56 protein-coding genes and 2 pseudogenes (2 of these 58 running past the window's edge) are annotated in these 55636 nt (G+C 64.1%); 30 read left to right on the top strand and 28 right to left on the bottom strand.

Annotated features, from left to right (window positions below):
- From AB4Z16_RS07175 to AB4Z16_RS07135, 9 genes are all read left to right on the top strand, one after another.
- Positions 1 to 836, top strand: partial view of an alpha/beta fold hydrolase gene (locus tag AB4Z16_RS07175; protein WP_441510639.1) — the 3' portion only. Its footprint begins 172 nt before the window's first position; the window shows 836 of its 1008 coding nt (coding positions 173-1008); the start codon falls outside the window, past its left edge; the stop codon is at positions 834 to 836.
- Between the two features lie 68 nt (positions 837 to 904).
- On the top strand, positions 905 to 1351 hold the full coding sequence (locus AB4Z16_RS07170) for a DUF6130 family protein (protein WP_441510638.1): 447 nt from the start codon (positions 905 to 907) through the stop codon (positions 1349 to 1351).
- Positions 1352 to 1354: 3 nt separating this feature from the next.
- Positions 1355 to 2365 carry a dicarboxylate transporter/tellurite-resistance protein TehA gene (gene tehA / locus AB4Z16_RS07165; protein WP_441510637.1) on the top strand — a complete coding sequence of 337 codons (1011 nt, stop codon included), beginning with the start codon at positions 1355 to 1357 and terminating at the stop codon, positions 2363 to 2365.
- A gap of 3 nt (positions 2366 to 2368) precedes the next feature.
- Entirely contained in the window at positions 2369 to 3193 is an 825-nt protein-coding gene (locus AB4Z16_RS07160) for an alpha/beta fold hydrolase (protein ID WP_441510636.1), read from the top strand.
- A 253-nt stretch (positions 3194 to 3446) separates the two neighbouring features.
- Positions 3447 to 4100, top strand: coding sequence for a pyridoxamine 5'-phosphate oxidase family protein (locus tag AB4Z16_RS07155; RefSeq protein ID WP_441510635.1), 654 nt, complete (start codon positions 3447 to 3449; stop codon positions 4098 to 4100).
- Entirely contained in the window at positions 4093 to 4842 is a 750-nt protein-coding gene (locus AB4Z16_RS07150; protein ID WP_441510634.1) for an SDR family NAD(P)-dependent oxidoreductase, read from the top strand. Before AB4Z16_RS07155 ends, AB4Z16_RS07150 begins: the two co-directional genes overlap by 8 nt.
- A 72-nt stretch (positions 4843 to 4914) precedes the next feature.
- On the top strand, positions 4915 to 5379 hold the full coding sequence (locus tag AB4Z16_RS07145) for a nuclear transport factor 2 family protein (RefSeq protein ID WP_441510633.1): 465 nt from the start codon (positions 4915 to 4917) through the stop codon (positions 5377 to 5379).
- Between the two features lie 328 nt (positions 5380 to 5707).
- Entirely contained in the window at positions 5708 to 6082 is a 375-nt protein-coding gene (locus AB4Z16_RS07140) for a creatininase family protein (RefSeq protein WP_441510632.1), read from the top strand.
- Positions 6082 to 6540: a GNAT family N-acetyltransferase gene (locus AB4Z16_RS07135; protein ID WP_441510720.1), complete on the top strand. Its 459-nt coding sequence runs from the start codon at positions 6082 to 6084 to the stop codon at positions 6538 to 6540. The genes AB4Z16_RS07140 and AB4Z16_RS07135 overlap by 1 nt, the downstream gene beginning before the upstream one ends.
- 161 nt (positions 6541 to 6701) lie before the next feature.
- On the opposite strand, the gene AB4Z16_RS07130 is transcribed toward AB4Z16_RS07135, so the two are convergent.
- Positions 6702 to 7925: a benzoate/H(+) symporter BenE family transporter gene (locus AB4Z16_RS07130; RefSeq protein WP_441510631.1), complete on the bottom strand. Its 1224-nt coding sequence runs from the start codon at positions 7923 to 7925 to the stop codon at positions 6702 to 6704.
- A 112-nt stretch (positions 7926 to 8037) separates the two neighbouring features.
- Between AB4Z16_RS07130 and pdxR the strand changes: the two genes are divergently transcribed.
- Positions 8038 to 9528 carry a MocR-like pyridoxine biosynthesis transcription factor PdxR gene (pdxR, locus tag AB4Z16_RS07125; protein ID WP_441510630.1) on the top strand — a complete coding sequence of 497 codons (1491 nt, stop codon included), beginning with the start codon at positions 8038 to 8040 and terminating at the stop codon, positions 9526 to 9528.
- A 297-nt stretch (positions 9529 to 9825) separates the two neighbouring features.
- On the opposite strand, the gene AB4Z16_RS07120 is transcribed toward pdxR, so the two are convergent.
- The gene (locus AB4Z16_RS07120; protein WP_441510629.1) at positions 9826 to 10074 is read right to left on the bottom strand and encodes a hypothetical protein; all 249 of its coding nucleotides are present in this window, start codon (positions 10072 to 10074) and stop codon (positions 9826 to 9828) included.
- Positions 10075 to 10168: 94 nt separating this feature from the next.
- Here AB4Z16_RS07120 and AB4Z16_RS07115 point away from each other — a divergent pair, with 94 nt between their 5' ends.
- Positions 10169 to 10423, top strand: a complete 255-nt coding sequence (locus AB4Z16_RS07115) for a hypothetical protein (RefSeq protein WP_441510628.1) — start codon at positions 10169 to 10171, stop codon at positions 10421 to 10423.
- 182 nt (positions 10424 to 10605) lie between these two features.
- Positions 10606 to 12579 carry a methyl-accepting chemotaxis protein gene (locus AB4Z16_RS07110; RefSeq protein WP_441510627.1) on the top strand — a complete coding sequence of 658 codons (1974 nt, stop codon included), beginning with the start codon at positions 10606 to 10608 and terminating at the stop codon, positions 12577 to 12579.
- Here AB4Z16_RS07110 and AB4Z16_RS07105 read toward each other — a convergent pair.
- The 8 genes and pseudogenes from AB4Z16_RS07105 to AB4Z16_RS07070 all read right to left on the bottom strand — a co-directional run bounded on the left by AB4Z16_RS07105 (position 12576) and on the right by AB4Z16_RS07070 (position 20846).
- On the bottom strand, positions 12576 to 12833 hold the full coding sequence (locus AB4Z16_RS07105) for a TRIC cation channel family protein (RefSeq protein ID WP_441510626.1): 258 nt from the start codon (positions 12831 to 12833) through the stop codon (positions 12576 to 12578). The genes AB4Z16_RS07110 and AB4Z16_RS07105 overlap by 4 nt on opposite strands.
- A gap of 233 nt (positions 12834 to 13066) precedes the next feature.
- The gene (locus tag AB4Z16_RS07100) at positions 13067 to 13300 is read right to left on the bottom strand and encodes a TOBE domain-containing protein (protein WP_441510625.1); all 234 of its coding nucleotides are present in this window, start codon (positions 13298 to 13300) and stop codon (positions 13067 to 13069) included.
- A 112-nt stretch (positions 13301 to 13412) separates the two neighbouring features.
- Positions 13413 to 13643 (bottom strand): annotated as a pseudogene (locus AB4Z16_RS07095) (transposase); the annotation flags it as partial.
- A 74-nt stretch (positions 13644 to 13717) separates the two neighbouring features.
- Positions 13718 to 14575, bottom strand: coding sequence for an ABC transporter permease (locus tag AB4Z16_RS07090; RefSeq protein WP_441510624.1), 858 nt, complete (start codon positions 14573 to 14575; stop codon positions 13718 to 13720).
- Positions 14572 to 15492: an ABC transporter permease gene (locus AB4Z16_RS07085; RefSeq protein ID WP_441510623.1), complete on the bottom strand. Its 921-nt coding sequence runs from the start codon at positions 15490 to 15492 to the stop codon at positions 14572 to 14574. Before AB4Z16_RS07085 ends, AB4Z16_RS07090 begins: the two co-directional genes overlap by 4 nt.
- Positions 15493 to 15517: 25 nt before the next feature.
- Complete coding sequence (locus AB4Z16_RS07080; protein ID WP_441510622.1) at positions 15518 to 17164, bottom strand: hydantoinase B/oxoprolinase family protein; 1647 nt, start codon at positions 17162 to 17164, stop codon at positions 15518 to 15520.
- A 2-nt stretch (positions 17165 to 17166) separates the two neighbouring features.
- Positions 17167 to 19248, bottom strand: a complete 2082-nt coding sequence (locus AB4Z16_RS07075) for a hydantoinase/oxoprolinase family protein (protein WP_441510621.1) — start codon at positions 19246 to 19248, stop codon at positions 17167 to 17169.
- Between the two features lie 92 nt (positions 19249 to 19340).
- Positions 19341 to 20846 (bottom strand): ABC transporter substrate-binding protein, encoded by a 1506-nt coding sequence (locus AB4Z16_RS07070; RefSeq protein ID WP_441510620.1) that lies wholly within the window; start codon positions 20844 to 20846, stop codon positions 19341 to 19343.
- Positions 20847 to 21062: 216 nt separating this feature from the next.
- On the opposite strand from AB4Z16_RS07070, the gene AB4Z16_RS07065 reads away from it, so the two are divergent.
- A complete protein-coding gene (locus AB4Z16_RS07065; RefSeq protein ID WP_441510619.1) occupies positions 21063 to 21749 on the top strand; it encodes a GntR family transcriptional regulator in 687 nt (228 codons plus the stop codon).
- Positions 21750 to 21772: 23 nt separating this feature from the next.
- Positions 21773 to 22840 carry an NAD/NADP octopine/nopaline dehydrogenase family protein gene (locus tag AB4Z16_RS07060; RefSeq protein WP_441510618.1) on the top strand — a complete coding sequence of 356 codons (1068 nt, stop codon included), beginning with the start codon at positions 21773 to 21775 and terminating at the stop codon, positions 22838 to 22840.
- A gap of 482 nt (positions 22841 to 23322) precedes the next feature.
- Here the strand turns inward: AB4Z16_RS07060 and AB4Z16_RS07055 are convergent, their stop codons facing one another.
- Positions 23323 to 23781: a Ros/MucR family transcriptional regulator gene (locus tag AB4Z16_RS07055; protein ID WP_441510617.1), complete on the bottom strand. Its 459-nt coding sequence runs from the start codon at positions 23779 to 23781 to the stop codon at positions 23323 to 23325.
- Positions 23782 to 24366: 585 nt separating this feature from the next.
- Here AB4Z16_RS07055 and AB4Z16_RS07050 point away from each other — a divergent pair.
- The 3 genes from AB4Z16_RS07050 to AB4Z16_RS07040 are packed head-to-tail and all read left to right on the top strand — an operon-like array spanning position 24367 to position 27811.
- Positions 24367 to 25335, top strand: a complete 969-nt coding sequence (locus AB4Z16_RS07050) for an ABC transporter ATP-binding protein (protein WP_441510616.1) — start codon at positions 24367 to 24369, stop codon at positions 25333 to 25335.
- Entirely contained in the window at positions 25332 to 26315 is a 984-nt protein-coding gene (locus AB4Z16_RS07045) for an ABC transporter ATP-binding protein (RefSeq protein ID WP_441510615.1), read from the top strand. Before AB4Z16_RS07050 ends, AB4Z16_RS07045 begins: the two co-directional genes overlap by 4 nt.
- A 29-nt stretch (positions 26316 to 26344) precedes the next feature.
- Entirely contained in the window at positions 26345 to 27811 is a 1467-nt protein-coding gene (locus AB4Z16_RS07040; RefSeq protein WP_441510614.1) for an alkaline phosphatase family protein, read from the top strand.
- Between the two features lie 245 nt (positions 27812 to 28056).
- Here the strand turns inward: AB4Z16_RS07040 and AB4Z16_RS07035 are convergent, their stop codons facing one another.
- From AB4Z16_RS07035 to AB4Z16_RS06985, 11 genes are all read right to left on the bottom strand, one after another.
- A complete protein-coding gene (locus AB4Z16_RS07035; RefSeq protein WP_441510613.1) occupies positions 28057 to 29619 on the bottom strand; it encodes an ABC transporter substrate-binding protein in 1563 nt (520 codons plus the stop codon).
- Positions 29620 to 29685: 66 nt separating this feature from the next.
- The gene (locus AB4Z16_RS07030) at positions 29686 to 30453 is read right to left on the bottom strand and encodes a glycerophosphodiester phosphodiesterase (protein WP_441510612.1); all 768 of its coding nucleotides are present in this window, start codon (positions 30451 to 30453) and stop codon (positions 29686 to 29688) included.
- Positions 30454 to 30457: 4 nt separating this feature from the next.
- Positions 30458 to 31333, bottom strand: a complete 876-nt coding sequence (locus AB4Z16_RS07025; protein WP_441510611.1) for an ABC transporter permease — start codon at positions 31331 to 31333, stop codon at positions 30458 to 30460.
- Positions 31333 to 32238, bottom strand: a complete 906-nt coding sequence (locus AB4Z16_RS07020) for an ABC transporter permease (protein ID WP_441510610.1) — start codon at positions 32236 to 32238, stop codon at positions 31333 to 31335. The genes AB4Z16_RS07025 and AB4Z16_RS07020 overlap by 1 nt, the downstream gene beginning before the upstream one ends.
- A gap of 283 nt (positions 32239 to 32521) precedes the next feature.
- Entirely contained in the window at positions 32522 to 34039 is a 1518-nt protein-coding gene (locus AB4Z16_RS07015; protein WP_441510609.1) for an FAD/NAD(P)-dependent oxidoreductase, read from the bottom strand.
- Positions 33931 to 34224 carry a (2Fe-2S)-binding protein gene (locus tag AB4Z16_RS07010; protein ID WP_441510608.1) on the bottom strand — a complete coding sequence of 98 codons (294 nt, stop codon included), beginning with the start codon at positions 34222 to 34224 and terminating at the stop codon, positions 33931 to 33933. Before AB4Z16_RS07010 ends, AB4Z16_RS07015 begins: the two co-directional genes overlap by 109 nt.
- Positions 34208 to 35326 carry an NAD(P)/FAD-dependent oxidoreductase gene (locus AB4Z16_RS07005; protein ID WP_441510607.1) on the bottom strand — a complete coding sequence of 373 codons (1119 nt, stop codon included), beginning with the start codon at positions 35324 to 35326 and terminating at the stop codon, positions 34208 to 34210. The genes AB4Z16_RS07010 and AB4Z16_RS07005 overlap by 17 nt, the downstream gene beginning before the upstream one ends.
- Positions 35327 to 35340: 14 nt before the next feature.
- Positions 35341 to 36063, bottom strand: coding sequence for an aspartate/glutamate racemase family protein (locus tag AB4Z16_RS07000; protein WP_441510606.1), 723 nt, complete (start codon positions 36061 to 36063; stop codon positions 35341 to 35343).
- A 30-nt stretch (positions 36064 to 36093) separates the two neighbouring features.
- Complete coding sequence (locus tag AB4Z16_RS06995) at positions 36094 to 37920, bottom strand: ABC transporter permease subunit (RefSeq protein WP_441510605.1); 1827 nt, start codon at positions 37918 to 37920, stop codon at positions 36094 to 36096.
- 1 nt (position 37921) lies between these two features.
- Positions 37922 to 38998 carry an ABC transporter ATP-binding protein gene (locus AB4Z16_RS06990; protein ID WP_441510604.1) on the bottom strand — a complete coding sequence of 359 codons (1077 nt, stop codon included), beginning with the start codon at positions 38996 to 38998 and terminating at the stop codon, positions 37922 to 37924.
- A gap of 10 nt (positions 38999 to 39008) precedes the next feature.
- The gene (locus AB4Z16_RS06985; RefSeq protein WP_441510603.1) at positions 39009 to 40073 is read right to left on the bottom strand and encodes an ABC transporter substrate-binding protein; all 1065 of its coding nucleotides are present in this window, start codon (positions 40071 to 40073) and stop codon (positions 39009 to 39011) included.
- A 610-nt stretch (positions 40074 to 40683) separates the two neighbouring features.
- Here AB4Z16_RS06985 and AB4Z16_RS06980 point away from each other — a divergent pair.
- From AB4Z16_RS06980 to AB4Z16_RS06965, 4 genes are read left to right on the top strand one after another with little or no spacing between them, the layout of a single operon-like run.
- Positions 40684 to 41430 carry a GntR family transcriptional regulator gene (locus AB4Z16_RS06980; RefSeq protein ID WP_441510602.1) on the top strand — a complete coding sequence of 249 codons (747 nt, stop codon included), beginning with the start codon at positions 40684 to 40686 and terminating at the stop codon, positions 41428 to 41430.
- Positions 41431 to 41464: 34 nt separating this feature from the next.
- Complete coding sequence (locus tag AB4Z16_RS06975) at positions 41465 to 43786, top strand: molybdopterin-dependent oxidoreductase (RefSeq protein ID WP_441510601.1); 2322 nt, start codon at positions 41465 to 41467, stop codon at positions 43784 to 43786.
- 25 nt (positions 43787 to 43811) lie between these two features.
- Positions 43812 to 44159 (top strand): RidA family protein, encoded by a 348-nt coding sequence (locus AB4Z16_RS06970; RefSeq protein ID WP_441510600.1) that lies wholly within the window; start codon positions 43812 to 43814, stop codon positions 44157 to 44159.
- Positions 44160 to 44200: 41 nt separating this feature from the next.
- Positions 44201 to 44596, top strand: a complete 396-nt coding sequence (locus tag AB4Z16_RS06965) for a carboxymuconolactone decarboxylase family protein (RefSeq protein WP_441510599.1) — start codon at positions 44201 to 44203, stop codon at positions 44594 to 44596.
- 1188 nt (positions 44597 to 45784) lie between these two features.
- Here AB4Z16_RS06965 and AB4Z16_RS06960 read toward each other — a convergent pair.
- The 3 genes and pseudogenes from AB4Z16_RS06960 to AB4Z16_RS06950 form a co-directional block, all read right to left on the bottom strand.
- Positions 45785 to 46275, bottom strand: a pseudogene (locus tag AB4Z16_RS06960) (transposase); the annotation flags it as partial.
- 247 nt (positions 46276 to 46522) lie between these two features.
- Positions 46523 to 47131 carry a LysR substrate-binding domain-containing protein gene (locus tag AB4Z16_RS06955; RefSeq protein WP_441510598.1) on the bottom strand — a complete coding sequence of 203 codons (609 nt, stop codon included), beginning with the start codon at positions 47129 to 47131 and terminating at the stop codon, positions 46523 to 46525.
- Positions 47119 to 47259 carry a LysR family transcriptional regulator gene (locus tag AB4Z16_RS06950; protein WP_441510597.1) on the bottom strand — a complete coding sequence of 47 codons (141 nt, stop codon included), beginning with the start codon at positions 47257 to 47259 and terminating at the stop codon, positions 47119 to 47121. Before AB4Z16_RS06950 ends, AB4Z16_RS06955 begins: the two co-directional genes overlap by 13 nt.
- Positions 47260 to 47854: 595 nt before the next feature.
- Between AB4Z16_RS06950 and AB4Z16_RS06945 the strand changes: the two genes are divergently transcribed.
- Positions 47855 to 48136, top strand: coding sequence for a hypothetical protein (locus AB4Z16_RS06945; RefSeq protein WP_441510596.1), 282 nt, complete (start codon positions 47855 to 47857; stop codon positions 48134 to 48136).
- A gap of 426 nt (positions 48137 to 48562) precedes the next feature.
- Here the strand turns inward: AB4Z16_RS06945 and AB4Z16_RS06940 are convergent, their stop codons facing one another.
- Entirely contained in the window at positions 48563 to 48823 is a 261-nt protein-coding gene (locus AB4Z16_RS06940) for a hypothetical protein (protein ID WP_441510595.1), read from the bottom strand.
- Between the two features lie 240 nt (positions 48824 to 49063).
- Here AB4Z16_RS06940 and AB4Z16_RS06935 point away from each other — a divergent pair, with 240 nt between their 5' ends.
- The 7 genes from AB4Z16_RS06935 to AB4Z16_RS06905 all read left to right on the top strand — a co-directional run bounded on the left by AB4Z16_RS06935 (position 49064) and on the right by AB4Z16_RS06905 (position 52687).
- A complete protein-coding gene (locus AB4Z16_RS06935; protein ID WP_441510594.1) occupies positions 49064 to 49363 on the top strand; it encodes a hypothetical protein in 300 nt (99 codons plus the stop codon).
- A gap of 176 nt (positions 49364 to 49539) precedes the next feature.
- A complete protein-coding gene (locus AB4Z16_RS06930; protein WP_441510719.1) occupies positions 49540 to 50163 on the top strand; it encodes a methyltransferase family protein in 624 nt (207 codons plus the stop codon).
- A gap of 406 nt (positions 50164 to 50569) precedes the next feature.
- Positions 50570 to 50779: a cold-shock protein gene (locus AB4Z16_RS06925; protein ID WP_441468576.1), complete on the top strand. Its 210-nt coding sequence runs from the start codon at positions 50570 to 50572 to the stop codon at positions 50777 to 50779.
- A gap of 139 nt (positions 50780 to 50918) precedes the next feature.
- Positions 50919 to 51179 carry a 30S ribosomal protein S21 gene (gene rpsU / locus AB4Z16_RS06920; protein ID WP_441510593.1) on the top strand — a complete coding sequence of 87 codons (261 nt, stop codon included), beginning with the start codon at positions 50919 to 50921 and terminating at the stop codon, positions 51177 to 51179.
- Positions 51180 to 51196: 17 nt separating this feature from the next.
- Entirely contained in the window at positions 51197 to 51532 is a 336-nt protein-coding gene (locus AB4Z16_RS06915; RefSeq protein WP_441510592.1) for a hypothetical protein, read from the top strand.
- Positions 51533 to 51853: 321 nt separating this feature from the next.
- On the top strand, positions 51854 to 52111 hold the full coding sequence (locus AB4Z16_RS06910) for a hypothetical protein (RefSeq protein ID WP_441510591.1): 258 nt from the start codon (positions 51854 to 51856) through the stop codon (positions 52109 to 52111).
- Between the two features lie 372 nt (positions 52112 to 52483).
- Entirely contained in the window at positions 52484 to 52687 is a 204-nt protein-coding gene (locus tag AB4Z16_RS06905) for a DUF4167 domain-containing protein (RefSeq protein ID WP_441510590.1), read from the top strand.
- 208 nt (positions 52688 to 52895) lie between these two features.
- Here the strand turns inward: AB4Z16_RS06905 and AB4Z16_RS06900 are convergent, their stop codons facing one another.
- Both AB4Z16_RS06900 and AB4Z16_RS06895 read right to left on the bottom strand, forming a co-directional pair.
- On the bottom strand, positions 52896 to 53213 hold the full coding sequence (locus tag AB4Z16_RS06900) for a Dabb family protein (RefSeq protein WP_441510589.1): 318 nt from the start codon (positions 53211 to 53213) through the stop codon (positions 52896 to 52898).
- A 5-nt stretch (positions 53214 to 53218) separates the two neighbouring features.
- Positions 53219 to 53992, bottom strand: a complete 774-nt coding sequence (locus AB4Z16_RS06895; protein ID WP_441510588.1) for a ferredoxin--NADP reductase — start codon at positions 53990 to 53992, stop codon at positions 53219 to 53221.
- 583 nt (positions 53993 to 54575) lie between these two features.
- On the opposite strand from AB4Z16_RS06895, the gene AB4Z16_RS06890 reads away from it, so the two are divergent.
- On the top strand, positions 54576 to 55636 hold the 5' end (the start) of the coding sequence (locus tag AB4Z16_RS06890; RefSeq protein ID WP_441510718.1) for a xanthine dehydrogenase family protein molybdopterin-binding subunit. 1285 nt of this gene lie beyond the right edge of the window; 1061 of the gene's 2346 nt are visible here — the first part of the coding sequence; its start codon is at positions 54576 to 54578; the stop codon falls past the right edge of the window.

Genomic DNA, 55636 nt, shown 5'->3' with positions numbered 1-55636 from the left:
CTGTCGATGGGGTCGGGATCTTCTACCGCGAAGCGGGGCCGGCAGACGGGCCGGTCGTGCTGCTGTTGCACGGTTTCCCGACCTCGTCGCATATGTATCGCAACCTGATCCCCGCGCTCGCGGATCGCTATCGCGTCATCGCGCCTGATTATCCCGGCTATGGCCAGAGCGACATGCCCGACCGCGCCACATTCGCCTATACGTTCGATCGCTTTGCGCAACTCGTCGACGGACTGCTCGATCAGCTCGGCGTGGCGCGCTACGCGATGTATGTGATGGACTATGGGGCGCCCGTCGGCTGGCGGCTAGCCCTCCAACACCCCGAGCGGATTACGGGCCTCATCGTCCAGAACGGCAATGCCTATGACGAGGGGCTCAAGGAATTCTGGGACCCGATCAAGGCCTATTGGTCGGATCACTCGGAAAGTCATCGCAAAGCCCTTTATGTGCTGGTCACCCCGGAGATCACGAAGTTCCAGTACACTGACGGTGTGGCGGATCTCAGCCGCATCTCACCCGACAACTGGGTTCACGACCAGGCGCTACTCGACCGGCCGGGTAATGCCGATATCCAGATGGACATCTTCTATGATTACCGCACCAATCTGCCACTATACCCTGCGGTACAGGCCTATTTTCGTAACCACCGGCCACCGACTCTGATCGTCTGGGGCAAGAACGACAAAATTTTTCCGGCTGACGGCGCCCATCCCTACAAGCGCGACCTGCCGGAGGTCGAATTCCATCTCCTCGACACCGGCCATTTCGCGCTCGAAGACAAGGCCGACGAGATGGTCCCACTGATCCGCGACTTCCTCCAGCGCAAAGTCGGGTAGCAGCCAGCTTCACAGGCTCTCAACCCGGGCAATTTCGTAGTTTCGGCGACAGTCGTGGAGCAACCGCTATGAACCCGGCTCCGAAAAATTTCGTACCAATGGCCACATCCATGCCCATCGTTGGGGCAGCTTCGGTTCGGACGGCCAGGGCAATTCTCGGTCCATCGCCGCTGATCGCCATCCAAGATGAGCCCGCGCCCAAGCTCATCGTAGACCAGCCGCTAGAAGGGCCATTGTCGCGAGGGTCGGTATTCATCCAGTATCGGACCGAGAATCTTCGCATCGCCCCGGTGTTCGGAGCGGGCGCGCTGGACGTGTCGCCGCGGGTTGGCCATGTCCATATCACCGTTGACGACGCTCCGTGGCATTTCGTCGACTCGAGCGGCGAGACTATTATCGTTGTCGGCCTGAAACCCGGGCCGCATCAGGTTCTTGTCGAGCTGGCGGACCCCACCCACAGGGTCATTACCAGCGAGACCGTTACGTTCACCGTGCCCGAGCGCGGGAACCGCTGAGCCATGCGCACTCCTTCCGTTCCAGCGTCATTTTTCGGGGTGGTTCTTGGTCTGGCAGGGCTCGGTGGCGCCTGGCGGTTGGCCCACCGGATCTGGGGAATGCCGCCCATCGTGGGAGAAATGCTGATGCTGCTCGCGAGCCTGATCTGGGTATGTCTCCTCCTGCTCTACTTTATGAAATGGCTTCTCGCGCGCGATGAGGCCATCGCCGAGCTCGACCATCCTGTGCAGTGCTGCTTCGTCGGGCTGATCGGTGTCTCGACCATGCTGATCGGACTGGCAACGCTTCCCTATTCCGCCACCGCGGCCAGGATCCTCACGCTGCTCGGCGCGTTGCTAACGTTAGCTTTCGCGTTGTGGCGAACCGGACGGCTCTGGCACGGCGAACGTGATCCCGGCACGACGACGCCGGTTCTCTACCTGCCCCTCGTCGCGGGCGCCTTCGTCAGTGCAACGGCTCTGGCAGCCATCGGGCACTCAGATTGGGGGCAACTTGCTCTCGGTGCCGGCTTCTTCTCTTGGCTGGCGATCGAATCCGTCCTGCTGCATCGGCTTTATACGGGGCCCGCGCTTCTGCCGGCTCTTCGTCCGACGCTCGGCATTCAGCTCGCCCCGCCAGTCGTGGGCCTGATCGCATACCTCAGTGTGTCCGAGGGAAGCCCCGATATCGTCGCCCATGCGCTTCTTGGATATGGCCTGCTGCAGGCGCTTCTGCTCCTCCGCATGTTGCCCTGGATCATGCAACAATCTTTCGCGCCTTCCTATTGGGCCTTCACCTTCGGGGCGACCGCGCTTGGGGCAGCGCCGCTGCGCATGATCGAGCACGGAGAAACGGGCGCCGCGGCTGTTCTGGCCCCGTACCTGTTCATCGGCGCGAACCTGACCGTCGGGTTGATCGCGATCGCCTCGATCCTGCTCGTCGCTCGACCGTGGTTCTCTGCCACTTCGTCCCTGTCGCCGGCGTCGCGCAGGGTGTCGCCAAACCGTAGTTCAAAGCTCGAAATAGGAGAGTGAACCATGCCCACGATCACAACCAAGGACGGCACGGAAATCTTTTACAAGGCCTGGGGCAAGGGCCAACCGATCGTCTTCCACCATGGCTGGCCGCTCAGTGCCGATGACTGGGATAACCAGATGCTGTTCTTCCTGCAGCACGGCTATCGCGTCATTGCGCATGACCGCCGCGGCCATGGTCGATCGACACAAACGGCCATCGGCAACGAGATGGACACCTACGCCGACGATGTTGCGGAACTCGCGGCAGCGCTGGATCTCAACGCCGCCATTCACATCGGCCACTCGACCGGCGGCGGTGAAGTAGCGCGTTATCTCGGTCGCCATGGCACTCGGCGCGCAGCCAAAGCAGTGCTCATCAGTGCGGTTCCGCCGATCATGGTGAAGTCTGACAAAAACCCTGGCGGCCTGCCGATCGAGGTATTCGACGGCTTCCGCGCCACCCTCGCAGCCAACCGCGCTCAGTTCTATATCGACGTGCCCATGGGCCCCTTCTATGGGTTCAACCGACCAGGAGCGGCAATATCGCAAGGGGTCATCAACAATTGGTGGCGTCAGGGCATGATTGGCGGCGCCAAGGCCCATTACGACTGCATCAAGGCTTTCTCTGAGACCGACTTCACGGAGGATCTCAAGAAGATCGATATACCCGTGCTGGTCATGCATGGCGACGATGACCAGATCGTCCCGTTCGCCGACGCGGCGCCCCTCTCGGCCCAGCTGCTGAAGAACAGTGTCCTCAAGGTCTACAAGGGCTTCCCGCACGGCATGTGCACCACCCATGCGGACGTCATCAATCCGGAGTTGCTCGCCTTCATTAAAGGATAATCCGGCGATCGGGGGGAGTTCTTGGCGCCAAGTGCTTGTTTCCCCAATGGTTCCAGCCCCGACATCGACCGTCGCAGACCGGGATCAAAGGACGAATGACATGCCTGTCGGCTTCGGTCTAACCGCGACGGCACCTGAGGTCGCCGTCCGTTCCATCGCTACTATGCCTAGCGTTCGTTCTTCGAGTTTTATCCAGAGATAATCACCGAAGGCGCAGCATGTTCGGTCATGCCTCCGAATAGGGAGCGGTCAAATGGGCGATAGATACGCTGATATTGCTTTCACAGGGACGGTCAAGGCTTTCCAGCAGCGGATGGGCAGCCGCGACCTCTATCAGCGAATTGAAGGAGGACCGGCCAGCGATGGCGGGCTGAGCCAAGCCGAGACCGCCTTCGTAGCAGAGCGTGATCACTTCTATATCGCGTCAGTGTCCGAGACCGGTTGGCCATATGTGCAATTTCGGGGCGGGCCGCCGGGATTTCTACGCGCGCTCGACGATAAAACGCTCGGCTTCGCGGATTTTCGCGGCAACCGGCAGTATATCACCGCCGGCAACATCGCGACGGATGATCGCGTGGCGCTTCTCCTCCTGGACTATGTCAGCCGACGACGCCTCAAGATATTCGGCCGCATGCGCATCGTCGCCATGGACGAGGACGCGTCGCTGGAGGAGCGAATCACAATGGTCGGTTACCCCGCGATCGTCGAGCGTGCAGCCCTGATCACGGTGGAGGCATTCAACTGGAACTGCCCGCAACACATCACCCCTCGCTTCACGGCTGCGGAGTGCGGCGTCCTTTTGGAAGGGGCGCAACCAGGTCGGCGTGCGATGTCCAGCGAGAACGACAAGCCACCATCAGTTCGTCGTGATGCACCGAATCCAGCCGAGGAGCGCTCCGATGGGTAGACTTCAGGGCAAAGTCGCCGTGATCACCGGCGCCAATAGCGGCATCGGGTTGGCTAGCGCCAAGCTCTTCGCACAGGAGGAGGCTCGCGTTTTTATGACAGCGCGTCGCAGCAAAGAACTCGATGCGGCGGTCGCCGACGTGGGAAGCAACGCCCGCGGCATTCCGAGCGATGTCTCCAACCTTGCCGATCTGGACCGCCTATTTGCGATCGTACATGACGAGGCTGGCATGATCGATGTCCTGTTTGCCAACGCTGGCGGCGGCGAGTTCGCCCCGCTCGGCTCTATCACCACCGAGCATTTCGACAAGACATTCTCGACCAATGTCAGAGGAACGCTATTCACCGTCCAGAAGGCTCTTCCTCTGCTCAAGGACGGAAGCTCGATCATTCTTACTGGTTCCACCACGGCATTAACCGGTACACCAGCCTTCAGTGTTTACAGCGCAAGTAAAGCCGCGATTCGAAACTTTGCTCGCTGCTGGATTCTCGACCTCGCTCCTCGAAAAATCCGAGTCAATGTGCTTGTGCCCGGCGCCACTTCGACGCCTGGCTGGCATGATCTTGCGAGCTCTGAGGAGAGCCATGAGGAAATGATCGCGTTCGTGAAGTCGACGACACCGCTCGGACGGCTTGGCGGTCCGGAGGAAGCTGCGCGGGCCGCTCTCTTCCTTGCCTCAGACGACAGCAGCTTCGTTACCGGGAGCGAGCTTTTCGTCGATGGTGGTTCGGCTCAAATTTAACAATGCGCGGCGCGTCGACATCGATCCCGCGCAATCCAATGCCGTCCTGCGTTTCTTACAGGGATCCACACTATGTCACGACCTCCCTTACCCCCGTTCACAGAGCAGACAGCCATCGAGAAAGTGCGACTGGCCGAGGATGGTTGGAACACTCGCGAACCCGCCAAGGTCGCGCTCGCCTATACGATTGACAGCACCTGGCGAAACCGCGCCGAGTTCATCAATGGACGCGTCGAGATTGAGGCCTTTCTTGCCCGGAAATGGACGCGTGAACTCGACTACCGGCTGATCAAGGAGCTCTGGGCCTTCACCGGCAACCGGATCGCGGTGCGCTTCGCCTACGAGTTCCATGACGACAGCGGCACGTGGTTCCGGGCTTACGGAAACGAGAACTGGGAGTTCGATGGAGACGGGCTGATGCGCCGACGGCTCGCCTGCATCAACGAGCATCCGATCGCAGAGGCGGATCGCAGGTTTAAATGGCCTCTCGGCCGGCGCCCAGACGACCACCAGGGTCTCAGTCATTTCGGGTTCTGAGGATGGCAGCCCCTGTGTCGCGGGGAGAAGTCGACCGCTGCGATACACTTCCGGAGCTACATCGTCATTGGCCCCGCGCAAGCAGTTCGGATGTCGACCGGCCCTCGGGCTGGTCGACTCTCGCCAATGACGGAGGACTCCATGAAAGCGACCCTAGCCTGCGCCTTCGCTGTCATCGCCGCTACGCTAGGCGTATCGGCCTACGTTTCTGCACAGGCCCCGACGGATAGGGGATCACCGATCTATAATGTGACGCTTCCCGAAGGATATCGCGACTGGAAACTCGTCAGCGTCGCCCAATGCCCTGACGCAGGAGACTGGGCTGGCGGTGGCGAGCACGACCTACACGCTCTTGCCTAATCAGCAGAGCGCTCTGGAGGCGATCCTCGAAGATCAGCTGATCCTGCAGCATGCCTGCGAGGCCGAAACCTCCATGATGATGGCCGTAAGGCCCGATCTGGTTCGGGCCGATCGGTTGGGGGAAGCATTTCAACCCGGGTACAGCAAAGGCGATGTATCACCGCTCAACGATCCCCTGCTGCTTTGGACCTCCTTCAAGGATTTCTGCCCCAGCGGCGTTCGCGGCGACGCCCGGCGCGCTTCGGCGGAAAAGGGCGAGCGCATCCTCACGATTGCGGCGGAGCTGCTGGCCGCGAAACTCATCGCCGGCGAACCGTGGAGCAGGCAGGGAGAGGCTGCGTGATGGATATTGCAATCAGAAATGTCGAGCGACGCGACTTCGAACAATGGCGGGCGTTGTGGGACGGCTATAATAGTTTCTATGGTCGAGCCGGCCAGACCGCGCTGCCGGGCGACATCACACTGACCACCTGGGCACGTTTTTTCGACTCCTACGAGCCGGTCCACGGTCTGGTCGCGGAGTGTGCCGGCGAACTCGTCGGCATCACGCACTACATCTTCCATCGCAGCACGACGATGATCGGGCCGGCCTGCTATCTGCAGGACCTGTTCACGCGAGAGGCCGTAAGGGGCAAGGGCGTCGGCCGGAGGTTGATCGCTGGCGTCTACGAGCGTGCTGGCCATGCTGGTGCCCCGCGCGTCTATTGGCACACGCATGAAAGCAATGCGACCGCACGCGGGCTCTATGACGATGTCGCCTTGCGCTCTGGCTTCATTGTCTATCGCAAGGACCTGGCCTGATTCCGGCATTATCCGCCTACACGGGAGAGAGCGATCCGACCGGAGTGCGCTCTCTCGAAACTGCGCTGCACGGCTCTCGATGGGCGAGAGCTTTCGTGTCCCGCTTGAAACCAGGCACATCACGGTCTCCGACCCGAAACGGGAAGCGCGTGGCTCTGCCGTCACTTCGCAGCGGCCCCGTTCCCGGCCAGCCCGTTGCGCGGCAAGCGACTATTCAGAACGAAATGGGCGAGGAGCCCGATGATCAGCCCCCAGAACGCTCCGCCAACCCCAAGCAGCTTGATGTTCGCTGCCGAGGCCAGGAAGGTGATAAGCGCTGCTTCGCGGGACGTCGGATCGGCCATCGCTCCCGCAAGGCTTCCGCCAATCGTCCCGAGCAACGCCAGGCCAGCGAGCGTGGTGATGAAGGTTGCCGGAAACGCCATGAAGACGGCAGCGAGCGTGACACCGAAGATCCCCACGAGCACATAGAAGCAGCCCGCTGCGATACCCGCGATCCAGCGCTTCGACGGATCGATGTGAGCTTCTTTGCCCGTAGCGATTGCAGCTGTGATCGCTGCGATGTTGAAGGCATGGGACCCGAACGGAGCCATGACGAGCGAGCCGAGGCCCGTCACGGTGACGATCGGGTTGGCGCTGGTCTTGAAACCGTCATTCCGGAGCACGAGCATCCCCGGCATGTATTGACCGCTCAAAGTGATCAGGAAGAGCGGCAGCGCGATCGACAGGAGAGCGTTCAGCGAGAAAGCCGGCATGGTGAAGACGGGCATCGCGAAGGCCGGCTTCAGCCCCGACAGATCGACGCGTCCCTGTATGAGCAGGAGCCCCAGTCCGATGACCAGGATGCCGACCACGGCATAGCGCGCTGAGAACCGCTTCAGCACCACGTAGGCGACGATCAGCAAGCCAACGAGCAGCGGATCGATGCTCGCACTGCCGAACGCGCCGATGCCGAATTGGAGCAGGATACCGGCCAGCAAACCGGAAGCGATACCCGGCGGGATCAACCGGATAACTTTCTCGAAATAGCCCGACAGCCCCAGCGCGACGAAGGCCGCTGCCGAGACCATGTAGGCTCCGACGGCTTCGGCATAAGGCGTGCTGCCGAGCGCGGCGACGAGAAAACCAGCCGCTGGCGTCGACCAGACTGTGATGATTGGCTCTCGGTAGCGCCAGCTCAGAAATAGACCCGTCACTCCCACGCCGATCGAGACAGACCAGACCCAGGAAGCTGTCAGTTCGGGGCTCAACCCTGCGACCTTCGCGGCTTGGAAGACCAGAATGAAGGTGCCGCCATAGTTGACGATAACGGAGATCAGGCCAGCGACTACTGGATGCGGCAGGTCGTTCAAGCGAATGGAAGAAGATGCAGTGCGAGGCGACATGATCCTGAAAAAACCTCCTGGAGCCCCGCGCGCGGGACGGCAAACCGTATTGACACATAGCCAGTGAATGGCTCGGTGTTCCCATCCATTTTGATCAAGGGGTTCAGACCATTTGTTCAGGCATTCCCAGTTGGAATCCGCGAAGGCGTGGATCGCTCATCCTGCTCACGCGGCCATGCCCCTGCATGAGCGAATCCAGCGCGCCATTCGGCAGCTGATCGTCGATGGCGCGCTTGGACCGGGAAAGCCTTTGCCAGCCTCGCGAGCCCTCGCCGCATCGCTGGGCGTGTCGCGGGATACCGTCGAAGCAGCATATGGCCGGCTTCATGCCGAAGGCTTCATCGAGCGCCGTGTCGGCAGCGGTAGCTTCGTGGCACAGATCTCGGAGTTCACGGCCGGCCATCGGGCCGTTCGAAGGGAAGCTTTACTGCGCCACCAGGCTCCCAATCTCAGCAAGCGCGGAAATGCAATGTTCAGCAGCGGCGGGGTGCGCGAGATGCTGTCGCCGCGGCCTTTCGCACCCGGGGTTCCGGAAACCCGGACCTTTCCACTTCAGCTCTGGGAGAGGCTGGAACGGCAGGTCCGGAGGGAGGCCGGAACCCAGGCACTGGCACATTCCGATCCGCAAGGGACCGAAGCGCTGCGCCGTGCCATCGCCGATTACGTGAACCTCGAACGCGGCGCGCGCGCCACGGCCGACCGGGTGCTGGTTCTCACCAGTTCACAGCAGGCCATGATGCTTTGCGCGAACATGTTGCTTGATCCTGGCGACCGGATTTTCATCGAAGACCCCGCCTATTACGGCGCCCGCAAGGGGTTCGATGCAGCCGGGCTGGAATGCGTTCCGATCCGGGTGGATCCACAGGGGATCGCCATCGAGCAGATCCTGGCTGCCTCCCGCAAGGCGAAAGCGGTTTCCCTGACGCCATCCCACCAGTTCCCGACCGGCGCGACTCTGGCGCTGGACCGGCGCCTGGCTTTGATCGAATGGGCCGCGCGGCATCAGGCCTGGATCATCGAGGACGATTACGACAGCGAATTCCACTATGCAGGCAAGCCGATGGCCTGCGTGCAAGGGCTCGATCGCCATGACCGGACGATCTATATTGGCACCTTCACTAAGTCGCTCTTTCCGGGCCTGCGGATCGGCTATGCCGTACTGCCGCCGCAACTGGTGAAGCCGATGACCGTCGCTCGCACTCTCCTCGATGGGCATTCCGCCCCGATGGCCCAACTGACGCTGGCCCGGTTCATCGAGGGCGGGCATTTCGGTGCCTATGTCCGCACCATGCGCGGCATCTATGCGCAGCGGCTCGATACGCTTGCAGATCTCGTCCGTAAGCACTTGGCCGACTTTATCGAGCCGCGCGTCCCCATCGGCGGGCTACAAATGCCTTGCCTACTGACGGGCGATCTATCCGAACGCATCGCCATCGATGCAGGGCGACGTTCCGGCATCGAGCTCCTGGGATTGTCCGCACTTCATGCCAGAAGCGATGCTGCCGCCGGGTTCCTAATGGGCTTTGCCGCCTATACGCCCATGGAGATCGAGATCGCGGTCAGGAAGCTGGTGCATGCGTTCCGGGCGATCGCCAAACCATAGCGCCAACTCGGGGCGGCAGCATTTTCCAGTCGGACGGCCCGAGCGCCGTTCCGTTTCGGTGTTCGATGACGCGGGTCATGTGGGCAGTAAGCCGAGAGCTGGAAGAACGCCTCGAGAAGCTGCTTGATCCATGCGGGGTGAGGCGCTCGTCACGATGCGGCCTGGCTTTCCAGCATCATGCCGACTGGGATGCTTTTCGTCCCGTCCATCGGGGGATCATCGGATAGATCGGTCGGCCCGCCCTAAGGGCCGCCGGTCGATTCTGAATGCCAGGGTTCTATGGTCATTGGTGCACAATTAATGCAGCGGTGTCCCAAAGCATTTGCGGAAAGCCTTTGCATCGACCGCATCGGGAAAACTTACACGGATCCGCCGATGATATGGCTCCCAGAGGATGCGAGCCTGATGAGGAATATGGCGCTCAATTAGCCATAGCCCGATGGCAAAGAGGCGCTCGTTCAGCGTGGCTGTGTCGAGGAGCAAGTCGACGTCGAAGTCGCCCTTGAGCCCAACCGGGGTCGTTACGGCGACGACAGCCTGATGCATGTCGCCCTCCTGCTTTTCAGGTGGGGATCGCGTTACGTTACGCCTGCCTTTCCGGCGTTTCCAACCACTCGGCGTAGGGCGTGTTCTTCACGAGATGGCGATTGAGGTCTGGGGCTCCGTCGCTCCACCAGACCGGCCCGCTCTCACCGACGGCGACCTTGGCGGAATCGACGCGAGCGCGTGCGGCTTTCAACTCGCCGTTTCCGCGCTTGGCTTCTTTGACAGCCCGCCGAGCATCCATCAGTTCGGCAACAAGCTGATGACGGCGGTCTACTGGCAGGTCAGGATTGGTGGATCGCCAAATAGCGACAATCCGGTGTCGCAGGACAGGCGGCCCTATCCTTCATGACGGGCGCGCGATCCTCCGTACGGATCTTGGAAGCCCAGCGCCTCAGGATTGGTACACATCCATCCGGTGCGCCTGGCAGCCGCACTCAAGACACAACACGCCTTAATGCGAGCGTTACCATTCTCCGCCACATTGAATTGTCCAGCAATCGCGCCCACTCATTTGGACGAGAGTTCACGCCAGTGAAGACGGATACCGCAAGGCCGGCTGGCCAGTTGCTGGCGCCCGACATGCGCGAAACCATCGGCAAACGTGCCCGCCTGATGGCCTGGAGTGGCCTGGTCGCCGCCGCCATCATTGCGGTGACTGCCGGCTTTGCGCTCTGGCAGGGGCGCCAGACTGCAACCGACGTATCACGGCAGCAGCTCAGTACGCTCGCGGCGCTGCTCTCTGAACAAACCCACCAGACGCTCGCGACTGCAGATCTGGTGTTGCGCGTCTGGTCCGAAGCCGCCGGTGAGACCGATATCGCGTCGCCTGGCGATATTCGTGCGAAGTTCGGCACGCGCCAGAATTTCGATGCTTTGATTGAGCGCACTCGCGCAATTCCGCAGATCGCAGCGGTGACGATCGTCGATATCAACGGCGAAGTCGTCAACTCGACACGGTCCTTTCCCCCACCCGCGGTCAGCCTGAAGGAAAGAGAATCCTTCCTGGCCCATATGGCCGATCCTGCGCTTGCGCTGCATTTGGCCGCCCCCGTCCTCGGCCAAAGCGCGTCAGGGGGGACGATGGCCTTGTCCCGCAAGATCAAGAACAGGAGCGGAGCCGTGGTCGGCCTTGCCATGGCCGAAATCGAGACTGGCTTCCTGAGTACCTTCTACGACAAAGCGCGGGCCGATCCGCTCGTCCATGTCGCGCTCTTTCGCCGTGATGGCGTGTTACTTGCCAGCCTGCCGAACAATGACGACGCTGTCGCTCTCTCGCCCGCCGGCCGTTCCGTCCTGTTCCACGACATGCCCGAGGCGGCCGAATCCATCGGAACCCTGTTCGTCGGGACCCAGATTGCCGGCCGTCGAGACAGCGAGCAGGGGCTGATCTTAGTGCAGGCTGTTCGCGATTACCCACTCCAGATCAGTATCGCGGCGCCTGGAGAGTTGGTCTTTCAGTACTGGAAGAAGCGCGCGCTACTCCTCGGCAGCATCGTCACCTTCTTCGTCTTTATGATTAGCCTCCTGACCATCTGGATCGCCAAGCTACTACGGCAGCACGGTGTCGTGCTTTCTGAACTAGCTGCTTCCGAAAAGACGGCCTCCGATCACATGCAGGAACTACAGCTCCGCGACGCGCGCGAGTCCCTGCTGCGGCGCGACGCCGCCATGAAATCCCGCGTGACAGCCTTCGACGCGCAATTGCGCAGTTCGCTCGACCGGCTCGGCCGTATGATCGAAAGTGTGGCGAGCCTGTCGCAGAGCATGATGGCGGCGGCCGGGCACGCGCGCCAAGGCAGCGAGCGGGCCGAGGTGGTCTCCAGCCGCGCAGCCGACCATGTCGCCAGCGTTGCTGCCGATGCCGAGAGCATTTCCAGCGCGGGGCACGAGATCGCGGCGCGCGTGGCGGCCTCGGTGAGCACCGCAGCCGACGTGATCGCGGAAGCCGACCAGACCGACCTTGCCATCGCGCAACTGGCGGAAGCGACGAACCAGATCGACAGCGTCTCAGCGCTGATCCGCGAAATCGCCAGCCAAACCAACCTGTTGGCGCTCAACGCCACGATCGAGGCGGCTCGCGCCGGCCAGGCTGGCCGTGGCTTTTCGGTCGTCGCCTCCGAGGTGAAGTCGCTGTCTGCGCAGACAAGCGGCGCGACCAACGAGATCAGTCGCCAGATCGAGGCGATCCAACTGGCGAGCCAACGCTGCATCGAGGCACTCCAGAGTATCCGGGGTCGGATGCTGGGCGCGCGCACGAGCGGTCAGGGTGTCTCCGACGAGATAGCCAAGCAGAGCCGCTCGACCACCCAGATCGCGTTGACCATCCGGGCGGCCGCAGACGATGCGCAAGGTGCTCTATCCAGCGCCAGGGCCGTGCGCCAGGCGACCGACTTGTCCAACACCAGCGCGACCGAGGTGATGGCGCTTGCTCGCGATCTCGATGGCGAAGCACGGCGGATCAGAAGTCAAGTCAGCGAGTTTTTCGGGGCACTCGACGCCGCTTAGCCGGACCCTGCCTCGGGACGGTTCGGCGCGGGGCGAGGAAATTCGGGCGGGATTCCGCTCGCCGGCCCCGGCGCAAGAAGCCGAGCCCGCGCGACGTCACGAGTGATGTCGCCAAAATTGCCGGTGACGAACGATAGGACGAGGATACCGAAGATATCGAGGCGGCGATTGACTGCGGCAACCGCCCCGCTGATCGCGAGTACGAAGGTGCCGCCCAGATCGAGAATTCGCACAAAGGTTTCGATGGCGATCATGACGAATCCGCCCGCGAAATCCTGGCGCATCCGGACGAAAGCACCGAACAGCATTCAAATGAGACCGATCTCCAATGCAACCTCTGATGGTCCGCCTCAGTCAAAGAATGGCTTCGTGTCGGCCGGATCTCGAATAGGCAAAACAGTTTAAAGGTAAACGGCGATCGCCTTCTGGTCCTCCCCGGTCAGCTGGCGCCACTTCGAGATGCAGGACGGGCTGATCTGCACCGCAATCATCTAGGAACGATGTGGACGCGCTCCTTGGACCACCCGATGCCACAGCGCTCCCCCCGAGCGAGCACTGGCATGTCGAGGCCTGGCACGCGGGCGCGCAGCTCCTGACCGGCGCTCTTGCCGATGACCAGGAAGCTGTCGCCGTAATTGACGATCTCGGCGACGGTGAAGCCGATGTCTTCGGGAGACTGCTCTTCTTTGGAGAGGCGGATGGTCTCCAGCCGCAGGAGCACGTGGACTGGAGTGCCCGGAGTGAGATCGTCGCGTCCAGCCGCGATCGAGCCGAACCTGGCATGGCCCTTCAGGGCTCAGGTCCATTGCGCCGCTGGATCGGAGCGCGGGACAGCGCTGCTTGTTCGCGTCTGCCCGGATCGGGCCGGCACCGACGGCGAAGATTTCGCCGTCGTCGAGCCTCTCCGCGATGCAGCGCCGCACGGTCGTCTTGAATAGCTCTCTCGAGAGATCGCTCTCGCGGAAGCGGCCGTGCCGGTTTTTCGAGAAAGTCGAGTGTTCGGGCACATCGCCTTCGAACCCGAGCCGGCAGAACCACCGATAAGCGAGGTTCAGATGCACTTCTGCGTGGCAACCTCAGGAATTGAGCCAATTCGGCTCAATCCTCGCGCGCAGACAGCCGCGCAAAGGTGTCGAAATCAGTGGCGATCCGCGCGTGGATCGAGCCAGTCTCGCAGCCAGTCGCCCAGGAGATTGACGCTTAGCACCGTGAGCATCAGCGCCAAGCCGGGCAGGGTGATGATCCACCACGCGCTGGCGATATAGGTGCGCCCGTCCGCCAGCATCCGGCCCCAGCTCGGGGAGGGCGGTTGGATGCCGAGGCCGAGGAAGCTCAGGCCCGCTTCGAGCACGATGGTGCGCGCGAGTTCGAGCGTCGCGACCACGAAGACTGGCGTCAGGACATTGGGCAGGATGTGGCGCAGCAGCAGGCGGGCATGGCCCGCCCCCATGGCCAGCGACGCCTGGACGAATTCCCGTTCCCGGACCGTCAAAACCTGGGCCCTGATGATGCGGGCGTAGCGGACCCAGCTTGTCAGGGCGAGCACGGCGATCAGGTTGTGCAGGCTGGGGCCGAGCGCGGCGACGACCAGAAGCGCCAGCAACATCAGCGGAAAGGCGAGCTGGATGTCGACCAGCCGCATCAGCACGCGGTCATACCAGCCGCCGAAATAGCCGGCGACGAGCCCGAGCAGCACGCCGACAATGCCGCCGAGAATCACGGCCGAGCCCGCGATCGTCAGGGTGACGCGGCTGCCAGCGATGATGCGGCTCAGAATGTCGCGACCGAGCTGGTCAGTGCCGAACGGATGGGCTCCCAGCCCGGCCCAGGAGAGCGTCGGCGCCAGCATGCGGGCGCGCAGATCGCCGCGCGTCGGATCGGGCAAGCCGAGCCAGGGCCCGGCGAGCGCCAGCGCCAGCAGCAGGATCAGCAGTCCGGCGCCGAGCAACCCCAACCAGTTCGCGCGCTGGCGGTGCAGGAACGAGAAAAGTCTCATGACGCCTGCCGGATGCGCGGGTCGATCAGGGTGTAGAGCAGGTCGACCAGAAGATTGACCACGACGAAGATCGTCGCGACGACGGCGACACCGGCCTGGACGACCGGAAAATCCTTGGTCTCGATCGCCTGCACGATCAACCGCCCGACGCCCGGCCAGGCGAAGACGGTCTCGGTCACGGCGGCGCCGCCGAGCAGCTCGCCGGCCAGGATACCGGTCATGGTCACCACCGGGATCAGCGAATTGCGGCCGACATGCCAGATATAGACCCGACGCGGTGCCAGGCCCTTGGCGTAGGCGGTGCGGACATAGTCGTCGCGCATCACGTCGAGCATGGAGGATCGCAGCAGGCGCGCGATGCTGGCCGTCGTAAAGCAAGCCAATGTCACGGAGGGCAGGACAAGGTTCTGCCATTCGCCGTAGCCACCCGTCGGAAACCAGCCGAGTTGCACCGCGAATAACAGAATCAGCATGATCCCGAGCCAGAAGGAGGGCGTCGCCTGGCCGAGCAGTGCTACCAGCAGGACCAGCCCCTCGATTGCGGAACCTCGATAGATCGCCGCGAGCGCGCCGGCCAGACCGCCGACCAGCACGCCGATCGACAGGGCGCAGCCGGCGAGGAGCGCCGTCGCGGGAAGCCGTTCGAGCACGACGTCGAGCGCCGGGCGGGCGAACTGGAAGGACTGGCCGAAATCGCCCTTCAACGCATGGAGCAGGAAGGTCAGATATTGCTGTAGAAGCGGCTGGTCGAGCCCGAGCTGCATGCGCAGCTCCTGCAATTGCGCCTCCGTCGCGCCGATCGGCAGCAGCAGCACGGCGGGGTCGCCGAGCAGCCGCGAGACGATGAAGACGATCGTCACCACGCCCCAGATCGCGATCAGGCCTTCGCCGAGGCGGGAGGTCAGGTGGCGCGGCATCCGGCGGCCTCCTTCACGACGGTCCTCAGAGCTTCAGCCCGTAGATCTCCACGGCGGCCTGCCGCGAGATGCGCTCCTCGCGCAGGTCGCGCTCGACCAGCGCACGGTCGCGCCGCTTCGGATCGCCGAAGCCGCCCCCGCCGGCAGCGACCATGCCGACCCATTCGCCCGGCTGCAGGATGCCGGCGCGACGGTCGAGCGGCTTGGCGCCGGGCGACAGCTCGACGCGGGCGGTGAGGCCGTCCTGGCCGCCCTTGAGGCCAAAAGGGGGCACGATGCTGTTGGTGCCGCCGGCCGAGATGCGGGCGGTGTGGTCGAGCATCTCGACGCGCCGCCGCAAGGTCATGCCGCCGCGGTATTCGCCTGCGCCGCCGGAATCCTGCACCAGCTCGTAGCACTTCACCATGACGGGGTGCTCGATCTCGAGCGCCTCGATCGGCAGGTTGGCGGTGTTGGTCGTGTTCACCTGCACGCCGTCGAGCCCGTCCTTGTCGGCGCGCGCGCCCATGCCGCCGCCATGCATCTCGTTATAGACGTAGAAGCGGCCAGTGCGCGGATGGATGCCGCTGGTGGTCAGCAGCGTGCCGCCGGTCGAGGCTGCGGCGATGCGTTCGGGCACCACATCGGCGAGCGCGGCGAAGATCATGTCGACGAGGCGCTGGCCGATATCGGTGCGGCTGTAGACGGCCGCCGGCGGCGTCGAATTGAGCACCGAGCCCAGCGGAGCGGAGACATGGATCGGCCGGTGAAAGCCGGCATTGGCCGGCAGATCGGGATCGACGATCGCCTTCACCGCGAAATACACCGTGGCCAGCAGCGCCGTGTAGACCATGTTGATCGGCGCGCGTACCTGTGGCGGCGCGTCGGGGAAGTCGATGGAGATCTCGTCGCCCTTGACCTCGATCACGACCTTCAAGTCCATCACGCCATCGACGAGGTTGCTGTCGAAGTCGTGGCGGAAGCTGTAGGTGCCGTCCGGAATCTGCGCGATGCCGGCGCGCGTGCGCCGCTCGGTATAGTCGAGCACCTGCGCGCCGGCGGCACGCACCGTCTCGGCGCCGTATTTGTCGCAGAGCGCCTGGTAGCGCTGCACGCCGAGGCGGTTGGCCGCCATCTGGGCCCGGAAGTCGTTGATGCGCTCGCGCGGCACCTGGCAATTCAGCAGGATGAGCTGCATCAAATCTTCCTGCAGCACGCCCTCGCGATAGAGCCGCACCGGCGGGATGCGCAAACCTTCCTGGAATATATGGGCGTGGCCGCGGTCGACGAAGTCGGAGTGGTGGGCGAGGTTCGTCACCCAGGCGACGAGCTTGTCGCCATGGAAGATCGGCTCCAGGAAGACGATATCATTGAGATGCGTGCCGCCGCCGGTATAGGCGTCGTTGCCGACGAAGACGTCGCCGGGCCTGACCGTCGAGAGGTCGTGGTTCTTGAAGACGTGGTCGGCGATGCCGAGCAGCGAGCCCAGATGCACCGGGATATGCTCGGCCTGGGCGATGGTATGGCCTTGGGCGTCGAACAGCGCGGTCGAGCAGTCCTGCCGCTCCTTGATGTTGGTCGAATAGGCCGCACGGATGATGGCCTTGCCCATCTCCTCGACGATGGTGGTGAGTGCGCTGCCGATGACTTCGACGGTGATCGGATCGAGCTGTGTCTTGACTGTGTCCAGCATGGTCAGCCCTCGAGGATGAGGTTGAGATGGGCATCGACCGTCGCGACCTGCCCGGGCAGGACGAGGGTGGTCGAATCCATCTGGTCGATGATGGCGGGGCCGGCGACCCTGTGGCCGGGGCCGAGCCGTTCGCGGTCGTAGATCGGGCAGTTGGTGAAGCCGCCGGTCTCCGGCAGCCAGACGTCGCGATGGGCGGTGACGGCCGCTTCCACTGGACCAGCCGCCGGGGGATAGGCCTTGAGGTCGGCCTTCGGCACAAGGCCGACCGCCTCGATGCGCAGGGTCGTGACCTGCACCGGCTCCTCGGCGGCGACGTAGCCATAGACCTGCTTGTGGATGCGCTCGAACTCCGCGCGCAGCGTCACGAGGGCGGCCGCGTCGATCGGGCCGGCGGGGCAGGGCACGGTGAGCTCGTAACCCTGGCCGCCATAGCGCATGTCGAGCGAGCGGATCAGCGAGCGCCGCTCCTCGGGGATCGCCTCCTGTGCGAACCAGTCTTGCCCGCGCTCCTCGAGACCGGCGAAGCCGCTCTCCATGCCCGGCACGCCGGCTTCGCTCAGAGGCAGGAGCCGCGTCAGCGAGAGATTGGTGCGCAGATCGGTCAGCAGCAGGCCAAGCGCGCACATGATGCCCGGATATTTCGGGACGACGAGGCGCGGGATCTCCAGCTCGCGGGCGAGCCTGGAGGCATGGATCGGGCCGGCGCCGCCGAAGCCGAGCATGACGTAGTCGCGCGGATCGTAACCGCGCTCGACCGAGATCACGCGGATGGCCTTGGCCATGTTCGCTATGACGACGCTGATGATGCCCTGGGCCGTCTCCATGACGCCGAGGCCGAGCTGGTCGGCCAAGCGCCCGATCGCGGCCTTGGCGCGGGCCTGGTCGATCTTCATGCGGCCGTTCAGGAGATGCGTCGGGTTCAGCACCTGCAGCACGACATTGGCGTCGGTGACGGTGGGTTCCTCGTTGCCGCGCCCGTAGCAGACCGGGCCGGGATCGGCGGCGGCGGAGCGCGGGCCGACCTTGAGCAGGCCGCCGGCATCGATATGGGCGATCGAGCCGCCACCGGCGCCGACGGTGTGGATGTCGAGCATCGGCAGCTTCAGCGGATAGCCGTGCACGACGGCATCGTTCGACATCTGCGGCCGTCCGCGGTCGATCAGCGAAACGTCGGTCGAGGTTCCGCCCATGTCGAAGGTGATGATGTTGTCGAAGCCGGCGAGCCCGCCGACCGAGAGCGCGCCGATGACGCCGGCCGCCGGCCCCGAGAGCACGGTGCGGGCCGGGAAGTTCTGCGCCACCTCCGACGAGATCACACCGCCATTCGACTGGGTCAGATGCGGGTGGGCGTCGATGCCGATCTCAGCCAGCCGGGGCTGGAGCTTCGAGAGATAGGACTTCATGATCGGGCCGAGATAGGCGTTCACGACCGTGGTCGAGAGCCGCTCATATTCGCGGAACTCGGGCGCGACCTCGTGCGAGATCGAGACGAAGGCGCCCGGCATCTCCTCGGCCAGGATCTCCTTGACGCGCTTCTCATGCGCCGGCTCGACGAAGGAGAACAGGAAGCAGACCGCGACCGTCGTGATGCCGTCCGCCTTGAGCTTGCGGGCGGCGGCGCGCACTTCCTCCTCGTCGAGCAGGGTGTGGATGCTGCCGTCGAAGCGAACGCGCTCGCTGACCTCGAGGCGCTTGTCGCGCGACACCAGGATGCGCGGCTTCTGCGTCTGGATGTCGTAGAGGGAATCGCGCTTCTGACGGCGCAGTTCCAACACGTCGCGAAAGCCCTTGGTGGTGATCAGACCCGTTTCGGCGCCGCGCCCGACGATCAGCGCATTGGTAGCGACCGTCGTGCCATGGCCGAAATAGACGACGTCGACCTTCTGCCCCGTTGCCTTGGCGACCTCGGCGACGCCCTGCTCGATGCCGCCGGCAATGCCGAGCGAAGGGTCCTGCGGTGTGCTCGACACCTTCCAGACATGGATCTCGCCATGCGTCTCGTCGAACATGCAGACATCGGTGAAGGTGCCGCCGGAATCGACGCCGACGCGCAGCTTCAGGGTGGTTTCGTCTTGAACGGTCATGACTTTGTCGCGATCCGGTTGATCGGTAATTCAGGCAAGGTTCCGCCGTCGATGGGCCGGTGAAGCCCGCCGCTCGGGTCGTTCTGTCACTGTCAGCGCGTCTTGATGTCGATCGCGCGTACCCAGTCGTCGCCGCGCGCCTGCCATGCGATGCCTTTGGACTGGGCGTAGGTGATCGGCGTGAAGAACATGAAGATCGAGGGCGAGTCCTCGCAGAGCTGTTTGGTGAGCTTGCGGTAGAGCTCGGTGCGCTTGGCCGCGTCATTGGTCGAGCGGGCAGCCTTGGCGGCTTCGTTGAAGCTCACGTTCTCCCAATAGGATTGCGGGTTCTCCTTCTCCCAGAAGTTCAGGAGCCCGCCGGCATCCAGCGTCGGCCAACCCAGGCCGAAATAGGCGGCGTCGCCAAGGTTCTTGCCGACGATGTACTTGTTCATGAAGGCGCCGAATTCCATCTCGCGCAGCTTCACGGTAACGCCGATCTCGCCGAGCTGGGAGGCGACGACTTGGGCGATGTCAGAGGCCTGGATGTAGCGCCCGGTCGGAACTTCGAGATCCATGGTCAGGCCGTTGGCGAAGCCGGCTTCGGCCAGCAGCTTCTTGGCCTGCGCCGGGTCGTAGGTGATCGGCTTGAGATCGGGATTGTAGCCGAAATAGACCGGTGAGAGCGGCTGGCAAGCACTGACCTGGGCCAGCCCGTCTAGCAGCCCGTCATTGATCGCCTTGCGATCGATGCCGAGATTGAGCGCGCGCCAGAGCTTTGGATTGTCCTTGAAGGGTGCCTTCAACGCGTTGAGCTTGATGAACATGCCGCGCGTGCCGGCGACGGAGCTGGCATCGGCCTTGCCACCGGCCTTGATGCGCGCGATCTCGGAGGTCGGGAAGGCAGTGATCAGGTCGACATCGCCGGCCTCCAGCGCCGCGATGCGCGAGGAATCTTCTGGAATGATCCGGAAGGTGACGTTGTCGAAGGCGGGTTTCTCGCCCCAGTAGTCCTTACGCGCCTTCAACACGACGCGGTCGCCGCTGGCAAAGCGCACGAGCTCATAGGGCCCGCTGCCGAGTGCAGCAACGGAGGGGTTGTTCTCCCCCGTCCATTTCGGGGGCATCAGGAGGAACATCGACATCTGGTCGGGCAGGTCGGGATAGGCGCCCTTGGTGTCGAATTCGACGACGGTAGGCGAGACGACCTTGACCTCGCTGATCGCTGCGAACCACGGCTTGTTGCGCGCGCCGGTCTTCGGATCGAGCACGCGCTCGACATTCCACTTCACGGCCTCGGCATCGAGCTTTTCACCGTTCGAGAAGGTCACGCCTTCGCGCAGCGTGAAGCGCCAGGCCGTATCGCCGATCGCTTCCCATTCCGTCGCCAGACCGGGACGAAGTTTCAGGTTCGGACCGCGATCGACGAGGGGCGTATAAATATGCGCGGCGACGCTGAGATCCGTGCCGACGGTCGTCGATTTATCGGGGTCGAGCGTGTTGACGTTGCTCGACAGGGCGATGGTCAGATCGCGCGCCGCCGCTGGCATGAGCAGGGCGGCTGAGCCGAACCCGAAAGCGAGGGTGGCGACGAGCCGGTGGGCGAAGGCCTTGTGCATGACAATCCCCTGTTCTTGACTTTGGCGCCAATCCTGAGTTCATGATTGGCGTCTGTCAATCGCCCGTCTTAAGATGTTTTGCTCAATGAAGGTGCATCGGCAGAGGATTTCATCTCCGCCATCCCGGAGGGCCGTGCCAATGAATTGCGGTCCAGGGGCAACGCAGGTGAAGATGGTTGCGAAGATGCAGGGATTCGTCTGCGGAACATGGCGCTGATGACTTTGGATACGGGACAAAGCGGTAGGGCTGGCGCCGGCGCGCGTAGCGCACGGACGGCCGGTGGCAGCGCGTCGCGGGCCCGCGAGCTCGCCAAGCTGATCGAGAAGGATATCAGCACCGGTCGCCTCAGCGCCGGTTCTTGGCTGAAGCAGGTCGATCTCGAGTCGCAATACAGCGCCTCGCGGCTTGATATTCGTCAGGCGCTCGACCGGCTCGAGGAGAAGGGCTTCGTCAAGCTGGAGGCCAATCGCGGTTACCGCGTCGAGACCTTCGACAAGGCGCGCTTCCGCAACGTCGTGACGATCCGCGCCATCCTGGAGGTCGCGGCCGCCGCCGAGGTGTTGAAATACATCGATGAGGCGGGGCTGGAGCGGTTGCGGCAGCGGGCCGACGATTTCGCCGGTGCTGTCAGTGCCGGAACCGTGATCGCGCAGGAGGAGGCCAACTACGCCTTCCACGCTGCCATGCTCGAATTTTGCCCGAACGGCGATCTCGTCTCGATGATCTTCGACCTGCGCAGCCGCGTTCCAGTCACGCTGACGCGTGAAAAGAACACCGCAGCGCTGCTCGCGAACACGGTGCGCGAGCATTACGAGATCGTCGAATGCTTACTTCAACGCGATGGGCCCGGCCTTGAAGCCGTCGTCCATAAGCACGTGCTCGGCGGCCTCGAAATCGTCTGACACCATCAAAGGGGATCGAACCCATGCGCGTTGCCATCATCGGCTTCGGCGGGATCGGGCGCGGCTACAGCGCCTACCTGACCGCTCAAGGGCACGAGCCGGTCATCTGGTCGCCGAGCGGCGCGGCGCTTGCCGATTTCGCGGGCGACGCGACGTTGACCACCACGGGTAAGCTCGAAGCCGCCGTGCCGCCGCGCATCGCCCGCGATTGCGCCGAGGCGCTTGCCAGAGCCGAAACGATCATCGTCGCGGTGCAGGCCAACGGCTTCAAGACGGTGATCGACGCGATCGCCCCTCATCTCACGGCGGGGCAGACCGTCATCATCAGCGCCCATTGCTCGTTCGCCGCGCTCTATCTGCACCGACTGCTGAAGGCGCGGGGGATCGATATTCCGGTTGCCGCCTGGGCCACAACGGCTCTGACCGCGCGCAAGAGCGGGCCACGCAGCGTCCATATCTCCGGTATACGGGCGAAGCTCGACGTCGCCACCTTGCCGGTCCGCCACGCGCAAGCAGGCCTCGCAACCTGCCAGGCACTCTTCGGCAATCGTTTCGAGCTGCGCGAGGACGTGCTGGCCATCATGCTCAGCAATCTCAACCCTCCGGCCCATGTCGCCAATATGCTCGGCAATCTGACCCGCGCCGAGCGCGGGGAGGATTGGCCGAATTACGGCTCGATCACCCAGGGTGTCGGTCGCATCGTCGATGCCATGGATGGCGAGCGCTTGGCGCTCGCCAAGGCCTTTGGCCTTTCGGTCCGCAGCGTGCAGGACCACTATGTCCATTCCTTCGGCGTCGCGCCCGGGCCCGTCGGAGAGATGGCCGCGGCGGTCTACAAGAACCGTCCGGAGCTTCTTGGCCCGAAGACGTTGGATACCCGTTTCATCACTGAGGACGTCCCCTTCGGGCTAGTCCCTCTGCAAGCTTTGGGGCGGGTGATCGGCTTGCCGCTGCCCCTGCATGAGGCCGGCATCGCGCTGTTCGACGCGATCTGCGCCCGGAACTTCCGCGCCGAGAACGACTTGCTGCCCATGCTTGATCTAGAACTGCTGCCGGCAGCAGGGCTCCATCGGGAATTGCGTGGCGAATGAGTCGGGCGTAGCCGCGCCCGGATCTTCCACGACGGTATCGACCCGATCGTCCCATTGTGAATGGCCCATAGGAGGCTCCCCTGGTGGGAAGGTCCATTCCCGTCCACGGCTGTGAATGTCAGGTTTTGGTCGAGCGCCGAAGGTCTCCTCCTGGCGCATCGCTCCTGAGCCAGGTACCCGGCATGATCTTCAATCACGACCAAGCCGGATTGCGGATTCCCGATTTCGAAGAAGTCGGTACACTCCGACGCAATCGGGTAACGCCCAGCAGATGTTCCTGTCGGGAGGATACCGTCAGCGCGCCCGTTGGCGGCACGATGGCCGATTTCATGCGCCGCGCGGGGGGTGACGCCAACCGACCTGTGTTAGAATTATTGGTCAGGTGGGCCGTCGCGTACAGGTTTCCCCATGTGCCCCGTGCCTTGAACCATCAGCGGTCGATGTAGTTCCGGCGAGCGCTCAAAAGCGCCCGCCGCCAGCAATCAGGCGGGATTCTTCGCGCGCCCTCTTTTCGGAGTTGGCGCAGGCACAGGCGCGGCCTTCCGACGCCGCTGCCCGAGGCCCATGGATTTCGCAAGATTCGAGCGGGCTTCTGCGTAGGCCGGCGCGACCATCGGATAGTCGTTCGGCAGGCCCCACTTCGCCCGGTACTGTTCCGGCGCCATGTCGTAGGCTGTCCGAAGATGTCGCTTCAGCGACTTGAATTTCTTTCCGTCTTCCAAGCAGATTAGAAATTCAGGCGTAATTGATTTCTTGATGGTGACAGCTGGAACGGCCTTTTCTTCGACGGCAGGCTCTTTCTTTCTGTCGAGGTTAGTCAATGCAGCATGCGTGCTAGAAATCAATGCCGGCAGCTCAGACGTCGGCACGCTGTTGTGCGCTACGAATGCAGATACGATGCTAGCGACGATGTCGACGATCGCTTCGTTATTTTCGGACAATCTTCAGTCTCTTGAGTCGCTGGCTCGACTTGCCCACTTCATCAACGAACAAATTCGGTAAAGCAAGTTATTTCTATGGCAGCTGACATTGACTAACTGCAACTTTTACTAGAATTTCGGGCAGGTTAATTTAATCGCGCCCTTAAGCGGCGTCGCGCATCTGCAAATCGTATCCTCCGACAATTGGATTGTAATGAGCGTTGGCGCCGACGCGCTCGGCAGGCGCATTACCGGCATCTTGCGGGTATCGCTGTCGTCTCGATGCTCAAGGACATCCGCACAGTTGCGGATGACTGCACGAAAATCATGAAAACGCTGATGGTCGCGGATGTAAAAAACGGTGACCTTAGCAGCACCTTCGACAAATTCTTCGCGTGCAGTTCCAGGTCAATGACGGTCGATATCCGACACTCGACCGCGACGTCACAAGACGGTCACGGGCCCGGCGATATGTCGGCCGTCATGCAGTCATCATCGACCTTGACGAAGCATCGCTTCAACAGACACGGCTCGAGTTTCATCGAAGGCCAAGCCGTATCCCCCCTGCTTCGCTTGCATGGCTTTACCGTTGCCGTGTCCGGCGCGATGCCGATCGTACGCGGCATCGACCTGTCGGTGGGGCGCGGCGAGGCGCTCGGCATCGTCGGCGAATCGGGCTGCGGCAAGAGCATTACCTGGCTTGCCGCACTGCGCCTACTCGGGCGCAATGTGACGACCGGCGGGGAGGCCCTGCTCGACGGACGGGATATCGGCACGCTCCCCGAGCGCGAGCTGGCGCGGGTGCGCGGTGGCCGCATCGCCCTGATCTTCCAGGATCCGAGCAGTGCGCTGAACCCGGTGCAGCGCATCGGGACGCAGATCGCGGAGGTCCTCCGGCTTCATCGCGGCCTGACCGGAGAACCGGCCCGCCGCGAGGCGCTGCGCTTGCTTGACCGGGTCGGCATCGCCGACGGCACGCGCCGCCTCAAGCGATATCCGCATGAATTCTCCGGCGGCATGAACCAGCGCGTCATGATCGCGCTGGCGCTGGCGGGCGAGCCCGATGTGCTGGTCGCGGACGAGCCGACGACCGCGCTCGACGCCACCATCCAGGCGCAGGTGCTCGACCTGATCCGCGAGCTGCGGCGCGAGACCGGCATGGCGCTGATCCTGATCTCACACGATATCGGTGTCGTCGGCGATCTCTGCGAGCGGATCGCGGTGATGTATGCCGGGCGAATCGTCGAGACGGCGGCGACGCAGGACCTGCTCACCCGGCCGCGCCACCCCTATACGCAAGGTCTGCTGGCGGCACTGCCGACGCTCGACGGACCACGCCGGCGGCTGACGCCGATCCCCGGCACCGTGCCGGCCCCGGCCAGCATTCCGCCGGGCTGCGCCTTCGCGCCACGCTGCCCGATCGCGATCGAGCGCTGCGGCGATGAATTGCCGGAACTGACCTTCGCGGCGCAAGACCAGCGCGCCGCCTGCTTGCGGCTCGACGAAGCGTTGCCGCCTCACGGCGCCGCCTTTCCGGATCTGGCAGTGCCCTCGCCAATCGGGGCGACGGCATGACCATGCTTCTCGATGTCCGCGACCTCGCCCGCGAATACCCGGTCGCGACCGCCGGCGGAGCGCGCCGCATCCTGCACGCGGTCGACGGCGTGAGCTTCTCGCTCGAACGCGGGAAAACGCTCGGCATCGTCGGCGAATCCGGCTGCGGCAAGTCGACCACCGCCAAGCTCGCGCTCGGCCTGCTGCCGGCGACACGCGGGCGGATCAGCTTCGAGGGCGAGCCGGTGACCGCCTTGCGCGATCGCCAGTGGCGCGCCCTGCGCCGGCGCATGCAGCTCGTTCACCAGGACCCGCTCGCTGCGCTCGACCGGCGCCTGCCAGTGGGTGAGCAGGTCATCGAGCCCCTGGCCATCCATGGGCTGGAAGGCAATGCCGGCGCGCAGCGGCAGAAGGCGCTCGCGCTGTTCGATGCGGTGGGCCTGCGGCCCGATCTGTTCGAGCGCTATCCGCATGAGCTGTCCGGCGGCCAGCGCCAGCGCGTGGTTCTGGCGCGGGCGCTGGTGCTCGAGCCGGCGCTGCTGGTCTGCGACGAGCCGATCTCGGCGCTCGACGTCTCCGTCGCGGCGCAGGTGATCAACCTGATGCAGGACCTGCAGGCGCGCTTTGGCATGGCCTATCTCTTCATCAGCCATGATCTCAAGGTCGTCCGGCAGATCGCCGACGAGGTGGCGGTGATGTATCTCGGCCGCATCGTCGAGCAAGGGCCGCCGGATGCGCTGTTCCACGACCCCGCCCATCCCTACACGGCAGCTCTGGTCTCGGCCGTTCCGACGCCATTGCGCGGCACGCAAGGGCGCATCATTCTGAAAGGCGACCCGCCGAATCCCGTTGACAGGCCCTCGGGCTGCGCCTTCCATCCGCGCTGCCCGCGCGCCGTGGCCCGCTGCCGGGAGGAGGTTCCGACCTTGCGGCCGGTGGCCGACGGCCGCCTTGCCGCCTGTCATCTGGCGGCTGCCGAACCCGCGGCCGCCGCAGCCTGAACCGACACCAAGCCGACCCCGGAGACGAGATGACCCGCCCCGACCAGCCAAGCGCCGACCGCGTCGTCATCGCCGTCTTCGACGGCCTGCGGCCGGATTTCGTCACGCCCAAGCTCACGCCGAACATCATGCGCCTCGCTGCGCGCGGAACCTGGTTCCGCCGGGCGCGCAGCGTCTTCCCCTCGGTGACTCGGGTGGCAACGAGCTCGATCGCGGCCGGCGCGCCGCCGATCGTCCACGGCATCGTCGGCAACGCTTTCTACCATCGCGAGGCGATCCCCGAGAGGATGTTCGACACCAGCGATGCCGGCCTGATCCGCCGCGCCGAGGCGCATCATGACGGTCGCCTGCTCGCCGCCGACAGTTTCGGAGACGTGCTGGCCCGTGCCGGCAAGCGCATGGCGGTGGTGCATACCGGCTCGGCCGGCTCGGCGCATTTCATCAATCCGCGCGCCCGCGCCAACGGGCACTGGACCTTCTCGATGCACGGCGCCGGGGCGACGCAGACGCCGGAAGCGGTCGAAGCCGCGATCGCCCGTCTTGGCCCGCTGCCGGAGCGCGAATTGCCGCGGCTGCAGGAGCTCGCCTATGGCGGGCGGGTGATGACCGAGCTGGTGCTGCCGACACGGCCCGACGTCGCGTTGATCTGGTTCAACGAGCCGGATACGACCTTCCACTATCGCGGCCTCGGTTCGCCTGAGGCGATGGCTGGCCTTCGCGAGGCCGACCGAGCCTTCGGTGCGATCCTCGACTGGGTCGAGGCTCAGCCCGATGCGGAGCGTATCGCGGTGATCGCGGCCTCCGATCATGGGCAGATCTCGACCGGCACGGTCGAACCGCTGTTCGAGGCGGCGCAGCAGGCCGGCTTCGACCTCAGCGCGGAAAAGACAATCAACGGCGCCGCTATCGTGGCAACCGGCGGCATGAGCGGAGAGATCCGCCTGCGGGAAGGCGAGCACGCCGAGATCGAGCGTGTCGCAGCCTGGCTGATGGAGCATCCTGCCATCGGCCATGTCTTCTCGCGCGACCGCAACGGCGTCGAAGGCGAGATCGCGGGCACGCTCTCGCTGGGCCTTATGAACACGGGGCATGCCGAGCGCCAGCCGGAGTTGATGTTCATTCTGAAATCGACGCTCGACGCCGATCAATATGGGCTGCCCGGTCTCGGGGCGATGACGCCCGGCGACGTGCCACTCGGCGGCGGCATGCATGGCGGCATCAACCCGCATGAATTGAACACCGTGCTGATCCTTGGCGACGCCGGCGGCCATGGCGGCGTCTCGCAGGAGCCGGCCGGCATCATCGATATCGGGCCGACCGTGCTTGGCCTGCTCGGGCTTCAGCCCGCGGCGACGATGATGGGGCGCAATCTCGCCGTGCCGCCGCGCGAGGAGGGGCGTGAGCTTCGGCATTCGGCCGGCAGCGGCGCCTTCGTCCAGCATGTCGATGTGGTCGAGCAGGACGGGCGGCGGTTTATTTTGGGTGGCGGGCAGTAGAGCTCGCTGGTTTCGAGGAGACCGCGCCGTCATTCCGAGGCAGGCCGCAAGCCTGAGCCCGGAACCCATGAACACGACCTCGCTCCAGCCGTCATGCTCGCCCTTGTGGCGAGCATCCGCGTCTTGAACACCGCATTGCACGAATGAAGACGTGGATGGTCGGCACAAGGCCGACCATGACGTATAGCGCCACGCTTATCGGCTCGGGCCTGTGCCTACGGCGCAGCCCTGAATCATAGTCGCTTTCAAACCTTAGCGAAGCTCAGATTGTCCGGGCGCAGATCCATGAAGTAGAAGGTCGTCGGCCGCCAGGCGATCGACTTCTTGATCGCGTAGGCCTCGCTCGGCTGGTAGAGGATCGTCGCCGGCGCCTCGTCCTCCCAGATATCGAGCATCTCGGTGAACAGCGCCTTGCGCTTCACCGGATCGGTCTCGGCCTCCAGCGCCGTGCCTGCCTTGTTGAAGGCTTGCGCCGAGGTCCAGAATTTCGAGACCTGGATCTCGCCGGCCGGCCCCCAGGCCACCCAGATCGAACCCAGCGGATCGGGCAGACGCGTCGAGTTGGACCAGTTGAAGATCTGCGTGTTGGCGCCGCGCATCTGGGTCGAGTTCTCGACCACCTGCAGCGAGGCGTTGATGCCGACGGCCTTCCACTGCTCGGTCAGGATCTGCGCGGCCTCGAGCGCATTGGTGTAGTAGTTGGCCTGCGTCCGATAGACGATCGGCTCGCCCTTGTAGCCGGCTTCCTTGAGCAGCGCCTTGGCCTTCGTGGGATCGTAGGAGAGCTTGCGGCCCTCGATGAACATCTGGCCGTATTCCGGGAAGTTGTGGCTCGCCGGCACCTGCGCCGTGCCCTGCCAGAGCGCCTCGACCAGCTTCTGGCGGTCGATCGCGTGGTTCAGCGCCTGCCGGATGCGCTTGTCGGAGAGCACCTTGTCCTGGTCGTTATAGGCGAGGACATGAACGTTCGCGAGCACCACCGAACGCACGTCGATGTCCTTGTAGCCGCCGACCACGCTCATCTGGTCGGGCGGGATGTTGGTGACGAGGTCGTAATCGCCCGCGACCAGCCCGGCGACCCGCGCCGCCAGTTCCGGCACCCGCTTGAAGGTGACGCGCCTGGCCGTCGGCTTGCCCATGAAGTAATCGTCGAAGGCTTCCAGAACCGTGGCGTCAGCGGCCGAATGCGAGACGACGCGATAAGGGCCGGTCGCCACGGGCTTGCGCGAATAGGCCTCGAAGCCCATCGCCTCATAGGCGCGCTTGTTGACGATCCAGGCGCACCAGGAGGCGAGCCGCTGTTCGAGCAGTACGTCGGCGACCTTGGTCTTGAAACGGACCGTGTAGCGATCGACCGGCTCGACCGAGGCGAGGATGCCGAAATAGGCCTTGCCGCCGGGGATCTGGGCCTTGTCGCCCCAGAGCCGGCCGTCGCGGAAGGTGTAGGCGACGTCTTCCGAGGTCAGTTCGTCGCCATTGTGGAACTTCACGCCCTGGCGCAGCGTGACGACGAGTTCCTGCGGCGAGACCCGCTCCCATTTCACCGCCAGATGCGGCTTGAGCTCCGAGCCGCCGCCATCGGCCGCGCCGAGGAAATCGCGCCGGATCAGCGTGTCGAAGATCGAATAGGTGACGCGGGTGCCAACATTGGAGAGCTCGCGCGCCGGCTCCAGCGTCGCCGGCAGGTCGGCGACCGCGACGGTGAAGTTCGGGCGGCTGTCATCGGCCGCGAAGGCGGTCGGCATGGAGAGCGCGACCGGCAGGGCGGCAGCGCCCTCGACGAAGCGGCGGCGGGACAGGACGGGCATCGGAGTTCCTCGCAAGACAATTCGAGCGGCGCCGGCAAAGCGGTGCCGCGATGCGACTGCCTTGCATCAGATTGACGACGCGCCCGTGACAGCGCGGGTCCGGAGGAGCAGACGCGGATCGTCGAGCATGACGGCGTCCGGTCCCAGCGCCAGCATGCTCGCGATCCCGTCAGCGTCGATGCGCCCGACCGGAAAAGGCGGGTAGCCGGGCTCCGCCACCGAACGCGGCTGGCCGACCATGATGACCGAACCCATGCCGGCCTCGCGTATGGCGGCGAGTCGCTCCGGCGTGGCCTCGCCCTGCCAGAGCCGGAACCAGTCGGCGCCGGCGGATCGCGCTGCCATGATGGAATCGGGATTGGGCACCAGAGCGAGGATCGCGATCTCCGGCGACAGCCGGCGCGCCGCGCCGATCAGGTCGATGTCGCGGAGGCCGAGCAGGCAGCGCGGAAGCGCATCCGCCGCATCGAGGGCGGCGAGGATCGGGTTCAGGATGCGGGGTTCGGACAGTTTGACGTCGAGCAGGAGGCCGAGCGGCGCGGAGGACGCGATCGCTTCGTCCAGCGTCAGCAAGCCGGGCAGAAGCGCCCTCAGCGTCGCGAGATCGGTCTCGGCGACCTGTCCCTGATGCCCGGCGAGGCGCATGAGGTCGGCATCGTGCAGGCAGACCAGCGCGCCGTCGGCGCTGAAGCGCAGATCGGTTTCGACGACCTCGGCGCCGGCTGCGATGGCGGCGGCGAAGGCCTCCCGCGTATTCTCCGGCCCGAGCAGGGCTCCGCCGCGATGGGCGATGGCGAGCGGCCGGCCCGCATCCGAAAGGAGGCCGGGTCGCATCGTCTCAGTTCCTCTCGCTGGTCGGGTCGAAACGGTCGCGCAGCCAGTCGCCGAACAGGCTCATCGACAGCGTGGTCAGGAAGATCGTCAGCCCCGGAAAGACCGCGATCCACCAGGCGTTGAGCAGGTAGCGGCGGCCTTCGCCGAGCATCAGGCCGAGCGAGGTGCCCGGCGGCTGCACGCCGAGCCCGAGGAAGGAGAGCGAGGTTTCGAGCAGGATCGTGCCGGGAAAGTTCAGCGTGGCCTGCACCACCAGCGCCGCGGCGATATTGGGCAGGAGGTGGCGCAGCACGACCCGCGACGGGCCAGCGCCCAGCGCCTCGACGGCATTGATGTAGTCGCTCTCCTGCTCGGAGATGACGAGGCCGCGCGCCAGCCGGGTATAGCGATCCCAGCCGTCGATGCTGACGAGGAGGATGAAGAGAACGATGTTGTTGCCGAAGAAGGCGAGCATGGTCAGCGCCAGGAACAGCGCCGGAATTGCCGCTTGGGCATCGACCAGCATCATGATGGCCTGATCGACGAAGCCGCGCAGACGCGCCGCGAGGAAGCCGAGCGCTGTCCCGAACACGGCTCCGATCAGGGTTCCCATCACGGCGATCAGGATCGAGGTGCGGACAGCGAAGATCATCCGGCTCAGGATATCGCGGCCGAGCTGGTCGGTACCGAGCCAGTAGGTCGTGCCGCCGGCTTCGGTCAAAGGCGGCTTCAATCGCGCGGCGAGATTCTGCGCGGTATAGGGCAGCGGAGCCAGCCAATCCGCCAGCAGCGCGACGACCACGACGACGAGCAGGAAGCCGGCCGAGAGCATCACGACCGGCGACATCCGGTGTCTGGCCGCAGGAGCCGCAGGCGCGGAGGAGAGACCGACGGCGCTCATCAGGCCTGCCCGCCAAGCGCGCGGGAGAAGCCGCCGAGCCGATTGGCGCCGACCATGATAACCGTCACCGTGAAAATCACGGCCTGGACGACGGAGAGATCGCGCGTCGAGACGGAGTCGACCAGAAGCCGGCCGATGCCCGGCCAGGCGAAGATGGTCTCGACCACCGCGCTGCCGGCGAGGATATGGCCGATCTCGATGCCGATGAACATCAGCAGCGGCACCGCGGCATTGGGAAGGGCGTGGCGGAGGATCACGCGGAGCGGCATCACGCCGCGCCCACGCGCCGCCCGGATATAGGGCTTGCCCAGCACCTCCAATGTCGCGGTGCGGGCGAAGCGCGCCAGCCGGCCGGCGAGCGGCAGGCCGAGCGTCACCGTCGGCAGGATGAGATGCCAGAGGCTGTCAGATCCGGCCGAAGGCAGCACACGCAGCTTCAGCGCGAAGAGCAGGATGAGCAGGATGCCGAGAAAGAAGACGGGAATGGCGTAGCCGAACACCGCGACCGCCATGGCGAGCCGGTCGGCGGCGCGGTTATGGCGCAGCGCCGCGAGGACGCCGAGCGGCAGGCCGACGAGGAGCGCCAGCATCAGTGCGGAGGAGCCGAGCAGGAAGGTCTTCGGCAGCGCTTCGACCACGGCGGTGAAGGCAGGCCTGCCATCCGCGAATGAGAGGCCGAAATCACCGCGGACGGCGCTCGCGATATAGAGCAGGTACTGCTCGGCCAGAGGCCGGTCGAGGCCCCAAGCCTCGCGATAATAGGCCACGACATCCGGCGGGGTGTCGCTCGGCAACATGATCTGGGCCGGGTCGCCCGCCAGGCGCAGCGCGACGAACACGGCCGAGACGCAGATGGCGACGGTCAGCAGGGCGCGCAGGGAGCGGAGAAGGAGAAAGCGAAGCATCTGGTCCGATCACGGAGTTGGAGATCCGGTTCTGCAAATGGCTTCACGACAGGTTGATGACGAGGCGCTGACGCAGCTGCTGTCTGGGCAGCGAAATGGACCGGAACCATACCCGCAGACTGATCCATCAGATCGACTTCCGGCGCAATTTGCCGGATAGATCCAAGAAGCGGCCGACCGAACGTAAGTCATCGGCACGCCGCTCTGGGCTGAGTTCGTAGGAAAGCGTCCGGCGCCAGCCGAAATTAGCCCATCATCGCACCGCCATCTGCGCCCGACGACTTTACGATGCTTCGGCGCCGAAGTTGGGACCCGAATCGACGCAGGAGTCCGCTATCTGTTCGACCGTCACGGGCTTGATTGGCATGCGTAACCTGAAATAGCCGATTTCACTTGGGCTGCGCCCGCTCAACGCCGACATCGTCTCAGTGATCGTGTGCCCGCAAAGTCGCCCCTGGCAAGGACCCATGCCACACCGCAGGAAGCCTTTCGCTTGGTTCGGTCCGGCCGCACCTTCCTTCACGACCTGGGCGATTTCGCCGCGCGTCACCTCCTCGCAGCGGCAAACGACGACATCTTCGGACTCGGGCGCGATGAAAGCATCAGCCGGACGGTAGAGCGCCTCCAGAAACGGCCTGATCGCGCGGTCTCGCCAGAGCGCGGTGCGAAGGGGGCTGCTCGCCCGATCCCGCTCGGCTGCACTGATCGCGCTGAGGTCTCGAGCGATGTCGAGCGCGGCAAGCGTGCCGCTCAAACGCGCCGAAACGGCGCCGGATATGCCGGCCTCGTCACCCGCGATCCAGAGCCAGGGCTGGCTGGAGCGCCCCCACGCGTCGAGCTCCGGCCGCCAGCAACGCTGACGCTCGTCCCAGACATGCGGGCAGCGCAGCGCCATGGCGAGATTCACATTGGGCACGATGCCCTGATGGAGCGCCACGCGGCTTGCATCAGTGCGCTGCCAGCGCCCGCCGCTGAACCATTTCACGCCGCGCACCGCATCTTCGCCCTCGATCTCAACCTGCTCGACGCCGCGTTCGATGCGGACGCAGGCGGCACGCAGTTCGCGGAGCAGGCCAAGTCCTTTGGAGAGATACGGGGCGGCCAGAAGCGCCCGCGGGAGATAAGGCAGCGCGGCCGCCAAATTCTTCCGCGGGGTCGTCTCGATGATAAGCCGCGGCGGATGCCCTGCGCGGCAGTATTGCGCAGCGACGAGATAGAGCAGCGGGCCACCGCCGACGAAGACGAGATCGTCCTCCAACAGACCAGCGGTTTTCAGCAGAATCTGCGCCGCGCCGGCAGTCATGGCTCCGGGCAGCGTCCAGCCGCGGATAGGGAATGGGCGCTCCATAGCACCGGCGGCCGCGACGATCCGGCGTGCCCCGGTGACGCCGGAGCCTTCGCGCGAGCGCCAACGGATCTCACCCTCCGCGACGGACCAGACCATCGCCGCGGCCCGGTGCTCCGCGCCGGAGCGTTGGAAGGCCTCGACCAAATCGCGGCCCGCATAATAATCTCGTCCTAGAATGTCGGCGCGGTCCGGTGCCGGGCGCTCGGTGATGGCTCGGTAGATCTGGCCGCCGGGCTTGCCGGCCTCGTCGAACACCACGCAGCTCAGCCCGTGCTTGCGGGCTGTGACAGCGGCCGCCATGCCCGCCGGACCCGCGCCAATCACCGCGACGTCGAAGGGCGCGCTCACTGGCTGAGCTCCGCGGCGCCTGCCTGAGGTTCGACGACCATGCCAGCGCGTACGGTCTCGAGGCAAGCCTGCCGGTTGGGCCGGCCGTCCACCGTGACAAGGCATTCGAAACAGACTCCCATCATGCAATAGGGGCCGCGTGACGCTCCTGACCGCGGCGTGCTGCGGAAGCTCTTGATGCCGGCGCGCAGGATCGCTGCCGCGAGGTTCTCGCCCTCGCGGGCGGGCACGGTCGTGCCGCCGAAGCTGAAGGCGGTGTCGAATTCCGTGAGATCAAGGCGCTGGAACACTGAAGCGATCCGATGAGAAGGGCTGCCAGGCCGGATCCAGCCGGCCGGCGGACAAGGCGGCGGCGAGCGGGCCGGCATGGAACGGCGCAAGCGTCACGCCGCTATGGACCGTGACCAGGAAGGCGCCCGGATGTGCCGCGGATTCGGCATAGACTGGCATGCCGTCAGGCGACATCACGCGCAGAGCCGCCCAACTGCGCACGACCTGCGCATTGGCGAGCAGCGGCAGGGCCGCGACGGCGCGCTTCGCCGTCGTCTGGATGACATCGGGCGTGGTGCGGTCGTCGAGCCCGGCCTCTTCGGAGGATTCGCCGAAGACGATGCCGCCCTCGACCGTCTGGCGGATGAAGCTGATCCCGTGGCGCAGGAAGGGCTTCAGCTTTTCCGTGACCATGATCTGCCCCCGCACGGGGCGGACCGGGGCGGAGAGGCCGAGCTCCGGCGCGAGTTCCTTGTTGCCGAGCCCGGCGGTCAGGACGACGCGCTCGGCGAGCCAGTCGCCCTGCTGCGTCTTCACCCGGAAGCCCGCGCCGTCAGGCACGATGCCGGCTACGGCATGGCGGGGCCGATAGTCGCCGCGCCGCTCGAACACCGAGATCAGCGCGCGCAGCAGATGGAACGGGTTCGTCGTGCCGTCGTCGCTGCAAAAGGTCGCGCCGGTGACGGCTGAGCCCACCTCCGGCAGCAATTTGCGGATGCCGTCATTGTCCATGACCTCGAACCGGCTGGGCACCGTGGCCCGGGCTTCCAGATCGGCCATCATCTTGCTGCGGCGCTCCAGCTCCGCCTCGGAGAAGCAGAAGAAGAAGGCCCCGGGCCGGCGGAAATGCAGATCGATTCCGCTCTCGGCGCCGAGATCATGCGCGAATTCATCCCAGTCCTTCGCAGCCTGGCGTGTGAGATCGGCATAGGCCGGGCCGCCGGCGCCCTTGCCCTGCACCCAGACATTGCCGAGGTTGCCCCGCGCCGCCCGGAAGGCGATGTCGCCCTCGTCGAACAGCGTCACGGTCTCGCCGTGGGCGGCGAGACCGTAGGCGACGCTAGCGCCGACGATGCCCCCGCCGATGACGGCGATACCCGTCCTGTTCTGGCCGCTTTCCATTGTGGCGCCGGCGATCAGTCCGTGCCGAAGCGTCGCGGCTTCAGCGCCGCATGGAAGGTGTTCACCATCGTCACCGCGTCGAAGACCGGCACGCCGTAGCGTTCGGCGATATCGGCGCTGAAGGGCGTCAGATTGGTGCATTCCCCGACGATCGCGCCGACATCGGGATGCCGGTTGAGCAGGTCGCCCGCCGCGGCGAGCACCTCGCCGCGCAGCACGTCATAAGGCACGGTGTCGTCGCCCTCGCGGATGCTGCGGACGAATTCGGAGCTCTGCGGCAGGCCTACGACCGGCGTGTCCTCGGCGATGCCGACGGCGCGCAGATAAGGGCCGTTCAGCACCTCGGCATTATAGGTGAGGATGCCGACCTTCTTGCCCGTCGGCAGCATGCGCTCGACCATCGGCACCTGCAGCAGAGCGCTGGTCGCGACCGGCACCGAGCAGAAATCGGCGAGCTCGCGCTGATAGATCGAGAGGAAGCCGCAGGTCGTGGTGATGCCGTCGACGCCGGCATCGATCAGCTCTTGGGCCGCCCGCTTGAACGGTTCGAGCAGGCTGGATTCGTGCAGCTCCGTCATGCGCGAGGGCACGGCGTCGTGGACGATTCTGTACTGCACGGGAAAATCCCAGGTGCCGGCATGGCCGATATCGCCGGGCCAGCGCCGGAAGCGGCTGTTGACCATGAGGATGCCGACGGTGACGCCGTAATAGGTCTTCTTGCGAAGGTTGTTGCGCATGGAACCCTTCCAGATCGCGCCACGCGGGCGTCAGTTGCGGCCGGCTGAACGCCGGAAACGCTCGTTGAGGAACAGGAGACCAGTCATCAGCACCAGCAGCAGGGTCGCGACGGCTGCCAGGGTCGGATTGATCTGGAGCAGCAGGTCCGACCACATCTGGCGCGGCAGCGTGTTGAATGAGCCGCCGGTGATGAACAGCGCCACCGTCAATTCGTCGAAGGAGGTGACGAAGGCGAAGAGGAAGGCCGAGAGCAGGCCCGGCTTGATGATCGGCAAGGTGATCCGGCGCAGAGTCTGCCACCGGCTTGCGCCCATCACCGCTGCCGCTTGGTCGAGCCGCCGGTCATAGGTCGCGAGCACCGCCATGACGGTGATGACGACATAGGGGACGGCGAGCACGGCATGCGCGATAACGAGCCCCGTCACCGTCCCGACCAGCTCCAGCTTCGAATAGAGGAAGAACAGGGCGACCGCGATCACGATACGCGGCACGATCAATGGCGACAGGATCACGGCGAGCGCAGCGGTTTTGCCGGGAAAGCGGTTCCAGGCCATCGCGAAGGCTGCCATCGTGCCGAGAACGAGCGCGACAATGCCCGAGGCCAGCCCGACGACGAGCGAATTCCAGGCCGCGCTGGTCCAGTCGGAGGAGGCGAAGACCGCTTCGTACCAGCGCAGCGAGAACCCGTTCGGATTGGCCTGGACCGTGTTGCCCGGCGTGAAGGAGGCCGGAATTACGAAGAGCGTCGGGATCAGCAGAAAGGCGACGACGATCAGGAACAGCGCGAGGCTGCTGCCCCGGCCGAGCCCGCGGAAGGCGCGCGCGGGCAGCAGTCCGGCGAACACCGCGCCGATGCCGGCGCAGAGGCTTCCCAGCCCATTGACGATCGCCCGGCCGATCACGTCGAGGATGCGCGACCAGGCCGAGACCGTCCGCGCCGAGCGGTCCGAGGAGCCACCGGCGAGGCTCGACAGCCCGATGACCCGGTCATAGGCGACGAAGACCACGATCGAGGCCGCGAGCAGCAGGACCGAGAGCGTGCTGGCCGCCGGCCAGTTCAGCAGCTCCTGAATCTGGGTGATGATCACCTGCGTCAGCATGGTCTCGCGCGCCCCCCCGAGCAGGGCAGGCGTGATGAAGAAGCCGAGAGAGCTGATAAAGACCATCATCGCTGCCGCGCTGATGCCGGGCATGCATTGCGGGATGTAGATGCGCCAGAAGATTTGGGCGCGACCGGCGCCGAGCGTCTCGGCCGCCCGCGACAGGTTGCCGTCGATCGTCTGCATCACCGGCAACATCGTCATGACCGCGAGCGGCAGCATCGCATGCGACATGCCGATCAGCGTTCCCGTGAGGTTGAAGATCAGCGAGGCCGGCGCGTCGACGATGCCAAGTGCCAGCAGGAGCTGGTTGACCGCACCGTTCCGCCCCAGAAGGATCATCCAGGCGAAGGTCCGCACCAGGAAGCTGGTCCAGAACGGCAGCAGGACCCAGATGATCAGAGCGTTGCGGCTCTGGGGCGCGGCGTTCGCGATGTAGTAGGCGACCGGGAAGCCGCCGACGACCGAGATCACCGTGGTCCAGCCGGCGATCTTGAAGGTGATGAGCAGGACGTCGAAATAGAGAGGGTCGGAGAAGGCCTTCGCGAAGTTGGCGGAGGTGGCGGCTCCACCCCGGTCGAACAGCGACAGCGACAGGATCTGTGCGACCGGGAAAAAGAAGAAGATCGCCAGGAAGGCGAGAAGCGGAACCAGTGGCAGGAGCGGCCTTGCGCGACGCAGCCGCGGCTGAAGGGCTGATATCGCGGGCTCGGCCGTCGGGGCAGGTTCGTAATCGCGCGTGGACATGGTCGTCATGTCACGCGCCCGGCGGCAGCACGATGGCGTCGGCGGCCGACCAGCCGAGCGTCACGTTCTGCCCGCGCTCCGGCAGCGGCCGCCCGGATGTCAGCTCCTTTGCGAGGAGGGTGGTGCCGTCGTCCAGCCGGACATTGATCTTGGTGAAGCCCCCGACGAAGACGGCATCGAGCAATTGGCCGCGCCGGATGTTCTCATGCGCCTCGCCGTCGCGGATGAGCTTCAGCCGTTCCGGCCGCACCATCCAGTTGACGTCTTCATCGGTGCGGTGGCCGGCATCGGCCGCCACCCTGATCGTCGAGCCGTCGGCGGAACCGAGCAGGGTCTCGGCTCCGGTCGACAGCACCTTCGCCGGGGCGATGTTGGATTCGCCGAGGAAACCGGCAGCGAAAACGGAGGCCGGTTTGAAATACAGCTCCGCCGGGGTGCCGATCTGCTCGACCCGCGCATTGTTCATCAGGCAGATGCGGTCGGACATCGACAGCGCCTCCTCCTGATCATGGGTGACGTAGAGAATGGTGATGCCGAGCTCGACATGCAGCCGCTTGATCTCGGTCTGCATGTGCTCGCGCAGGTTCTTGTCGAGGGCGCCGAGCGGTTCGTCCATCAGGATGATGGAGGGCTCGTAGACGATGCAGCGCGCCAGCGCGATCCGTTGCTGCTGCCCGCCGGAGAGCTCCCGCGGCAGGCGCTCGGCGACATGGGGCAGATGGATGAGGTCGAGCACGCGGCGCACCGCCGCGTCGATCTCGGCTGCGCCCATCCGGCGCATGCGCAAGGGGAAGGCGATGTTCTCGTAGATCGAGAGATGCGGGAACAGGGCGTAGTTCTGAAAGACCATGCCCAATCCACGCTTAGCCGAGGATTCATCGGTGACGCGCCGCCCATCGATCCAAATATCGCCGCCTGTCGGCTCAGTGAGGCCGGCAATCAGGGACAATAGCGTCGTTTTTCCCGAGCCGGACGGGCCAAGCAGCGTCAGGAATTCCCCGTCGCGCATTGAAAGCGTCGTTGGCTTCAGCGCTACCACGTTGTGGTAGCGCTTGGTGATCTGCTCGGCGCGCAGCTTCTCGGACATCAGCTGCGTCTCAGTTGCGGAGGAGCCAGGCGTTGAAGCGCTCGAACATCTTGTCCTTGTTCGCGCCCCACCATTCGTCGTTGCTGGGGATCAGCTTCGAGAAATTGGCGGGCTCCGTCGGCAACTGCTTGGCGCGGGCGGGATCGATGAACTTGAACGCCGTCTGATTGGTCGGGCCATAGGCTAGAGCCTTGGTGTAGAGCGCCTGCTGCTCGCCCTTGGCACAGGATGCGATGAACTTCTTGGCGAGTTCCGCGCGTGGGCAGCCCTTCGGGATCGCCCAGCCCTCCATGCCGTAGAGCCCGCCATCCCAGATGATCTCGACGGGGGCACCGTTGTCGATCGCCGCCTGGATGCGCGCATTGCTGGAAGGCAGGAAATCGACCTCGCCACTCTGCAGGAGCTGCGTCGTCTGGGTGAAGCTCGTCCACCAGACCGCGATATGCGGCTTGATCGTGTCGAGCTTCTTGAAGGCCCGGTCGACATCGAGCGGGTAGAGCTTCTTCGGGTCGACACCATCAGCGAGAAGGGCACCTTCGAGCGTATGGATCGGGCTCTTCGGCAGCGCGCGGCGGCCGGGGAATTTGGCCACGTCGTAGAAATCGGCCCAGTTCGAGGGGCGGGCCTTCATGCTGTCGGTGCGGTAGCCGAGCACGCTGCCATAGACGTTGGTGCCCAGCCAGTCCGGCTGCTTCGCCAGCGGGAGAAGCTCGTCGTAATCCGCTCCCGAGAATTGCAGCGGTTCGAGCAGCCCGGCATCCGAGAGCAGCTTGCGCGACGACAGGGTGATCGAAACGACATCCCAGACATAGGACTTGGCGTCGACCTGCGCCTTTACCTGGCTCGTCGGCTCGGAGTCGCGGGAGACGTTGACAAGCTCGGCGCCGGTCTTGCGGAAGGGCGCATAGAAGGCGGGCGTAAAGCCGGTGACGTAGACGCCGCCCGGATCGGCCACGGTGATGCGCTCCGCGGCGTAAGCCGGACGGATGATGAACGGCGCGGCGATGAGGCCGGCGCCACCGCTGAGAAGGCCGCGCCGCGAAATTCCATTACGAACGAACGAGTGATCCGGCATGACATTCCCCTTTTTCTTGGAGTCAGGTGGAGAAATGGTCTTCGATGGTCATCTATGCCTGCGTCGAAATTGGAGACTGTTCTGCAAACAGGTCCAATTTGTTTTTCGAGGCGGACAAATCCATTTACGCTCGATTCTCTGCTTCCGCGAGGGATTGAATTACTTAATTCCGAACTGTTTATGGTAGAATAATCTATGAATACGTTGTGTCCGGGCGCTTTCAGAAAAGTGATACGCTCATCAGAGCTGGGGTAGGAAAAATTTAGCGAGAGGGTGGCTGTCCCGATGGGCGGCATGCCAACACCGGCAAGTTGAATCCTGGGAACGACCGCCACTATGTCCCGGCCGCTGCATCGCATGCGGGGTTCGATATGCGGTGCAAGAGGACGCCGATCGAGCCGCATATCGCGCCGGCCCGAGTCCGAGGCGGACGAAATTGGCTCCGCCACTGTCCTTCGGCTGAGGAGCGAGGATGCGGCCATCGACTCCATCACGGGATCATTGTCGATTTCATGTTGTCGACAATACGCAAGGTGTGTAGGTTTACAACATCAAATTTGCGTCGCACCCACATTCGCAATGTGGAAAGCGACTCAATGAGGAGACGGGCATGAACAAGCCGGCGATGCCGGGAGGTGCTGTAACGGCGGTCGGGGCCCGGCGGGCCGCGGCGATCGTGGCGCCCAAATCGCTAACCCAGCAGATCTCAGATCACATCCGGTCTGAGATCATCCATGACAACATCAAGCCGGGCGAATGGATCCGGGAGAAGGCGCTCACCGACCAGTTCGGGATTTCGCGAACCCCGTTGCGCGAGGCCCTGCAGATCCTGGCGACGCAAGGGCTGATCGAGATTATCCCGAACCGCGGCGCCGTTGTGGCGGCGCTATCGGACGACGAGATCCGCCATCTCCTGCAGGTCTACGTTCGCCTTGACGTCTTCGCCGCCGAACTCGCTTGCGACCAGGCGACGCAGCAGGATGACGAGGCAATCCGTCGGCATCTGGAGACCATGGCGGAGGCTTACCGCGTCAGCGACCGCTACGCCTATTTTGATGCCAATCAGGCCTTCCATCTCGCGATTGCTGCGGCCTCCCACAATCCCGTGCTGATCGAGATGCACGCGCAGCTCAACCTTCGCCTCTATCGCACGCGTTATCTCGGCGTCCTGCAGGCGGAGAACTGGGCGAAAGCCTTCAACGAGCATGAGCCTATTGCCCAGGCTTTCCTCGACCGGAATGGCCCCCTGTTGGCTCGATTGGTCTCGGAGCATCTCGGCTTCGCCTGGCGCATGGTTTCGCCTGACGCCGTCGATCGGACCGAGGCGAAGCCCGCCGATCTGGCGAGGTCCGCCTGACCAAACGCCGACCTCCAAAGCCCTGGCGACGATGATGTTGAAGACACCCGCACGACCGACCGTCGCCACGCATTGGGGCACCTATCGAGTGCGGATGTCCGAGGGGCGTCCCGCCGAGCTCGAGGGCTTCGAGCAGGATCCGGCGCCGTCTCCCATTGCCCGGTCAATGATCGGAGCGTTGGACGATCCGATCCGGATCGAACGCCCGATGATCCGCGCCTCATTCCTCGAGAAGGGCTTTCGTGCGACGGGGGCCGGCCGCGGCGCCGAGCCTTTCGTCGCCGTGGACTGGTCCGAAGCCATCGCCATCGCGGCCGGCGAGCTCGACCGGGTTCGCAAGGAGCATGGCAACCGCTCCATCTTCGGCGGCTCCTATGGCTGGGCGAGCGCGGGGCGCTTCCATCATGCGCAGAGCCAGATCCATCGATTCCTGAACGCTATCGGCGGCTATACGCGCTCCGTCGGCAACTACAGCTACGCCGCCGCCGACGCGATCGTGCCGCATGTCGTCGGCGACCGCCGCGGGCTCGTCACCGAGCATACCTCATGGCCCGTTATTGTCCGCCACGCCCGGTTGCTGGTGATGTTCGGCGGCCTGCCGCTTAAGAATTCCCAGGTGAGTTCCGGCGGGATAGGCCGTCATTTCCTGGCCGAAAGCCTCGAGACTTTCAGGGCAGCCGGGGGCGAGCTCATATCGGTCACGCCGATCCGGGACGATGTCGAGGAGCGCTTCGGCGCCAACTGGCTTCCGATCGCGCCCAACACCGATACGGCGCTGATGTTGGGTCTCGCTCACACGCTGTGGAGCGAAGGGTTGCACGACAAGGCTTTCCTTGCGCACTGCACCACCGGCTTCGACAGGTTCCTGCCCTATCTCGCGGGCGAGAGTGACGGCATCGCGAAGACGGCGGAGTGGGCGGCCGCGATCTGCGGGATCGAGGCGGAGGCCATCAGGGGGCTCGCACGCAAGATGGCGGCGCAGCGGACCATGATCATGCTGGCCTGGGCCGTGCAACGGGCGGATCATGGCGAGCAGCCCTGCTGGATGGCGATCACACTGGCCGCGATGCTGGGCCAGATCGGTCTGCCCGGTGGCGGTTTCGGCATCGGCTACGGCTCGGTCAACGGCATCGGCAACCCGACACTCGACCTGTCCTGGCCGTCATTCGGGCAGGGGATCAATGCAGTCGACGACTACATCCCTGTGGCGCGGATATCCGACCTGCTGCTGAAGCCGGGCGGCAGCTATCAGTTCAACGGGCAAGACCGGAGCTACCCCGACATCCGCCTCGTCTATTGGGCCGGCGGAAATCCCTTCCATCACCAGCAGAACCTCAACCGCTTCCTCCAAGCGTGGAAGCGACCGGAAGTGACGATCGTCCACGAGAGCTGGTGGAACCCGCTCGCACGCCATGCCGACATCGTGCTGCCGGTGACCACCCAGCTGGAGCGCAATGACATCGTCTGTTCCAGCCGCGACCGGCTCATTGCCGCTTCGCATCGGGTCAGTGCCCCCTTTGGGCAAGCGCGGAACGATTACGACATCTTTGGCGCGCTGGCTGCCGAACTCGACGCGGCGGCGGTCTTCACCGAGGGGCGGGGCGAGGAGGACTGGCTCCGTTCCCTCTACGAGAAAGCACAGGAACGCCTCTCAGCTCTGGGTTTCAATCCGCCGGATTTCGAGACCTTCTGGGAGGAGGGAGCGCTGCTCTTTCCCGAGCCGGAGCAGCAGCCGACCCTGTTCGAGGAGTTCCGGCGGGACCCGGTCGGGAACGCTTTACCGACGCCCTCCGGCAGGATCGAGATCTGGTCTGACCGGATCGCTTCCTTCTGCTACGACGATTGCCCCGGCCATCCCGCCTGGCTCGAACCCAGGGAATGGCTCGGGGCCTCCAAGGCGAGGCAGTTCCCCCTGCATCTGATCTCCAATCAGCCCAAGACCAAGCTCCACAGCCAGTACGACCAGGGGGTGCATTCCCGGGCTGCCAAGATACACGGCCGTGAGCCCGTCCGGATACATCCAGCCGATGCCGCGACGCGGCGGATCGGCGATGGCGACATCGTGCGGCTGTTCAACGAGCGCGGCGCCTGCCTTGCGGCGGCCGTCCTGTGCGACGCGGTTCGTCCCGGCGTCCTGCAGCTCGCCACCGGTGCCTGGTACGACCCGGTGATGCCCGGCAAGGCCGGGGTTCTCGAAAAGCACGGCAATCCCAATGTCCTGACGCATGATCTGGGCACGTCGCGTCTAGGCCAGGGGCCGAGTGCACAATCCTGTCTCGTCGAGATCGAGCGCTACGAAGGCGAACTGCCGCCCGTGACCGCTTTCGATCCTCCCCTGATCGTCAACCGTTCGTAACGACGCAACCTGCGCGGAGATTTCCATGCCGATCACGAGAGCCGATTCGAATGGGCGCCGCAGCCGCGCCGTCGTGCACAACGGAACGGTCTACCTGGCAGGGCAGGTCGCGGATGACCGTTCCCTCTCCGTAGCCGGACAGACCACACAGGCGCTCGCGAAGGTCGACGACATGCTCGCACGTTGCGGCAGCGACCGTACGAAGGTGCTGTCGAGCATCGTCTGGCTGAAGTCGATGGACGACTACAAGGCCATGAACGAGGTCTGGGACGGTTGGGTCGATCCCGCTCATGCGCCGGCGCGCGCCTGTGTTACCGGCGACATGGCCTACCCCGATATTCTGGTGGAGATCATGGTCGTCGCCGCCGCTTGACCGACGCCCGACATTTCAGACACAGCCCGAGGAGAAAGCCGATGCCTCGCCCCAGAGCGATCGAGTACAACGAAGCCAGCGATGCAGTCAAAGCCGTCTACGACGAAATAAAGACCGCTCGGAAACTCGGCGACGTCAACAATTTCTGGAAATACCTTGCCAATGACGAGAAGACCCTGCGGCGGACCTGGGAGAGCGTCCGCGAGGTCATGGCGCCGGGCGCACTCGACGCCCTCGTCAAGGAAATGATCTATGTCGCGGTCAGCGTGACCAATAACTGCGGCTACTGCATCGCGAGCCATAGTGCTGCGGCGGCCAAGGCAGGAATGACGCCGGAGCAGTACCACGAGCTCCTCGCCGTCGTCGGCATGGCGAACGAGACGAACCGGTTGGTCAATGGCTATCGCGTCCCGACCGACCCCGCATTCGAGAAATAGCCGAGACGGTTTTTGGGCGATCGGCCAAAGTGGGTATCCGGCGGCGTGTCGCGCCGCCGGGGAACATGCCTCGGAGCGCAAGGATAGGACGAAGCTTCGTGTAGATCTTGTCGGTCTCGGTCGTATCACTCGGACGTTTTTGAGCCTGCGAACGGCTGAAGACAATGGGCGCTGGGAAATCGTCGGTGCCCTGAAGCGAAATGCCGCAACATCAGACGAGCGGCGATTTCCAGTTGTCGAGACGCTTGCCTGCCTTGGAGCATTAGGGCCGGGCCTTCTAATTGACTTCACTGGGCCAAGCGCAATCAAGGATTATGGAGCCGACCTTCTCTGGCTCGCTGATGTTTGGACCGTTGGAGCTGCGGCCCTCGTCTCTGCAGAACTCGAACGGGATCTACGCGAGGTTTCGCGGCAGACGCATCGCCCGCGATTGCTGCCGGGTGCGATCGGCGGCGTAGACGCGCTCTCCGCCATTGCAATCGATCCCGGAGCTGTGGTCTCGATACTGGCCTGCACAACGTCGAATCCGGTCGCCTCGGGGAAGGTCGACGACGCGCGATCCGTCGTTAGCCGTGCCGAAGGCGTCAATGTCATTGCAACTGCGGCCTTCGCATCGCGCGCCCTGAATCATACACCTGTCGATCACGTTGCCGCTGGGGAGGGGAACAACGCAGATTTGGCATTGAGGGCACTGGCGCCTATGGAGCGTTGCGTCTCAGTATCGATCCGGTCGTCGATGCGGAACATGGGACCACGCTCGTTGCGGCCAGCGCCATGTCGGGGTTGCGCAATTGCCATCGACCTGGTCGGCTAAATTGTGGGATGGCGTCGGAAATTTCGTCTATCAGAGGAAGTTCCCAGTTGCCAATCTACATCGCGATAAGAAACGCGCGAATCCCTCGACGCCAAAAGCCTTAGCGTAGGATTTCGCCGAAGCTTCGAAAGTCTTGCTGCCTTCGATAAAGCGGCTGGAAGATAAGCTTGGTCCGCTGGGCCTCAAGGTCGAACGGTGGAGGCAATTCGGTCAGCGCTTGAAGCCGGGGTCGAATACATCCCCGAGAACGGCGGCGGCGCTTGGGTGCGCAAGGCGAAGCGGGCCGATGGCAGGAGCGGGGAGCATTGAGGTGGCCCGTAAATTCCAACTTCCGTCTCTACCGGCACGATAGAGAGCGCGGCGAAATGGAGACTGAGAAGGCCCTGCAACATGCGGCTGCCGGCTAAGGGATACTCCAGGTGCAGGGCGTCGATCCGGCGCATCAGAGCGAGATCGGCGGCAGAGACTGCGCGATGCAGGTAGTAGATGCTGCCCCGGCTGATCCCGAGAACCTTCGCCTGTCGACTGAGCGGCAGATCGTGATGACGGTCGATCATCGCTTTGCGCTCAGAAGGCCGGCCTTCCCGAGCGCGCCGGACAAAAAATCATTCTCCAGCGTCAGCTCTCCAATCTTTGCGTGCAGCGTCTTTACGTCGACCGCCGGCGCCGGCGCTGCGGTCTTCGCCTCGCCATCGAAGACGCCTGCTGCCCCATCGAGAAGCTGATTGCGCCACTGCGTGATCTGGTTCGGGTGCAGGTCGAACTGCTGTGCCAGCTCGACAATCGTCTTCTCGCCCCTCAGGACTGCAAGGGCCACCTTTGCCTTGAAGGCCGGCGTGTGGTTCCGCCGCGGTCGTTTCGCCATGTCTCTCCTGTCGCGGCCATCGTGCCGCCTTCAGGCAGAAACTCCACTCATCCGGCCTGTCCAATTTTCCCGAGCCAGCTCTTAGGGAGCTGAAACGCGCCAGTGCAGTTTCAAGCTGCGCTCAGCTGAAGCGTTGAGCGAGCGGTTGCCCAATCGGGCGCCGGTCGGGCGATAGAGATACCACCCCGAAAATGGCAGCGAGTCTGCGCCGAGGGAGGTGAGATCTGGATACCGTTGACCAGCGTATCTACCCTGTCTCCAGGCAGGTAGTTCGATCCGAAAAGYGCSCCCATCGATGTCTTGAGCTGRTCATCCGACGAAGCMAGATGATGACGGACAAATCCCGGCATTTTACAGCCCCATGGGTTGCAACTCTCGAATGGTCGATCAGAAGGCGCAGTCCCGTCGGGACCTGACGGCGGCTCGAATAATAGATGTGAAATCCTGCTCCGCGAGCAGCCCAGTCCGAGAGCACTGGGCGCAGCCGTCCGTCCGCGAGATGCGGAGCGATGAGCGGCTCGGGGAAATACATCAGGCCTAGCCCTCCGAGGATCGCCACGAGACCCGTTTCCGCCTGGTCGACCGTGATCGATGTCGGCACCGCCACCTGCAGATCCTCGCCGCGGCGCTCGAACTCCCATCGATAGACCCGATCGTCACCGAGCCGGTTGCTGATGCATCGGTGCCGGTGCAGATCGTCGGGATGCTCCGGAGTGCCGAAGCGGTCGAGGTAATCGGGTGAGCCCGCGACCACCCAGCGGATATCGGCCGACAGCCGCTGCGCGATCATATCCTCCGGCACTGTGCCGCCATAGCGGATGCCGGCATCGAAGCCCGCGTCCGTCACATCCACCATGCGATTGCTGGCTCGCCGATCGCTGCCGCGAGGACCTCACCGGCAGCGGTCAGGGTCACGCTCTTGGTGGTCCGGTTCAGAAGCCTGACGCCGAGCCTGCCCTCCAGGCCCTTGAGCGCGTGGCTCAACGCGGAGGCGCTGACGCCGATTTCAATGGCTGCCCGGCTGAAGCTGCGGTGCCTGCGCTGCGTCGGCGACGGCTATGACAACGCTGTCGCCGAGGCGATCAACGGACTCTACACGGCCGAACTGACCCATGGACGTGAGCCCCGGCGGTCCGAACCCGTCTGTTGGATCGCGATGCCCCTCAGCCTGAAATCGGGGGGGTGCTGAGGCCCGGGCAGTGATGCCGAAACTTGGGTCTGAAGAGCCTTTCGGCCCTAGCAGTGACTACGGAGACCGCCGGAAACGCAAAAATGAACTGGTTGAGTTGCTCATTCCCGTCAGCCGGAGCCTGAAAAAGCGGATGGGAAGCGTCAGGAACGTTCGAATTATTTCCCGCATGATCCGCCGCTCTCTGCCGCTAATCGATTGAATTTCCATCGGGTGACTGGACAATCGGCCGCTGCCCGGCCATTTGCGTCACAGCGCAAAAATAAGGCTCGCTGTCCGTTGATCTCCTGGCGCATGCCCTGTGCTCGCGCATCTTACCACTTCCAGCGGCAGCGGGCGGATTCCAGGGGCCTGTGAGCATTCGGCAAGCTGCGGGCCAAGAAGGCGAAAATGTCTAAACGTACAAAATCCAAAGCTCTCGACACCGAGTTCACGATGTTCGATGTCGTTTACGAAGACGGATCGAGAACCTCCAACCGGCGCGTGCCCACATCCTTGCTCGGTGGCCTGGACGGCGACGAGCCCGCGCGAACGACGATTATGGAGCAGGATCGCGCGATATCCGAGCGGTCCGGCAAGCCACCTTTGGCAATAGCGACGATCGCACGGTCCACTAAGGCGGCAGTCGAGCAGGACAAGCGCAAGGATGACCGCAAGAAGCGCTCGGCGTGACAGGGCGGGCCAACGCAAATCAAGCGACACCACGGCGAGGCGGCTGTCGTTCGTCTCCGTGTCGAAGTTGATCGCCGCGTCGCGCTGACAGCCGCTGACGGAAGGGCCCGAAAAGGGCCGTCCAGCCCAGCCCCCAGATCCCCCGACGCGCAAGAATGGATGCAAACACCGCAAGGAACGCGGTTGGCCTTTCCTGAGCGGCGCAGCTATCGGATGTTCGGTGTCAGGCGCCTCCGGCGACAAAAGTCATGCTGATGCGCCTTTCGCGGCCACGCGTCGATTTTCGCTGTGGCCGGGGGTCTTTGTGACATCGATCACCGGCTTCGCGCTCCTCGGGCCGGGTGGTTAGCCGTCGCTGCACGAGGGGGCTGGCGACAGCTTCTGAGAATGGCGGCGATCGACCAGCTCATGTCGCCGAGAGGAGCGTCAGCCGGCGCCTTCGTCCGCGCCATTCACATCATAGCCACGGGTCACCCCATATTCGCTGGAGGACCCTCGCTTTTCATCCAGCCGATACCCCGTCGCGGCCAGGCCGCGACGAAGCAGCTCGCGGACAGCGGCTGCGCGACTCGGCATTCGGTTATTGAACCGAAAATCCTCGAGGGCTGCGAGTTCCTCGCTATCGACCATGATCTGCAAGCGCTCGCCTCGCGCGAGATCATTGCCCTTCGCGGTGCTCTCCGACATCAGACTTACTCATTTGCCGCTGTTGCCTCATTATAGGTAGAATGCCCATGAAGCGATTTTGTTTCAAGAGAGCCGACCTGACACTGTTGCTAAACAGGCGCCGTTATCTGTCATTAAGCTGTTGAATATATTTGATTTTTGTTGATTTCCGCAGGCTTCTGCCGTACATTTGGGAGAGGGCTGGATGCGCAGAATTTCGCGCGCTCGCTTGCGGCCCCCTAATCACTGACTGGCGAGCCCATGAAACCGACAATCGAGGCGTACACCGTGGCCATGCCTTGGTACGAGCCGGAGGATTTCCAGCAGCTTTGGGAACTCGCCCACGATCGTGACGAGATGCCTTCCGATTACGAGACCTGGCATCGGAATGCCGTCGCCGTCATGAATGCGTGGCTCGCAAGAGGCCGGGCGCTGGAAATCGTTACCGTTCGGCCAGCCGAGTTTCTGGCGTGGCTCGCGGAGGCCGGCCTTCCGAACACGGCCGAGACACGCCGCAGCTATGTCGAGCAGCGTGCGAGCCATTGTCACGACGTGGCTTGAACGGTCGGTCCGCGACGTGCCTTCCTTCGGCTGAAGGAGTGCGCGAAACGCGGGCGTTGGCCTATGCGCCGGTAGGGCCGCGGTGACGGGCGGATCATGCGCAGCGGTATTTCGTCTCCTCTGACATGGTATGATTGGGGATGCCAATCTCGGCGTATCTCCAGGCCGTCTTGTTCGTGGTCGCTGCGGCCATCGCATTGTTTGCCGCCGCCGGTACGGTCGCCATTCCGGGCTTTTGGGCGTATCTGGCAATCATTGCCGTCGTCGTGATCGCTTCATTCGCGGCGCTCGATCCGGACCTCCTGCGCGAACGCATGCGGCCTGGCGGCGGCAAGCCGCCGCTCGCACTGCGGGCCTTTTCACTGGTTCTGTTCGTGCACTGGGTCGTTGCCGGGCTCGATCGCGGCCGATTCCATTGGAGCGACGACTTGCCTGGCTGGCTGCAGGCGATTTGCCTGAGCGCGGTCGCGGGCGGTTACGCCCTGGCGCTTTGGGCAATGCGCGTGAACCGCTTCTTCTCCTCGGTCGTTCGCATCCAGACCGACCGTGGTCACCACGTGGTCACCACCGGCCCTTACGCCTTCGTCCGCCATCCCGGATATGCCGCCGGAATCCTGATTCTGCTGGCAAGCGGACCAGCACTCGGGTCGTGGCTCGCAGCCGCGCTCGTCGCCATTTTCAGCCTGCCGTTTCTGCTCTATCGCACGATCACGGAGGATCGAGTTCTTCAGGCAGCGCTCGCAGGCTACGCGAACTACGCTGCGCGGGTTCGGTGGCGGCTGATCCCTGGCATTTGGTGAAGGCTACAGCTGCCCGGGCTGACATTGGTGAACACAGGCATTCGGCCAAACCAAGTTCGGCCTCAACGCTGCTTGAGCGTGCGTGCCAGGCGTGCCCGCCGCTCCACAGGCGGCCAGTCCAGGGAGGCTCCGATGGCGAGTGGCAGTCCGGATCGGCCCCGCTCTCGCCACGAGGCCGGCTCGTTTTCGACCGAGTGGGCAGTCACCCGATAATGTTCCGAGAATACTGATGCGAATCGGCACTCATTTGACAATGCGCTCGCCAAACACCATCTTAGAGGAATCGATCTAGGCCGAACGAATTGGCCCCGCGCACCATCGCGCTTTGCTGACGAACTTCCTGCTCAAATCGAGACATGCGTTGCATTCCGCAGCGTGTGAGCGGTCGCTTTTACAGGAGGTCAGCATGGCCAGCGGCACAGTCAAATGGTTCAACACCGATAAGGGCTTTGGCTTCATTCAGCCGGAAGATGGCGGCCAGGATGCCTTCGTCCATATCAGCGCCGTCGAGCGGGCAGGGCTGCGCACGCTCCGGGAAGGCCAGAAGGTCTCCTATGAGCTGGTGCAGGACAAGCGCTCCGGGAAGGTCTCTGCGGATAACCTGCAGGCCGAGTGAGCTGAGATGCCGTCTGGCGCGGCAATCGAGATATGCGGCGACCGCGGATGCACCGGCGCCGTACGATTGAGCGACGGATGGCCACGGAGGGTCGGGATCAACCCGGCCCTTTTTTGTTTTCACCAGAAGGGAAGTTCGAATGCAGGTTCTTGTCCGCGACAACAATGTCGATCAGGCGCTCCGTGTTCTCAAGAAGAAGATGCAACGCGAAGGCGTGTTCCGTGAAATGAAGGCGCGCCGCTCATACGAGAAGCCGTCTGAACGGCGCACCCGCGAGAAGGCGGAAGCCATTCGCCGCGCTCGCAAGGCTGCTCGCAAGCAGGCCCAGCGTGAAGGATTGCTGCCGGCTCCGAAGCGCGTGGAGCGGCCCGCTCGTCCGGCGCGGCCTGCGCTGGCATAATAAGCGAGGTTTGTGGCTTGGGCTTCGATCTGCAGAATGTCGCCGATCGCCGGACCAGCCCGACCACTGCCAAACAGGCGCGGTTGGAGCGCTTCGAGACACGCCCCAACGGCGATGAGACGCTCTGGGTCCGGCGCGGGGCCGAGCGGCAGGCGGAGAAGACGGCCGGGCTCGCCGATACGGAGCGCCTCCCAGCGGCCGAACGTGAGCGCATCGCCCGGCCGAGCCGCCGAGAGGGGCGTGTGCGCCATGCCCCGCGACGGGCTGAACTGTCGTGGGTCGGCGTCGAGCGGCCTCGGAACGCCCCGCTCGAAACCGTTCGATCACTGCAGGAACGCGCTGCGCGGGAATGACGCTCGCGCTTTTGGCATCGCGCGGGCAGGAAGGAGTTAGCCGATGTCGGATAACAGGATCTCGCCGGAAGAGGCCCGACTACGAGCCCAGAGCAGGGCGACGCTGGCAGCGCAACGTCGCGCCGAGGCTGAAACCGCTCTTGACGCGTTGCGCAAGGAACAGATCGCCATTCGCGAGCGAACGGCGAGATTGCGAGCACAGCGGCTCGCCAAGGAGGCCGCCGACGCCAAGGCAGCTGGCGAAGCTGCAATGCAACCGAAGCCAAAGCGCAGCGCACGGACGAAACCGACTTCTCCCTGATCGTGAAGCAGGAGGTGGTTATGGATACGACAGTTCGCCCGAATCTATCCAATCGATGGGGCGTCACCGACCTGCTGGAGCGCTCGGTCTGCTCGATCGTCCGCGATCCTCATGACCAGTTCTGGATCGTCCTGACCATCGACGAGCTTCCACGGATGGTTGACGTGTTGCGTGGACCTTTCGAGGCGATCGATGGCGCGATGACTGCCATCGGGAAGAACCTGCATGGTTCCTGCCGGCACGGTGCAGCTGTCAGGCCTGCGAATTATTTCCCCTGACGCAGCTGCGGCAACTTCAAACGGCCACAATGGTTCACTAGAAGGTTTCATCGACCGAGCTATTCGGCTGGCCTCGCCGCGACAGGCGCGTTGCCCGATTTTTTACTCTTTCGACAATCGAACGCCGTTTCGCAGCTTACCGCTGCCTGCATTCTGCACGGCAGCCTTACAGGCAGCGCGGACAAGCCGCGCGCCACTGGAACCATATGAAAAATACGACTCGATACGAACATAAGAAATTGCGCGTAGCCGTCACGGCCTTGCAGCCATTGCCTCCGAAAGCTTCATCAAGCTGGAAGCCCGAACCTTGTGGCCTCTCGCGCGAAGAATTGCGCAAAATCGTCGCGCGGATCATGGGCTGAGGAGAAAGCCATGGACCTCCAACACCGCAAGCTGCCGGCTGGCGATATACGCAATCGGGCAGGGCGAGCGGCGGATTTGGATATTCGGGCGCATTTCGAGCGCGCCATGGGCTCCGCGCGAAAGCGTGAAGCGACAGGCGATCGCGTTGAAGCTGAACGCTTCTATCAGCAGGCGGATCATTTTCGCCGCTTGCTGAACCGCACAGCCGCATAGGAGGCGCGGCGCGCCTCCGACAGAAATCGATGCGGCCTCGTCCAAGGCGTGGGCCGGATCACCCCTGCGGTTCGACCGCATGTGCCTTCACTGTCGGTAGGGACGCGCGACGCGATCGAAGTCCTTCGGTCACGGGCAAGCGGCCCCACCATCGGACCAGCGGCCCCCGTCGGCACCCGAAGCTTGAAGGGGCGCCGCGGCCGGCGTTTCAGCGGGCGACCGCAGGTTCCGTCGTCGCCTCGGCGATTACGTAATCCGCAGCAAGCCTCAACTCACGCAGGGGCCGCACCCGTCTTATCGCTTCGGCATAGAGCTCGTGGGCCTTGTACGCCGCGAGGGCTGCGTGATCCGCGAATTCGCCGTAAACGACGATGTCGACTTCGGAACTCAGCGGATCCGACTTCCGATTTTCGGCAATCTCGAGCCTGAGGGCATGAGGGATGCCTGTCAGGATCGACAGGCCTCTGCGAATCGCCTCGATATTCTCCGGAGCCTTGGCGCTGAAAAATACGATGTGCCGGATCATGGCGGCTACTTCTCGACAAAAGCCTTTTCGATCACGTAGTCGCCCGGCTCCCCGTGATTGCCCTCGTGCAGGCCATGCGCCGCGAAGATCGATTTCAGATCGGCCAATAATTGCGGCGAGCCGCAGAGCATGAAGCGATCATTGCGTGGATCGAAGCCCGGCTGCCCGATATCTGAAAAGAGCTGGCCGGAGGTCAGCAAGTCGGTGATGCGTCCGCGATTGCGGAACGGCTCGCGAGTCACCGTCGGGTAGTAGACGAGCTGTTTGCGGATCATGTCGCCGAGGAATTCGTCCTGCGGCAACTGGCTCTGAATCCGCTCGCCATAGGCCAGCTCCGCGACCTGCCGGCAGCCATGCACGAGCACGACGCTCTCAAAGCGCTCATAGGTCTCGGGGTCGCGGATCAGCGAGAGGAAGGGTGCGAGGCCGGTTCCGGTGCCAAGCAGGAAAAGGCGCTTGCCGTCACGGAGATTGTCGAGGACGAGCGTGCCCGTCGCCTTCTTGCCGACGACGATAGGATCGCCGACCTTGAGGTTCTGGAGCCGCGACGTCAGAGGCCCGTTCGGTACCTTGATCGAGAAGAATTCCAGGCACTCGTCATAGTTGGTGCTCGCGACGCTGTAGGCCCGCAGCAACGGCTTCTCGTCGACCTTGAGTCCGATCATCGTGAACTGGCCGTTCTTGAAGCGGAATGCCGCGTCGCGAGTCGTCGTGAAGCTGAACAGCGTATCGGTCCAGTGATGAACGCTGAGAACCTGCTCCTCGTAGAAATTGCTCATCGGACCGCTTTTTCCTTGGCGACGATTCTTGTTTTGCTCGGCTTATCGGCGGCGTTTGATAAGCAGATTTGGCCATCGGAATCAACGGTGGCAATTTTATTCTAAAGAAACCTCTTTTGACATAAATCATTATTTGTAGAAGCGCTTTCGTATAGAATTTTGCTTGCGTCGCGCGCAGCCGATGCCGTCCGTCGATGCGGACGATAAATGGCTTCGGCTGCCCTCCGAAACGCGCTCCTGCGTCGAACAGGCTCGTCAACCGCGAACATGATCGCTGCCGGCGCAGCATGCTGTGGAAGTTGAACATTGCAGACCGTGCGTCGGATCGGCGCAGTATCAGGTTACGTCATTGGCGCTTCCACAAGGGCAAAGCTTCAGGTCGCGTCGCGCCGCGCTATCCGACACGGTCAATGGAGCCATGCCGCAGCCCCAGGCGCCAATTCGATCCGGCACGCATATGGTTGTGCGCCGTCGGGTCCGCCGCTCGCAATGAGGTGGCGCCGCGCGAGGTCGAAGGCAAAGGCAGCTATCTGCCTGAGCCAGCGCCTCGGTTTCTGTTCGATAGTGGTGCCTTGCGATGAATATGCATGTGTCTCGGGTCGATCGCGCGACCGGCCGCGTCGGAATTGGCCAGTCTGTCCCGCGCAACGAGGATGCCGCGCTGGTCCGCGGTCAAGGGCGCTACACCGACGATCTTGCGCTGGAAGGACAGCTCTACGCGGCTTTCGTCCGAAGCCCGCATGCGCATGGCGTCATTCGCGGCATCGATACCGAAGCTGCGAAAGCGATGAAGGGTGTCGTCGCGGTCTACACGGCCGATGATCTGGAGGGGCAGAACTACGGATCGCTGAAATGCCAGGTGGACCTGCCGAACCGGGACGGGACCGCGATGAGGAAGCCGGTCCGCAAGGCACTTGCCGCGGATAAGGTGCGCTTCGTCGGCGACCCCGTGGCGATGGTCGTGGCCCGCACGGCGCAGCAGGCGCGCGATGCCGCCGAGGCCATATCGCTGGATATCGACATCCTGCCCGCCGTCACCTCGGTGGAGGCGGCGCTTGCCCCGGACGCGCCGCAGCTGTTCGATGAGGTTCCCGGCAACCTCATCCTCGACTACCATTTCGGCGACGCTGCGAAGGTCGCGGCGGCCTTTGCCAAGGCCGCGCATGTCACGCGGGTGCAGATCGTCAACAACCGCATCATCGTGAATCCGATCGAGCCGCGCGCCGCGATCGGTACCTATGACCGCAAGACGAAGCGTTACACGCTCCACGCCCCGAGCCAGGGCGCTTTCGGCATGCGCAACAACCTGGCGGCGGCGATGGGTGTCCCGCATGACCGGATGCACTTGCTGACCGGCCATGTCGGCGGCTCCTTCGGCATGAAGTCGGCCGTGTTCCCGGAATATGTCGTGCTGCTACATGCGGCGCGGCTGCTGAATAAGCCGGTGAAATGGACCGACCAGCGGTCCGAGAGCTTCGTTTCCGACCATCACGGCCGCGACATGATCTTCGAGGCCGAGCTCGCCCTCGATGCGCGCGGGCGGTTCCTGGCGACGCGCTTCACCGGCACCGGGAATATGGGCGGTTATCTCTCGCCCCCCGGCCCAATGATGGCCACGCTGAACATCGGCAAGAACAGCGTCGG

The organism is Allobosea sp. TAF32, from assembly GCF_052113585.1.
Lineage (GTDB): Bacteria > Pseudomonadota > Alphaproteobacteria > Rhizobiales > Beijerinckiaceae > Allobosea.
This window is presented reverse-complemented; position numbering and strand designations above follow the sequence as displayed.

Coding starts and splice junctions, on each gene's coding strand:
- AB4Z16_RS07115 (WP_441510628.1), top strand. CDS start 10,169: ATGGCGATTGAGGTCTGGGGCTCCGTCGCTCCACCAGACCGGCCCGCT.
- AB4Z16_RS06980 (WP_441510602.1), top strand. CDS start 40,684: ATGAACAAGCCGGCGATGCCGGGAGGTGCTGTAACGGCGGTCGGGGCC.
- AB4Z16_RS07045 (WP_441510615.1), top strand. CDS start 25,332: ATGACCATGCTTCTCGATGTCCGCGACCTCGCCCGCGAATACCCGGTC.
- AB4Z16_RS07005 (WP_441510607.1), bottom strand. CDS start 35,326: ATGGAAAGCGGCCAGAACAGGACGGGTATCGCCGTCATCGGCGGGGGC.
- AB4Z16_RS07085 (WP_441510623.1), bottom strand. CDS start 15,492: ATGCCGCGCCACCTGACCTCCCGCCTCGGCGAAGGCCTGATCGCGATC.
- AB4Z16_RS07040 (WP_441510614.1), top strand. CDS start 26,345: ATGACCCGCCCCGACCAGCCAAGCGCCGACCGCGTCGTCATCGCCGTC.
- AB4Z16_RS06910 (WP_441510591.1), top strand. CDS start 51,854: ATGGATACGACAGTTCGCCCGAATCTATCCAATCGATGGGGCGTCACC.
- rpsU (WP_441510593.1), top strand. CDS start 50,919: ATGCAGGTTCTTGTCCGCGACAACAATGTCGATCAGGCGCTCCGTGTT.
- AB4Z16_RS07000 (WP_441510606.1), bottom strand. CDS start 36,063: ATGCGCAACAACCTTCGCAAGAAGACCTATTACGGCGTCACCGTCGGC.
- AB4Z16_RS06900 (WP_441510589.1), bottom strand. CDS start 53,213: ATGATCCGGCACATCGTATTTTTCAGCGCCAAGGCTCCGGAGAATATC.
- AB4Z16_RS06970 (WP_441510600.1), top strand. CDS start 43,812: ATGCCGATCACGAGAGCCGATTCGAATGGGCGCCGCAGCCGCGCCGTC.
- AB4Z16_RS06990 (WP_441510604.1), bottom strand. CDS start 38,998: ATGTCCGAGAAGCTGCGCGCCGAGCAGATCACCAAGCGCTACCACAAC.
- AB4Z16_RS07065 (WP_441510619.1), top strand. CDS start 21,063: ATGACTTTGGATACGGGACAAAGCGGTAGGGCTGGCGCCGGCGCGCGT.
- AB4Z16_RS06905 (WP_441510590.1), top strand. CDS start 52,484: ATGGACCTCCAACACCGCAAGCTGCCGGCTGGCGATATACGCAATCGG.
- AB4Z16_RS07025 (WP_441510611.1), bottom strand. CDS start 31,333: ATGAGCGCCGTCGGTCTCTCCTCCGCGCCTGCGGCTCCTGCGGCCAGA.
- AB4Z16_RS07070 (WP_441510620.1), bottom strand. CDS start 20,846: ATGCACAAGGCCTTCGCCCACCGGCTCGTCGCCACCCTCGCTTTCGGG.
- AB4Z16_RS07160 (WP_441510636.1), top strand. CDS start 2,369: ATGCCCACGATCACAACCAAGGACGGCACGGAAATCTTTTACAAGGCC.
- AB4Z16_RS07105 (WP_441510626.1), bottom strand. CDS start 12,833: ATGATCGCCATCGAAACCTTTGTGCGAATTCTCGATCTGGGCGGCACC.
- AB4Z16_RS06925 (WP_441468576.1), top strand. CDS start 50,570: ATGGCCAGCGGCACAGTCAAATGGTTCAACACCGATAAGGGCTTTGGC.
- AB4Z16_RS07155 (WP_441510635.1), top strand. CDS start 3,447: ATGGGCGATAGATACGCTGATATTGCTTTCACAGGGACGGTCAAGGCT.
- AB4Z16_RS06975 (WP_441510601.1), top strand. CDS start 41,465: ATGTTGAAGACACCCGCACGACCGACCGTCGCCACGCATTGGGGCACC.
- AB4Z16_RS07030 (WP_441510612.1), bottom strand. CDS start 30,453: ATGCGACCCGGCCTCCTTTCGGATGCGGGCCGGCCGCTCGCCATCGCC.
- AB4Z16_RS07050 (WP_441510616.1), top strand. CDS start 24,367: ATGCCGATCGTACGCGGCATCGACCTGTCGGTGGGGCGCGGCGAGGCG.
- AB4Z16_RS06965 (WP_441510599.1), top strand. CDS start 44,201: ATGCCTCGCCCCAGAGCGATCGAGTACAACGAAGCCAGCGATGCAGTC.
- AB4Z16_RS06940 (WP_441510595.1), bottom strand. CDS start 48,823: ATGTCGGAGAGCACCGCGAAGGGCAATGATCTCGCGCGAGGCGAGCGC.
- AB4Z16_RS06985 (WP_441510603.1), bottom strand. CDS start 40,073: ATGCCGGATCACTCGTTCGTTCGTAATGGAATTTCGCGGCGCGGCCTT.
- AB4Z16_RS07120 (WP_441510629.1), bottom strand. CDS start 10,074: ATGCATCAGGCTGTCGTCGCCGTAACGACCCCGGTTGGGCTCAAGGGC.
- AB4Z16_RS07150 (WP_441510634.1), top strand. CDS start 4,093: ATGGGTAGACTTCAGGGCAAAGTCGCCGTGATCACCGGCGCCAATAGC.
- AB4Z16_RS07015 (WP_441510609.1), bottom strand. CDS start 34,039: ATGCCTTGTCACGGTGGACGGCCGGCCCAACCGGCAGGCTTGCCTCGA.
- AB4Z16_RS06895 (WP_441510588.1), bottom strand. CDS start 53,992: ATGAGCAATTTCTACGAGGAGCAGGTTCTCAGCGTTCATCACTGGACC.
- tehA (WP_441510637.1), top strand. CDS start 1,355: ATGCGCACTCCTTCCGTTCCAGCGTCATTTTTCGGGGTGGTTCTTGGT.
- AB4Z16_RS07080 (WP_441510622.1), bottom strand. CDS start 17,164: ATGCTGGACACAGTCAAGACACAGCTCGATCCGATCACCGTCGAAGTC.
- AB4Z16_RS07035 (WP_441510613.1), bottom strand. CDS start 29,619: ATGCCCGTCCTGTCCCGCCGCCGCTTCGTCGAGGGCGCTGCCGCCCTG.
- AB4Z16_RS07090 (WP_441510624.1), bottom strand. CDS start 14,575: ATGAGACTTTTCTCGTTCCTGCACCGCCAGCGCGCGAACTGGTTGGGG.
- AB4Z16_RS06935 (WP_441510594.1), top strand. CDS start 49,064: ATGAAACCGACAATCGAGGCGTACACCGTGGCCATGCCTTGGTACGAG.
- AB4Z16_RS07130 (WP_441510631.1), bottom strand. CDS start 7,925: ATGTCGCCTCGCACTGCATCTTCTTCCATTCGCTTGAACGACCTGCCG.
- AB4Z16_RS07170 (WP_441510638.1), top strand. CDS start 905: ATGAACCCGGCTCCGAAAAATTTCGTACCAATGGCCACATCCATGCCC.
- AB4Z16_RS07135 (WP_441510720.1), top strand. CDS start 6,082: ATGGATATTGCAATCAGAAATGTCGAGCGACGCGACTTCGAACAATGG.
- AB4Z16_RS07060 (WP_441510618.1), top strand. CDS start 21,773: ATGCGCGTTGCCATCATCGGCTTCGGCGGGATCGGGCGCGGCTACAGC.
- AB4Z16_RS06945 (WP_441510596.1), top strand. CDS start 47,855: ATGTCTAAACGTACAAAATCCAAAGCTCTCGACACCGAGTTCACGATG.
- AB4Z16_RS07145 (WP_441510633.1), top strand. CDS start 4,915: ATGTCACGACCTCCCTTACCCCCGTTCACAGAGCAGACAGCCATCGAG.
- AB4Z16_RS07020 (WP_441510610.1), bottom strand. CDS start 32,238: ATGCTTCGCTTTCTCCTTCTCCGCTCCCTGCGCGCCCTGCTGACCGTC.
- AB4Z16_RS07075 (WP_441510621.1), bottom strand. CDS start 19,248: ATGACCGTTCAAGACGAAACCACCCTGAAGCTGCGCGTCGGCGTCGAT.
- AB4Z16_RS06995 (WP_441510605.1), bottom strand. CDS start 37,920: ATGACGACCATGTCCACGCGCGATTACGAACCTGCCCCGACGGCCGAG.